At 40.8% G+C, this 57,671-nt stretch carries 45 protein-coding genes and 6 tRNA genes (2 of these 51 cut by a window edge); 32 read left to right on the top strand and 19 right to left on the bottom strand.

Annotated elements, in window-relative coordinates:
* From ACWIUJ_RS01665 to ACWIUJ_RS01685, 5 genes are all read right to left on the bottom strand, one after another.
* Positions 1–37, bottom strand: partial view of a type II toxin-antitoxin system RelB/DinJ family antitoxin gene (locus tag ACWIUJ_RS01665; protein ID WP_454168567.1) — the beginning only. 251 nt of this gene lie to the left of the window's left edge; only the first 37 of its 288 coding nucleotides appear in the window; it begins with the start codon at positions 35–37; its stop codon lies off the left edge, out of view.
* A gap of 180 nt (positions 38–217) precedes the next feature.
* A complete protein-coding gene (locus ACWIUJ_RS01670) occupies positions 218–700 on the bottom strand; it encodes a hypothetical protein (protein WP_454168569.1) in 483 nt (160 codons plus the stop codon).
* Positions 701–824: 124 nt separating this feature from the next.
* Positions 825–1,832: a sulfate ABC transporter substrate-binding protein gene (locus ACWIUJ_RS01675; RefSeq protein WP_454168571.1), complete on the bottom strand. Its 1,008-nt coding sequence runs from the start codon at positions 1,830–1,832 to the stop codon at positions 825–827.
* A 126-nt stretch (positions 1,833–1,958) separates the two neighbouring features.
* On the bottom strand, positions 1,959–3,713 hold the full coding sequence (locus ACWIUJ_RS01680; protein ID WP_454168573.1) for a nitrite/sulfite reductase: 1,755 nt from the start codon (positions 3,711–3,713) through the stop codon (positions 1,959–1,961).
* 150 nt (positions 3,714–3,863) lie between these two features.
* Positions 3,864–5,153, bottom strand: coding sequence for an O-acetylhomoserine aminocarboxypropyltransferase/cysteine synthase family protein (locus ACWIUJ_RS01685; protein ID WP_454168575.1), 1,290 nt, complete (start codon positions 5,151–5,153; stop codon positions 3,864–3,866).
* Between the two features lie 239 nt (positions 5,154–5,392).
* Between ACWIUJ_RS01685 and gatB the strand changes: the two genes are divergently transcribed.
* The 6 genes from gatB (at position 5,393) to sdhE (ending at position 11,817) form a co-directional block, all read left to right on the top strand.
* Positions 5,393–6,865, top strand: a complete 1,473-nt coding sequence (gene gatB / locus ACWIUJ_RS01690) for an Asp-tRNA(Asn)/Glu-tRNA(Gln) amidotransferase subunit GatB (RefSeq protein ID WP_454168577.1) — start codon at positions 5,393–5,395, stop codon at positions 6,863–6,865.
* 37 nt (positions 6,866–6,902) lie between these two features.
* Positions 6,903–7,079 (top strand): ankyrin repeat domain-containing protein, encoded by a 177-nt coding sequence (locus ACWIUJ_RS01695; RefSeq protein ID WP_454168579.1) that lies wholly within the window; start codon positions 6,903–6,905, stop codon positions 7,077–7,079.
* A gap of 132 nt (positions 7,080–7,211) precedes the next feature.
* Positions 7,212–7,670 (top strand): hypothetical protein, encoded by a 459-nt coding sequence (locus tag ACWIUJ_RS01700; RefSeq protein WP_454168581.1) that lies wholly within the window; start codon positions 7,212–7,214, stop codon positions 7,668–7,670.
* Between the two features lie 450 nt (positions 7,671–8,120).
* Complete coding sequence (gene sdhA / locus ACWIUJ_RS01705) at positions 8,121–9,983, top strand: 8-methylmenaquinol:fumarate reductase flavoprotein subunit (protein WP_454168583.1); 1,863 nt, start codon at positions 8,121–8,123, stop codon at positions 9,981–9,983.
* A complete protein-coding gene (sdhB, locus tag ACWIUJ_RS01710) occupies positions 9,980–10,945 on the top strand; it encodes an 8-methylmenaquinol:fumarate reductase iron-sulfur subunit (protein ID WP_454152125.1) in 966 nt (321 codons plus the stop codon). The genes sdhA and sdhB overlap by 4 nt, the downstream gene beginning before the upstream one ends.
* 14 nt (positions 10,946–10,959) lie before the next feature.
* Positions 10,960–11,817 carry an 8-methylmenaquinol:fumarate reductase membrane anchor subunit gene (gene sdhE, locus ACWIUJ_RS01715; protein ID WP_454168585.1) on the top strand — a complete coding sequence of 286 codons (858 nt, stop codon included), beginning with the start codon at positions 10,960–10,962 and terminating at the stop codon, positions 11,815–11,817.
* A gap of 52 nt (positions 11,818–11,869) precedes the next feature.
* Here sdhE and ACWIUJ_RS01720 read toward each other — a convergent pair whose 3' ends face one another.
* The 10 genes from ACWIUJ_RS01720 to recA are packed head-to-tail and all read right to left on the bottom strand — an operon-like array spanning position 11,870 to position 21,084.
* Positions 11,870–13,795, bottom strand: a complete 1,926-nt coding sequence (locus ACWIUJ_RS01720; RefSeq protein WP_454168587.1) for a dynamin family protein — start codon at positions 13,793–13,795, stop codon at positions 11,870–11,872.
* A gap of 9 nt (positions 13,796–13,804) precedes the next feature.
* Positions 13,805–15,988, bottom strand: coding sequence for a dynamin family protein (locus ACWIUJ_RS01725; RefSeq protein ID WP_454168589.1), 2,184 nt, complete (start codon positions 15,986–15,988; stop codon positions 13,805–13,807).
* Positions 15,989–15,997: 9 nt separating this feature from the next.
* Positions 15,998–16,483, bottom strand: coding sequence for a CiaD-like domain-containing protein (locus tag ACWIUJ_RS01730; RefSeq protein WP_454152128.1), 486 nt, complete (start codon positions 16,481–16,483; stop codon positions 15,998–16,000).
* Positions 16,474–16,716, bottom strand: a complete 243-nt coding sequence (locus tag ACWIUJ_RS01735; protein WP_454168591.1) for a hypothetical protein — start codon at positions 16,714–16,716, stop codon at positions 16,474–16,476. Before ACWIUJ_RS01735 ends, ACWIUJ_RS01730 begins: the two co-directional genes overlap by 10 nt.
* A gap of 54 nt (positions 16,717–16,770) precedes the next feature.
* Positions 16,771–17,337 (bottom strand): LolA-like outer membrane lipoprotein chaperone, encoded by a 567-nt coding sequence (gene lolA / locus ACWIUJ_RS01740; protein WP_454152130.1) that lies wholly within the window; start codon positions 17,335–17,337, stop codon positions 16,771–16,773.
* A 10-nt stretch (positions 17,338–17,347) separates the two neighbouring features.
* Positions 17,348–17,953: a shikimate kinase gene (locus ACWIUJ_RS01745; RefSeq protein WP_454168593.1), complete on the bottom strand. Its 606-nt coding sequence runs from the start codon at positions 17,951–17,953 to the stop codon at positions 17,348–17,350.
* The gene (locus ACWIUJ_RS01750; protein WP_454152132.1) at positions 17,892–18,488 is read right to left on the bottom strand and encodes an AMIN domain-containing protein; all 597 of its coding nucleotides are present in this window, start codon (positions 18,486–18,488) and stop codon (positions 17,892–17,894) included. Before ACWIUJ_RS01750 ends, ACWIUJ_RS01745 begins: the two co-directional genes overlap by 62 nt.
* Positions 18,485–18,733 carry an FtsB family cell division protein gene (locus tag ACWIUJ_RS01755; RefSeq protein WP_454152133.1) on the bottom strand — a complete coding sequence of 83 codons (249 nt, stop codon included), beginning with the start codon at positions 18,731–18,733 and terminating at the stop codon, positions 18,485–18,487. Before ACWIUJ_RS01755 ends, ACWIUJ_RS01750 begins: the two co-directional genes overlap by 4 nt.
* A gap of 17 nt (positions 18,734–18,750) precedes the next feature.
* Positions 18,751–20,028, bottom strand: a complete 1,278-nt coding sequence (gene eno, locus ACWIUJ_RS01760) for a phosphopyruvate hydratase (RefSeq protein ID WP_454168595.1) — start codon at positions 20,026–20,028, stop codon at positions 18,751–18,753.
* 18 nt (positions 20,029–20,046) lie between these two features.
* Positions 20,047–21,084, bottom strand: a complete 1,038-nt coding sequence (recA, locus tag ACWIUJ_RS01765) for a recombinase RecA (protein WP_454152135.1) — start codon at positions 21,082–21,084, stop codon at positions 20,047–20,049.
* Positions 21,085–21,242: 158 nt separating this feature from the next.
* Between recA and ACWIUJ_RS01770 the strand changes: the two genes are divergently transcribed.
* A complete protein-coding gene (locus tag ACWIUJ_RS01770; protein WP_454168597.1) occupies positions 21,243–22,169 on the top strand; it encodes a menaquinone biosynthesis family protein in 927 nt (308 codons plus the stop codon).
* A gap of 38 nt (positions 22,170–22,207) precedes the next feature.
* Positions 22,208–23,239: a glycosyl transferase family 90 gene (locus tag ACWIUJ_RS01775; protein WP_454168599.1), complete on the top strand. Its 1,032-nt coding sequence runs from the start codon at positions 22,208–22,210 to the stop codon at positions 23,237–23,239.
* A gap of 23 nt (positions 23,240–23,262) precedes the next feature.
* On the opposite strand, the gene ruvA is transcribed toward ACWIUJ_RS01775, so the two are convergent.
* From ruvA to ACWIUJ_RS01790, 3 genes are all read right to left on the bottom strand, one after another.
* Entirely contained in the window at positions 23,263–23,859 is a 597-nt protein-coding gene (gene ruvA, locus ACWIUJ_RS01780; RefSeq protein WP_454168601.1) for a Holliday junction branch migration protein RuvA, read from the bottom strand.
* A 38-nt stretch (positions 23,860–23,897) separates the two neighbouring features.
* Entirely contained in the window at positions 23,898–27,221 is a 3,324-nt protein-coding gene (locus ACWIUJ_RS01785) for a type ISP restriction/modification enzyme (protein ID WP_454168603.1), read from the bottom strand.
* 147 nt (positions 27,222–27,368) lie between these two features.
* Positions 27,369–27,444, bottom strand: a tRNA-Ala gene (locus ACWIUJ_RS01790).
* Positions 27,445–27,570: 126 nt separating this feature from the next.
* On the opposite strand from ACWIUJ_RS01790, the gene ACWIUJ_RS01795 reads away from it, so the two are divergent.
* The 24 genes from ACWIUJ_RS01795 to cas2 all read left to right on the top strand — a co-directional run bounded on the left by ACWIUJ_RS01795 (position 27,571) and on the right by cas2 (position 56,650).
* The gene (locus ACWIUJ_RS01795; RefSeq protein ID WP_454168605.1) at positions 27,571–29,157 is read left to right on the top strand and encodes a hypothetical protein; all 1,587 of its coding nucleotides are present in this window, start codon (positions 27,571–27,573) and stop codon (positions 29,155–29,157) included.
* A 280-nt stretch (positions 29,158–29,437) separates the two neighbouring features.
* Entirely contained in the window at positions 29,438–30,778 is a 1,341-nt protein-coding gene (locus ACWIUJ_RS01800; RefSeq protein ID WP_454168606.1) for a hypothetical protein, read from the top strand.
* Positions 30,779–30,894: 116 nt separating this feature from the next.
* The gene (feoB, locus tag ACWIUJ_RS01805; RefSeq protein ID WP_454168608.1) at positions 30,895–32,970 is read left to right on the top strand and encodes a ferrous iron transporter B; all 2,076 of its coding nucleotides are present in this window, start codon (positions 30,895–30,897) and stop codon (positions 32,968–32,970) included.
* 161 nt (positions 32,971–33,131) lie between these two features.
* Positions 33,132–34,409, top strand: coding sequence for an outer membrane family protein (locus tag ACWIUJ_RS01810; RefSeq protein WP_454168610.1), 1,278 nt, complete (start codon positions 33,132–33,134; stop codon positions 34,407–34,409).
* 248 nt (positions 34,410–34,657) lie between these two features.
* Positions 34,658–34,733, top strand: a tRNA-Thr gene (locus tag ACWIUJ_RS01815).
* Positions 34,734–34,804: 71 nt separating this feature from the next.
* Positions 34,805–34,889: transfer RNA gene (locus ACWIUJ_RS01820), tRNA-Tyr, on the top strand.
* A 61-nt stretch (positions 34,890–34,950) separates the two neighbouring features.
* A tRNA-Gly gene (locus ACWIUJ_RS01825) sits at positions 34,951–35,027 on the top strand.
* 70 nt (positions 35,028–35,097) lie between these two features.
* Positions 35,098–35,172 (top strand) — tRNA-Thr (locus ACWIUJ_RS01830).
* A 69-nt stretch (positions 35,173–35,241) separates the two neighbouring features.
* Entirely contained in the window at positions 35,242–36,441 is a 1,200-nt protein-coding gene (tuf, locus tag ACWIUJ_RS01835) for an elongation factor Tu (protein ID WP_454168612.1), read from the top strand.
* 9 nt (positions 36,442–36,450) lie between these two features.
* Positions 36,451–36,621 (top strand): 50S ribosomal protein L33, encoded by a 171-nt coding sequence (rpmG, locus tag ACWIUJ_RS01840; protein ID WP_454152145.1) that lies wholly within the window; start codon positions 36,451–36,453, stop codon positions 36,619–36,621.
* 76 nt (positions 36,622–36,697) lie between these two features.
* Positions 36,698–36,773, top strand: a tRNA-Trp gene (locus ACWIUJ_RS01845).
* A gap of 24 nt (positions 36,774–36,797) precedes the next feature.
* Complete coding sequence (gene secE / locus ACWIUJ_RS01850; protein ID WP_454152146.1) at positions 36,798–36,980, top strand: preprotein translocase subunit SecE; 183 nt, start codon at positions 36,798–36,800, stop codon at positions 36,978–36,980.
* Positions 36,981–36,997: 17 nt separating this feature from the next.
* Positions 36,998–37,513: a transcription termination/antitermination protein NusG gene (gene nusG, locus ACWIUJ_RS01855; protein WP_454168614.1), complete on the top strand. Its 516-nt coding sequence runs from the start codon at positions 36,998–37,000 to the stop codon at positions 37,511–37,513.
* Positions 37,514–37,528: 15 nt separating this feature from the next.
* Positions 37,529–37,954 carry a 50S ribosomal protein L11 gene (rplK, locus tag ACWIUJ_RS01860; RefSeq protein ID WP_454152148.1) on the top strand — a complete coding sequence of 142 codons (426 nt, stop codon included), beginning with the start codon at positions 37,529–37,531 and terminating at the stop codon, positions 37,952–37,954.
* 25 nt (positions 37,955–37,979) lie between these two features.
* On the top strand, positions 37,980–38,684 hold the full coding sequence (gene rplA, locus ACWIUJ_RS01865; protein ID WP_454152149.1) for a 50S ribosomal protein L1: 705 nt from the start codon (positions 37,980–37,982) through the stop codon (positions 38,682–38,684).
* Positions 38,685–38,782: 98 nt separating this feature from the next.
* Positions 38,783–39,262, top strand: a complete 480-nt coding sequence (rplJ, locus tag ACWIUJ_RS01870; RefSeq protein WP_454168616.1) for a 50S ribosomal protein L10 — start codon at positions 38,783–38,785, stop codon at positions 39,260–39,262.
* Positions 39,263–39,274: 12 nt separating this feature from the next.
* Positions 39,275–39,655, top strand: coding sequence for a 50S ribosomal protein L7/L12 (gene rplL / locus ACWIUJ_RS01875; protein WP_454168618.1), 381 nt, complete (start codon positions 39,275–39,277; stop codon positions 39,653–39,655).
* Between the two features lie 198 nt (positions 39,656–39,853).
* Positions 39,854–48,535, top strand: a complete 8,682-nt coding sequence (locus ACWIUJ_RS01880) for a DNA-directed RNA polymerase subunit beta/beta' (RefSeq protein WP_454168620.1) — start codon at positions 39,854–39,856, stop codon at positions 48,533–48,535.
* 85 nt (positions 48,536–48,620) lie between these two features.
* Positions 48,621–49,010 carry a 30S ribosomal protein S12 gene (gene rpsL, locus ACWIUJ_RS01885; RefSeq protein WP_454152153.1) on the top strand — a complete coding sequence of 130 codons (390 nt, stop codon included), beginning with the start codon at positions 48,621–48,623 and terminating at the stop codon, positions 49,008–49,010.
* A 19-nt stretch (positions 49,011–49,029) separates the two neighbouring features.
* Complete coding sequence (gene rpsG, locus ACWIUJ_RS01890; protein ID WP_454152154.1) at positions 49,030–49,497, top strand: 30S ribosomal protein S7; 468 nt, start codon at positions 49,030–49,032, stop codon at positions 49,495–49,497.
* A gap of 26 nt (positions 49,498–49,523) precedes the next feature.
* The gene (gene fusA / locus ACWIUJ_RS01895) at positions 49,524–51,602 is read left to right on the top strand and encodes an elongation factor G (protein ID WP_454152155.1); all 2,079 of its coding nucleotides are present in this window, start codon (positions 49,524–49,526) and stop codon (positions 51,600–51,602) included.
* Between the two features lie 144 nt (positions 51,603–51,746).
* Positions 51,747–55,277 (top strand): type II CRISPR RNA-guided endonuclease Cas9, encoded by a 3,531-nt coding sequence (gene cas9, locus ACWIUJ_RS01900; protein WP_454168622.1) that lies wholly within the window; start codon positions 51,747–51,749, stop codon positions 55,275–55,277.
* Positions 55,267–56,154: a type II CRISPR-associated endonuclease Cas1 gene (gene cas1 / locus ACWIUJ_RS01905; protein ID WP_454168624.1), complete on the top strand. Its 888-nt coding sequence runs from the start codon at positions 55,267–55,269 to the stop codon at positions 56,152–56,154. Before cas9 ends, cas1 begins: the two co-directional genes overlap by 11 nt.
* Complete coding sequence (gene cas2 / locus ACWIUJ_RS01910; protein ID WP_454168625.1) at positions 56,138–56,650, top strand: CRISPR-associated endonuclease Cas2; 513 nt, start codon at positions 56,138–56,140, stop codon at positions 56,648–56,650. The genes cas1 and cas2 overlap by 17 nt, the downstream gene beginning before the upstream one ends.
* Positions 56,651–57,115: 465 nt before the next feature.
* On the opposite strand, the gene ACWIUJ_RS01915 is transcribed toward cas2, so the two are convergent.
* A protein-coding gene (locus ACWIUJ_RS01915) for a hypothetical protein (RefSeq protein ID WP_454168627.1) crosses the window boundary here: on the bottom strand, positions 57,116–57,671 show its 3' portion. The gene runs 410 nt beyond the window's last position; the window shows 556 of its 966 coding nt (coding positions 411–966); its start codon lies off the right edge, out of view; it ends in the stop codon at positions 57,116–57,118.

A 57,671-nucleotide genomic window follows, 5' to 3' on the forward strand; every position in this document is an offset into this window, starting at 1 on the left:
CCTTATCCATTCTAAAGGTTACATTTATGGTTTGCATTGCTTTGTCCTTATTTTGAAATTAAAATATGGCATTTTACCATAAAATATATGATATTCGCAGGATTTAGATTCGTGCGATTTTGCAAAAATCTTTTCACGCAATGGCAAAACAACGACAACAAGCCACACTTTAACCACTTTTTAAATTTTAAGCAACGCATTTTATACCACCTTGCTTTTAGCACCGCTGTATTATGTTTGTAATCTTAAATGTGCCATTGCTCAAATCAAACAATATATAGCTATCATCGCCACAAGATTGCGAATATGTAATTGTGAGTTGTTTTTTGTCCTTGCTCCACTCATATCGCGCATACCATTCCTCGTCATCGCACTTATATTGAGAATCTTTGTCATAGCATTTGCCCTTGTATTGATAATTTTGCTTTGGCAATGTCCCTAAAAATTCAAGTTTATAGCTACATTTTTCTAAATTTACATATATCAATGTTCCATCTCTCGCCCACTCTGCTTCGCTACAAGTCCAATCTAAAACCTTTTTTGCCTTTTTTAGTTTATCGTGCGCTTCTTGCATACTTTTGGCTTTTATAGTGGTTACATACACGGCGTCATCACATTCACAATACACGCTATCCCATTTCAAATCACTGCCAAATGCCACACCATACGCTAAAATCACAAATGCTAGTAGTTTTTTCATTGTTACCACCTTTGCGCCAAATCTTTGCGAATCTAACAATATTTACGCGATTCTACCTTTGAATCGCGTAAATTTAGATTTGCCTTGTGCTAGATTCTTCAAAAAATCTAGCAAAAGATTCGCATTACTTGCCTTTTTTGATACTCTCAAAAATCTTATCAAACTCTCCGCCATCGCTAAAATGCGTCTTTTGCGCTTTGCCCCAGCCACCAAAAGTATCGATTTTCACGAGTTCTAGCGCAGGAAAATTCGCACTATATTTTTTCGCCACCGCTTCATTTATGGGGCGATAGAAATTTTTGGCGATGATTTCTTGCGCACTTTCATCATACAAATGCGTGATATACGCCTTTGCCACTTCGCGTGTGCCTTTTTTATCCACGACTTTATCTACGATTGCCACAGGTGGTTCAGCGAGAATACTAATGCTAGGCACAACAATCTCAAATTTGCCCTTGCCAAGTTGCTTTTGTGCTAAAAGGGCTTCGTTTTCCCACGCAATTAGCACATCGCCCACATTGCGCTTCACAAAGGTATTTGTCGCACCCCTCGCACCTGAATCTAGCACAGGCACATTTTTGTAAAGTTTTATCAAAAATTCTTTTGCCTTTGTCTCATCATTTTTATTGACTTTAAGCGCGTAGGCTAGGGCTGCTAGGTGATTCCACCGCGCACCGCCAGAAGTTTTGGGATTTGGTGTAACGACTTTTATGTCATCTCTTATCAAATCACCCCAATCCTTAATCCCCTTTGTATTGCCCTTACGCACGAGAAAAACTATTGTTGAGTAATATGGCGTAGAATTGTTTGGAAACACCTTTTGCCAATCTTTTTTTAGCAATCCACGCTCCGCAATCGCGTCAATATCATACGCCAACGCAAGTGAGACAATATCTGTCTCTATGCCATCAATGACAGAGCGCGCTTGTGCGCCTGAGCCTCCGTGTGATTGACGAATGCTAACCTTATCGCCCTTTTGCTTTGCATACCACTCGCTAAATTCTGCATTATACTCCCTATAAAGCTCTCTTGTGGGGTCATAAGAGACATTTAAAATCTCATAATTCGCCCCAAACGCCACGCTTATAAATCCTAAAATCGCCGTTGCGATTTTGAATGCTGTTTTTTTCATAATGTTGTCCTTTTAATGTTATTTTGTGGGCTTTGCGCCCTATTTTTATACCGCCAACTCTTTACCTAAAATTTTTATTTACAACAACACATCAGTTTCATTTTTTACCCCCTTTGCCAGATTTGGCTAATTAGGTTTAATTTCTTTAAAATGCTCTTCGCCAATCCCGCGCTCTTTGCTTGTCTCGCCAAAGAGTTTATCGCTCGTGTAGTCATAATAGGGCGCAGGATTTTCATCAAAGCTAGGAATCTCTTGCAATGATTCTGCAATCGCCACGATTTCCGCTTCGCCCACGCTATCTACATAATCCTCAAATAGCGGATATTGCGCCTTTTGCGGGATATATTTGGCTAGGACTTGATAGATAAATTCAGGCAAGTGGAATGCCGAAATATCAGCGACTTTTTTCGCAAAGCGCGACTTTTTCTCCGCACTCGCGCTCACAATCCCGCCGATTACGACATTATACGCAGGATAGCTATAATCGCCATTGCGTTTAGACTTGCCAAAAAAGCCTAAATTCGCGCTAAAATGATTCGCACACGAATTTGGACAGCCAGAGAGCTGAATCCTAAATCCTTGTAAGCTGTCTAAATCTAACCCCTTGTCCTCCAAGTATTCCTCGATTTTTGCCACTGCACCACGCGGACGCGCGATACCTAGCTGACAAGTCGCCGCACCCGTGCAAGCCACCATATCGCCGATAATTGCAGGTTTGGCACTTTGGGTTGAAAACTGCGTAATCAAATCGTGCAAACTAAGCAAGTTTTTCGCGCTTAAATTCCGCAAATACATATTTTGATTTGGCGCGAAAAATAAGCTGTGATTGCCGATTTTTTCAAGCCTTTGCGCAAGTTCCCTAGCGTGAGTGGATTTCAAATCACCCAAACTCAAAGGCACTTTGGCGCAAAAATAGCCATTTTGCACTTGCTTTATCACAAAGCGATTCCACCATTTTTGTTGCGCTTCGCTCATTTGTGGAATCTCTAAATCCGCGCCACTTAAGGTTGGCAATTCTGGGGAGGATTCCAATTCTAATGTGCAGTCAAAATCCTTTTTTACCTGCTCCATTTCTGCAAAAATCATTTTTGCGAGTTCCTCCTCGCCAAATCGTTCCGCGACAAAACGAAATCGTGCTTGAGATTTTTTCTCTCTATCGCCGTGTTTGTCATAGATTTGTTTTGCAGCTTGTGCGAGGGCAAACACTTCAGAATCTGGCAAGAAATCAAGTAACTTAAAACCAAGTCGTGGTTTTGCGCCCATTCCACCTGCTACCCACACTTCAAAGCCTTTTTTACCCCCTTCAATCTTAGCGATAAATCCCACATCAGTAATCGTTGCCATCGCTCTATCCGCGCTTGAAGCAGAAAAGGCGAATTTGAATTTTTTAGGCAAGTAAAAAGAATCTTTTAATCCTAACATTTTGGTTGTCAGCGCATTTGCGTAAGGAATCACATCAAAAACACAATCCCCCGCGACATTTGAGAGAATGTCCGCATTGATATTGCGCACCGTTGCGCCACCACCACCGCGAGAAGTAAGCCCGATAGAGTGCAGATTCTCCAAAATCTCGCATAAATCATCTAACTTTGTGTAATGGAGCTGAACACCGCCACGCGTGGTAATGTGAAGCTGTTTGTTTGCGTATTTATCCGCGTAATCCGCTAAAATACCAAGCTGCTTTGGCTCTATCTCCCCGCCATAAGTTTTCACGCGCACCATATAAGTCTCGCGCTCTCGTTGCTCATACACGCCAAAAGGCACACGAATGCCCTTAAAATCGTCCTTTGTGATTATGCCACTTTTTAAATCATTAAGTGATTTTTTAAAAAACTCAAAATCGCCTTTGGTAACCGAATCTGGGATTGTATATCCGCTCATTTTTTCTCCTTATGTGTTGAAATATTTGTGTGAAGTTGTTATAACAAAGAAAAATTAACTAAGTGCGCTCTTGTATGCTAAGATACAAGAGCGCAGCTTGCAAATCTTAAAGGGTGCAATAAGGTATCGCAAACCCATTTCAAGATAGATTTAACTCTCTATTGCGTTTTTTAAGTCCGCGATTAAGTCATCGACATTTTCTAGCCCTATGCTTAGGCGCACACCTGTGGGTGTAATCCCCGCAGATTCAAGCTCTTTGGCTGAAAGTTGTGAGTGCGTAGTGGAAGCGGGGTGAATGACAAGCGACTTAGAATCCCCGATATTTGCCGTAATGGAGTAGAGTTTAAGCGTATCGCAGATTTTTTTTGCCGCATCATAGCTTTGTGCTTCAAAGTTCAAAAGCCCACTAGCGCGTGAATCTATAAAGTATTTTTTCAATCTCGCGTTGTATGGGCTTGATTTTAGTCCGGGATAATCCACTTTGCCAACTTTTGAGTGAGATTCTAAAAATTCTGCGACTTTGAGCGCACTATCGCTGTGGCGTTTGATACGAAGCTCTAGTGTCTCTAATCCTTGCAAGTGAATCCACGCAACTTGCGGGGCAAGTGTCGCGCCGATATTGCGTAGCCACTCGGTGATTAGGCGAATGCCAAAGTTTGGCAGTGGTAGTGAGCTATACACAAGTCCGTGATAGCTCTCATCGGGCGTGTTAAACGCTGGGTAGCGTGGATTATCTTTGATAAGCGCGTTTAGTCCATCGCGTTCCACCGCTACGCCACCAAGCCCTGCGCCGTGTCCATTGACATATTTCGTAAGACTTGAAACACTAATATCGATTCCGTGCTCAAAAGGGCGAAACAAAAATGGTGTCGCCACTGTGTTATCGCATACGGTGATGATTTTGTGCTTTTTGGCGATTGCGGTAATCGCTTCAATATCTGGGATTGCGATTTGTGGATTTGAGAGCGATTCAAAGAAAATCACCTTTGTTTTATCATCGATAAGTGGCTCGATAGTGGAGACATCATCGACATCAAAGCATCGCACCTCAATGCCAAATCGCTTCAAAGTATGCACCAAAAGCGTTTGTGTCCCGCCATAAATTTTGTTTGAATACAAAATGTTATCCCCATTTTGCGCAAGATTCACAAATGTATAAAACAAAGCCGCGCTCCCGCTTGAAGTCGCCACGCCAAACGCACCGCCTTCAACCGCTGCAAGTCGCTGTGCTAGGACATCAACCGTTGGGTTTGTAAGCCGTGAGTAGATATTGCCTAACTCTTGCAAACCAAATCGTGCCGCTGCTTGAGCGATAGACTCAAAGCTATATGCCGTGCTTTGATAGATAGGCACGCTCAAAGTGCGCTGTGAATCGTAGTTATACGCCGCGTGAAGTGCGAGAGTCTCGCTACTGAAATTGTTGCTTTCTAAATTTGCCATTTTTTGTCCTTTAAATTGAAATTTGTGTTGTTACACAAAAGGAATATTACACAAAATTTTTAAAACACAATATGTATTTTGAAAATTTTGCAAAAATTTTTTGCTAATGTTACAAATTTTCACAAACACAATATGTATTTTGATTTTTGTGCATTTCATACGGTGTTTTACTCATTCTCTCTCTAAGTTTGCTATACTTTTGGCTTAGACTTAATGTTATGATGAAATAAGGAGATACAATGAGCGCAAATTCTGCTTTTGAAACAATCATCGGGCTAGAAGTCCATGTCCAGCTAAATACCAAAACTAAAATCTTTTGTAGTTGTGCGACAAGTTTTGGTGAAGAACCAAATAAAAATGTCTGCCCCACTTGTTTGGCATTGCCCGGGGCACTGCCCGTGCTTAACCGAGAAGCGGTAAAAAAGGCGATTCAATTTGGCACGGCGATAAACGCGGTTATTAACCAAAATTCGATTTTTGCGCGAAAAAATTATTTTTACCCCGACTTGCCAAAGGCGTATCAAATCAGCCAATATGAGATTCCAATCGTGGGTAAGGGCGCAATCGAAATTGAGCTAGATTCTGAATCTGATGGCGCAACGCACAAGATTATCGGCGTTACTCGCGCGCATCTCGAAGAAGACGCAGGCAAAAATATCCACGAATCTAACTATTCCAAAGTCGATTTAAACCGCGCCTGCACGCCATTGCTAGAAATCGTAAGCGAGCCAGATATGCGCAGTAGCGATGAAGCGGTGGCGTATTTAAAGAAACTCCATTCAATCGTGCGCTTTTTAGGCATTAGCGATGCGAATATGCAGGAGGGGAGTTTCCGCTGTGATGCGAATGTCTCAATCCGTCCGCGTGGAGATTCTAATCTTTACACACGCGTGGAGATTAAGAATCTCAACTCATTTAAATTTATCCAAAAAGCGATTGAATACGAGGTGCAAAGGCAAAGAGAGGCGTGGGAAGATGGCAAATATGAAAGCGAAGTGGTGCAAGAAACGCGACTATTTGACACGCAAAAGGGGCAGACGCGCTCTATGCGGGGCAAGGAGGAAGCGGCGGATTATCGCTATTTCCCTGACCCTGATTTGCTCCCCGTGTTTATCGATGACAATCTAATGGAAAAGGGGCGAGAAATCGCTGAAATGCCCGATGAAAAGCGCGCGCGATATATCAATGATTTTGGATTGAAGCCACAAGATGCGCAAATGCTGACAAATGAGCTAGAACTCGCGCAATACTTTGAATCTATGGTGGCACAAGGTGCGAGTGGCAAGGGGGCGTTTGTGTGGCTTGGTAATGAGCTTTTGGGGCGATTAAAAGGGGAGAATACTCTGCAAACTTGTGGCGTGGATAGCGCGACTTTGGCAAATCTCGTAAAAAGCGTAGAATCTAGCGCGATAAGTGGCAAAAGTGGCAAGCAGATTTTGGATTTGCTCGTAGAAAAGCGCGGGATTGATGAGAGTGGCAAAAAGCTAGAAATACATAGCCTTATAGAATCGCTAGGACTAGCGCAAGTCAATGATGATGGCGCGATTTTGGAGGCGATTGAAGTCGTGCTAAGCGCAAATGCCGATAAAGTCGCGGAGTATAAAAGTGGCAAGGATAAACTCTTTGGCTTTTTTGTGGGGCAGGTGATGAAAAACGCAAAAGGCGCAAATCCCGCAAGGGTAAATGAACTCTTAAAAGAGAAGTTGGGCTAAGACTACAAGTTTGTTTTTTAAAATTTAAAGGACAAAAATGAAAATACTTAAAAATCCGCTTTTTGCCTTTGTGCTTGGGGCGTTGGCTGTTTGCGCGGTGTATGCGGATATAAATGTGAGGGATAAAAACGGCTTTACCGCGCTAACGGAGGCTACAAGGGGAGAATATGTAGAAGTTGCAAAATACCTAAAAAGCAGAGGCGCGAACGAGTGAAATTTTGGCGTTGGATTTATGTTCGCGTAATCGTGTAAGATTTGTTAGATTTGTGTGAATCTTTTGTGGGATTTGAGGCAAAAAGCAGTTTTTAAGCTAGAATCTAGGACAAATCAATACAAAGGAGCAAAAATGCGAGTGTTTAGAAATTTAGGTTTGGGTGTGATTTTGGGTGCTTTTGTTGGTCTTGCGCCACTTATGGCAGATGAAGCAAGCGATATAGAGCGCGTAAAGAGTGAGATTTCTACGGCGCATAAAAATAGTGTTGTAAAAATCTTTAGCCAAAATATCGAAATCACAGACAAGCCTAAGGGTTATAAAAATTGGGGCGAGTTCATCATCGCTGAGGGTGGCTTGGATAAGGGTAAATACAAAGTGCTAAAAATAAAAGGAAGCGATATGTGGGGCATTTCACCCATAGTCGATGGCAAAAATGACTGCGGTGTAGTGCTTTGGATTTGTCAGCATAGCAAAAAGATGATATTTAATGCAGAAAAGTTCAAATCCGATGGACTATGTGGAAAAATCCGCGAATCTTACAAAGACAAAGATGGTAACTACAAAAAAGTAGCCGTGCCTTTTACTTTTTAGATTCTTGCATTACTTCACTTGCAATTAGTCAAATCCACTTGAAATTGGCTGGTTGCAAGGTTTTTTGTGAGTTTTGGAATCGAAGCTACAAAACTCCACTTCAATCATACTTTATACTTATACTTCACTATACAAGATTCTCTTAACCTTAAGAATTTATAAAATTTTATATGCAATTTTATTCAATTTAAGCATTTTTTAAGCGGGGGGGGTATAATTCTTATTTAAAAGAATAAAATAAGATTGCTCTAAATCCTAAAGACACAAGCACGGGTTAAGGAGTTAGCTTGGATTATTCTTTGTGGTTAAAGACTTACATCAACATTAAAGGAGGACTGCAACACAAAAAAACACACAACATTCAAATTGATTGGGCAAGCAAGTAAGGCGGAAGTTTTACAAAACTTCAAACACAACAACAAGTAAAATTGATAGTAGGAGGAAAAGATAGTGAGTAAAATCAATAAAATCAATAGAAGAGGCTTTATAAAGGGCACTTGTATCAGTGTGGGTGCGTTGTATATGGCTGGTTGTGGCGATACTAGCACGCAAGAAAGTGGCAGTGGCAACAAAATCAACCTTAACACTTCGGGCTTACCAAGCTGTGATATACTCATCATAGGCTCTGGAGGAGCAGGATTGCGTGCGGCTGTGGCAGCGAGAAAGGCAAATCCAAGTGCTATGGTGGTCGTAGCTACTAAAATGATGCCCTCACGCAACGCTACTTGTATGGCAGAGGGTGGAATCAATGGCGTTACAGACTTTAGCGATGGCGATTCGTATAAACTTCACACTTATGACACAATTAAGGGTGGGGCGTATTTAGTCGATCAAGACGCAGCAGAGAAGTTTTGTGAATTAGCAGGTAAGACAATTTTTGAAATGGATTATCTTGGCACACTCTTTAGTAGGAATGAAAAAACAAGTGGCGTAGCGCAAAGAATGATGGGTGGCGCATCGAAGAGACGATGCAATTATGCGGCAGATAAGACAGGGCATATTTTAATGCACTCTTGCCTTGATGATGCGATTAGCAACGATGTGAAGTTTTTAATGGACCACGAGCTTTTAGACATTGGCGTGAGTGATGGCAAATGTGAGGGCGTGGTGCTAAGAGATATTCAAAGTGGCGCGATTTTCCCGCTTCTTTGCAAATCTTTAGTCATCGCCACAGGTGGTTACACGAGAATCTTTTATAACAGGACTTCTACACCATTCATTGCCACAGGCGATGGCGTAGCTGCTGCATTGCGTGCGGGGATTGGGTTTAAAGACCCTGAAATGATTCAATTCCACCCCACAGGCGTATCAAATGGCGGGACACTTATCACCGAAGCGGCGCGTGGTGAGGGTGGATACTTGCTTAACAATAAAGGCGAACGCTTTATGCAAAAATACCACGAAAAAGCCGAACTCGCTCCGCGAGATGTTGTAGCGCGTTCTATGGAGATTGAGATTCGTGAAGGGCGTGGATTTGGTTCTGGGCTTGGTTCATATTTATTGTGCGATGTGCGACATTTAGGCAAGGAAACTATTATGAAAAAATTGCCAAAGATTCGCCATACAGCAATGCTTTTTGAAAATGTGGATTTAGTCGATGAGCCTGTGCCCGTGCGTCCGACAGCTCACTACTCTATGGGAGGAATTGATGTCGAAAAAATCGATGATATGAGCACAAATGTGGCTGGTGTGTATGTCGGTGGTGAAGCTGGGTGTATAAGCATTCACGGCGCAAATAGACTAGGTGGCAACTCTTTGACAGATGCGGTTGTTACAGGCAAACTTGCGGGCACAGGTGCGGCAAATTACGCAAAAAACGCAACTTTTAGCGAAGGCGAAACTCTCAAAAACTTAGCAAAAAAATGGCAAGACACCTTTAAAGAGGTAACTAGCAATGCAGAGGGCAATGGAAGCGAAATATACGCCTTGCGCGAGGAGCTAGGGCGTGAGAATTGGGATAATATGGGAATCTTTAGGACCCAAAGTAAGCTTGATAAACTCGCTAATACTCTAGAATCTATAGAAGAGCGATACAAAAAGCTTAAAGTTCCTAATCCTAATGAAGTAATGAATACAGCCTTTACGGATTATGTGGAATTAGGCAATCTTATTTTGCTCTCAAAATGTGCGTGTTTAGCAGCGAGAAATCGCCTTGAATCTCGTGGCGCACATACAAGAGAAGATTATCCTAAACGCGATGATGAGCAATTCTTAAAGCATAGCATTGTGAAAATGGAAAATGAGGAGCTAACACTAAGCTATAAAGATGTCGTGGTAACGCAATATCCACTTGATGGGAGGAAACCAGAATGAAAGTAGTTGTAGATAGATTTGATGGAAAAAAGTCTTATGAGCAGACTTATGAGTTAGAAGATGGGCTTATTAGAGGCAAAACTTTGCTTTCACTTTTGCTGTTAATCAAGCAAACAAAGGACATTACGCTAAACTTCACTGCATCTTGTAAATCTGCGATTTGTGGTGCGTGTGCGGTGCGGGTGAATGGACATTCATATTTGGCGTGTGATACGATAATGGACGACTTACTCAAAGAATACGATAATCCAGATTCTATTAGAATCTCTCCTTTAGGCAATTTTCGTGTGATTAGTGATTTGATTGTGGATTGGGAGCCATCTATTGAGAATCTTCGCAAAATTCGTCCTGCTATGGTGGCAAAATCTGAATTTAGTGAAGAAAAGGGCTGTAAGCAAACCCAAGAAGAATATGACAAAATTTCTAAACAATGGGATTGTATATTATGCGGAAGTTGTGCAAGCGAGTGCAATAAGCTAGAGGCTGATAGAAGCGATTATATGGAGCCTTTTGTCTTTACTCACGCATATCGTGCGGCTGCAGATTCTCGTGGGAAAGACCCTATGGTGCATATCAAGCCTAGTGTGAAAAATGGACTTTGGAATTGTGTGCATTGCCAAGAGTGTGCAAATCGCTGTCCAAAAGGTATTAGCTCGGCAGATGATATTGCAAACTTGCGCGTAATGGCGGTGAAAAATGGACTTGATTCTGGTGTGGGACCAGACCACGCAATGGCATTTTATAAAGATTTGGTAGGTGGTTCTGGACGCCTTAATGAGATATATCTCTCTTTGCGCTCTGATGGAGTCTTTGGCTCAATGGGAAAAATGGATATAGCCTATAACTTAATGAAGTCTGGCAAAATGAATCCATTGCATATTTTTGGTGAAGATGAGATTGAGGGGCACGCGGATTTAGTTAAGATGATACAAGCGGCGCAAAAAGCGCAAGAGAGCAAATAAGGGAGGAAATTACTATGAAAGAATTTGCCTTTTTTCCCGGCTGTGTGCTATCACAAGCCGCAAAGGAATCAAAAATTTCACTAGAGGCGATTGCGCCACTTTTGGATTGGAAACTTAATGAAATAAAGGGTTGGAGTTGTTGTGGAGCTTCTCAAGCTCAAGACATTGACCCAATGGCAAGCCTTGTAGCAAACGCGAGAAATATCGCTTTGGCAGAAAAAATGAATATGCCAATGCTGACTACTTGTAGCACTTGTATGCTGACTTTAAGCCGTGCTAAAAATACACTCGATAAAGGCGCAAAAGAACATATCAACACATTTTTAGCTGAGGGAAATATGCAATATCAAGGAAGCACAAATGTTACAAGTTTGCTTTGGGAGCTGTATGATGATGTTGAAAGTCTTAAGGCAAAAGTGGTAAAGCCACTTACCAACCTTAAGGTTGCGTTGTTTTATGGTTGTCATAGCATTCGTCCAGAGAAGGAATTTGGCGCGAAAGAAAGCTCAACTAATCCTAAAAGCTTTGAAGTGGTGGCTGATGCACTTGGTGCTACTGCTGTGCCATTCAAAAAGCGACTTGATTGCTGTGGATTCCACGCGACTTATCCAGCAGAAAAATCCGTGCAAAAAATGTCAAGTCAAATAGTCAATGATGCAGATAGTAATCAAGCTGATTGTGTGGTAACGCCTTGTCCGCTTTGCCAAATGCAGTTAGACATTTACCAAGAGCGATTCCAAAGCGAGACTAAATCAAGTCCAAGAGTGCCTATTATCCACCTATCTCAACTTGTGGGATTAGCACTTGGGCTAAGTGCTGAGGATTTGGGGCTAGACTTAAACATTATCGATGCGACCAAAATAGCTGTATAGAGGCTATCATACTTTGTAAGCAAACCTTTAGATACATACTAGAGGTTTGCTGTTATGTATTCTTAGATTCTCCTTGTTTTAATTTCTTAAGCGTTGCTAGAATGGCGGTGTTTTGCTCGATGACATTTTGGATTTGCTCACTTAGTGAGTGGGTGAGTGTTTGGATTTTTTCATTGATGGAGCGTGTAAGGACTTTGGCTAAGTTATTGTGCAAAAACAATCGCTCTAAAAAAAGCTCAAAATACAGCGCATTATTGAGTAAATCGCGGATATTTTCCATTGTGGGTTCATAGAGCGCAAATTTATCAGGGTTAGTTTTGTGCGCCTCAATAGCGCGTTTAATCTTACAATCAAGCTCTAAACACACGAGTTTGAGTGCATTTGGCGTGCTTTTTTGCAAAAGTTGGCTAAGTGAGTGCGTTTGGAGGAAAAATTGCGCGCAGATTTCTTGCAAGGCATTTTCATAAGAATGCAGGATAAATGTGCGTGTAAGAAAAAACTTTTGCATATTTTTAGGTAGGGTAAGGAGGAGATTTTCAAATGTCTGCGGGAGAGAATCTGTGGCTAAATCATTTCGAGATTGGTTTGGGAGTGCATAGATTTGCAGGCTTTTAGATTCAAAATCTTCTAGCAATTCTTTTGGTGGTTTTAGGCTTTCTAAAAATTTTTTACCAAAATTTTTTATCTCACTTGCAAGTTTGTTGATTGCTAAAATATGCTCGCTATCTTCACGCGCAATAGCACTAAGCAGAGAATCAAGTGGCAAAATGCTTGTTTGTTTATCATAGTTTTGCATTTTGCTAAAGCCAAGAGAGGATTTTTGCTTGCGCGATAGGGTGATGTTTTCGCGTTTTAGTGAGCTAAAGATGTATTGAGTGAGGTCATTAAAACGAGAATCTAGTGCATTAAAGAGACTTTGACATTCATCATTAAGCGTGTTGTCTTTAGTTAAATGAAATGCGTAGTGTTTGAGCGTGTCTTGCAGGGCATAAAGTCTTTTGTTGCAACTATGCGTGCGTTTGTAGTGCTTGATGATAAGTGCGCGCAGTGTGTGATGTGCCTTGTTTGTCTTGCTTGTATCTTTTTGTGCGAGCAAGTGTTCGTTGATAAAGCAAAGCACGGCGTTAATATTTGAAGATTCTAAACGCGTAGAATCTGCCTCTAATTTTGCCTGCAGTGCATCTTTTGCTGAAATGGCTACAATATCTTCAAAGATTCCACTAAAGGCGGTTTTTGCATACTGCAAGCTTGTGTTTATTTCATTGTCATTTTTTAGCCTATCTTTTTGATTAAGCACACATAGACTTTTTGATTTGAATTTTTTAATGTGGTTGTTGAGCACTTCTTTTTCGCTATTTTTACCCACATTATCAATTAAAGAGAGCCAAATAATGCCATCAACAGCTTGTAGGATATTGTTGCTAATATCTGTGTCTTGTGCATTTTGTGAGTTGAATCCCGGTGTGTCTAAAAAGGTAATATGGCGCAAAATTTCATTTGGCGCATAGAGTTTAAATGAGTCAATTTGCGCGATTTTTTTGCTTTGTGTCGCTAAAAAATCAATATTTGTAAGCTCTTGCGTGCCGTCTTTGTAGTTGATTTGTAAAAATGCACTCTCTCCATAGCAAATTTCACAAACTTTTGCTGTAACAGGGATAATGCCACTTGGCAAAATATTTTGCCCTAAAAGTGCATTTAGAAATGAGCTTTTGCCACTAGAGAATTGCCCAATTACAGCAATTTTTAGCGGAGCATCGAGACTGCGTTTAAGGGTTAAAAAAGCCTCTTTGTCTTTAGAATCAAGCACAAAATGTGTCGATAAAAAATCTTGCACAGCCGTGATTTTAGCCTGTAGGGGATTTGTGGGTTGTGGATTTTGTGATGTTGCCTGCTTTTGTGAGATTGTGGGGTTTGCTTGATTGGTGGCTTTAATGGCTTGGATTTGTGTGATAAAATCGTGCAAAACTTGTGTTTTCATACATTTCCTTTAGGATTCTAATGCGTTTTGCAATTCTTGTAATTGCTGTGCAATGTTTTGCAAAGTTTGAAGTTGGGCATTTATCGTGGACTTAAGTGTTTCTTTATCGCTTCTGTTTGCTTGGGTTAAGGCATTTTGTATGATTTGCTCTTTGTGGGCGATTTGGGCTTTAAATTCATCGCTGATATTTGTAGTAATGTCAGTAAAAAAATCTAAAAGTGCTTGTTTGGTTTGGTTTGACTTATGCAAGATAAGCTCACTAAAAGCGACAAAAGTATGCGAAAAAATAGAATCTAGCTTGGCTGAGAGATTAGTAGAATTGACGACTTGCATTACTTCTTTAGCGAGGTTTTGTGCAAAGTGTGCGACTTGCTCATCTTTGGCGTGAAAACTAAAGGCAGGAGGAGAGGCAAAAACTTTATCACTTTCTTGGAGGTTTTGTGTGTGTATTTCTTGGAGGAGTTGTGTGATTTTGGTATTTAATTTAAATTTATAATCTCTACTTACATCGGTAAAAATGTCTTTGAGCGCGATTAAAAAACTTTCTATAAAATTTTCTTCGCTTAGTTTTCTCTTTTGATTGTTGGCGTAGATGATATTTTGAAGTGTCCTATCTTTTAGCATTTCTTGCGAGGTTTGGAGAGATTGATTAAGTGCGGTTTGAAACACTACAAGGCTAGAATCTAGTGCATTATTTTTTTCTTGGATTTGTGTAATAGCGTGTTTTGCTTTTGTTTCTAGGGCTTGATTTTGCGCTCTTTCTTGGGTGATAAATTCTTGTAATTCCTCATTATTTGCGTTTAGTAGTTTGAGTTTTAAATGAAAATCTTGCGTGAAATCCTGTGTGATTTTTGTGAGATTTTTACTTGCTAAAAAAAGTATATCTCTATGTTTTAGGCTATTTTCTCCAAGCAACATAGAATCTAAATATTGCTCTAAGGCTTCAAAGCCGTTTTGTGCGTTTGAGGGTTGTGAGAGTTTGAGATAGCTTGAGATTGGGAGAAATGTAATGCGTGAAAGCACGCTTTTGGTATCAATTTTGGCGGAGATTTTTTTAATTTGATTCTCTAAGCTTTGTTTGGTGTAACTAAGGCTTTGTTGTAATTCATTTGGGCTAATTAAATCAATTTTAGTCAGCACGACAAGTAGGCGAGAAATGTTGCGCTCTAAAAGCGTCTCTAAAATAAAATCTATATCTACTTGTGTCGCCGCACAACTTGCATTCATTAAGTGGATTACCAAATCACAATCATTTAAATATGATTTTGTGATTTCCTCCCTTTTTGTAATGGGGTCATCAAGTCCGGGCGTATCAACTATATCCACGCCATTTTGTAAAAATTTTAGTGGTGTGAAAAGCTCGACTTTTTGGATTAAATTACACATTTTGCTATCGTGGTTTGCTGAAGTGTAGGTGGCTAATTCATTGAGTGTAATCTCTTGTGTGCGGGTGTTTGGCAAAATATACTCGCCCAAACTTTCTCCAAATTTCTTTTGGCTTTGTGTGATAAATTCGCGCAAGCCTTTGTCAAACTCGCTATCTTGGATTAAATCCTCCCATTGCTTGGTGTTCCAAAAATATACTTTTGCGCCTTGCTTGTCGGCAAACTTTAGCACGGTGAGATTCGCAGTTTCTGGGATAGTTGAGGTGGCGAGAATCTCCTCTCCTAAAAGCGCGTTTAAAAACGAGCTTTTACCAGCACTAAGCACGCCCGTAACGCCGATTGAAAATTTTTGATTCTCAAGGTTATTGTGCACTCTATCAAGCAAATTTATGGAGCGTTCTTGGAGTGTCGCTTCTTCTTTACTTGTTTTTGCAATTTCTTTAATCTCATTATGCAGAGTTTTGATTTTTGTTTTAATATCACTTAGAGTGGTATATTTGGATTGTGTTTTATTGAGAGAATCTAACCTATCACAAAGGCTTTTATAATGCTCTTTTGTGATGATATGAGCGTGGCAGAGTGTCGATAAATATGTTTGCAAATGTGTGTCTAATAATGGCGCAATGGCATTTTGACATAACTCTATAAGCTCAAGGCTAGGGGGGGCATTAAAAAATTCATTAAAAAATTCATTAAAAATCGCGCTTTGTGAAAATAGGGCGAAATTTTCCTCATTGCACGCAAGGGTGATAGCGAGGAATTCTGGGGCATTTTTATAGTATTGTAAAAACGCTTGATTCTCGCTCATAGTAGTTCTTTAGGGATTTTGTAAAATATCTAATCGCTTTTGAATAACACTTAATTCATAACGCAAAAAATTTAAAACCATTTCGTATTTATCGCTTTGTTTATCGGTGCTAAGTCCCTCAAAAAGCACCAACAATCGCTCTTCAAGTAATTGCAAAAATACCTTTTCACTACTTAGTCTATCGCCCTTTTTTGCTTCACTCATTGCGGCAAACACAGAGGGATTGTAGTTGGTAGCACTCATAGTGTTAAGATTTTTGAGCGCACGCTCTGAAAGATTGAAGTTTTGATTAGCGAAGTTTTTGAGTTCTCTATCAGCAGTTTGTTTATCACCCAAAAAAGTATGTGATTGCGCAGATTGTGTGTTTTTTGCACTATGGAGCGTTTCAAATGTGATGTCTTGTTTTTGTAACACACGGATAGAGGTCTCTTGCTCGCCTTCTGGCAGACTTTCTATGTCGTTGATTGTTTCTAAAATGATGTCTTTTAGTTCCATTTCCCTAACCACTCTTTAAAAATTCTCGCCTGCTCTTTGTCGTTAATACGCGCAAACACTTCTAACCACTTGGAATCAGGAGTTTTATTTTTTGGTGGATTGCTTAATCGCTCAACCCCGAGTTGCGCCTCAACATTGCCTTGATTACTTAAGTCTTTATAAATTTGGAGTGCTTGTTCTTTGCGCCCACTAAATTCATAAATACTCGCCATAACAAGCGTTTTTAAACTCATTGCCAATCCTTTCTGTGATGAGATATTGTAGCGAAATTTTTAGATTCTCTTTCCTTATTTTTGCAAAATGACATCGATGTCCTTTGGTGGAGTAAAGATAAATAGAGAATCTTGCAGTGTCGGGTTTGCTATGACATTATTAAAAATGATTTTTGTGGGGCTACCGAGCTGGTCTGTGTATTGGATACTTATTGGCAAGCCATTTTTATCAATCGCTAAGGTATATTCTATCCCATCAACACGCGCGATATATCTCCCCGTTTGCTTATTGTGAGAATCAAGCTCTGGAGTGGCATTAGAGAGTATTTCAAAAAAATCACTTGAGCCCTGCACCGAGCCAATGTATGCCTGCGCAAGTGATGGCTCATATACAGCAAATTTTCCATTGTTGATAAACACCTGCTTATCCATTGGGGGAGAATAATCCCATTTTGCTTTATTTGGCATTTTTGCATAGAGCACACCATAATAGCTTGCTTCTAAGCCTCCTTCCGCGCTGATAATTTGTTCAAAATTTGCCTTTAGGCTTTTGAGGTTGGTATTAAGTCCTGCGCCAAGCATATTTGCACTCACTGCAAGTTGGCAAAGCAAAATATATATACACACACGAAAATTTTTCATTTGTTACTCCTTATTGGGCTTGCAAATGCAAAATGCAATCCATAATTTTTTGGGCAATTTGTTTGGGGCTTAGAGCACAATCCTTAGGGCTTATGATAATGTCTGCTTGATTTTTATACACGCTAGACCTAGCCATAAACAGCTCCTTTGCTTTAATTGTATCATTAAAAAGAGGACGAGATTCTCGTTGTTTTGTGTCTAATCGTTTGGCAATACTTTCAAAATCATTGTCTAAAAAGACGACTACACCAAGATTGCGCATATCATTAAAGACAGGCATTCCACCACCTGTGGCTATGACACATTGTCTAGCGTTTGTTTGAAGCCACTGCAATAGGCGAGATTCCATATTGCGAAACGCACTTTCGCCTAAGTCTGTAAAAATTTCATTTATGGACTTATTGACAATGGATTGTATCAACTCATCACTATCGCAAAAAAAATAATCACACAACGCGCTAATCTCTTTGCCAACGCTACTTTTCCCGCTACCCATAAAGCCAATAAGCACGATATTTTGTGCGTTTGGTAGAGAATCTTGTCGCATTGACATATCAGCGGAGCTCAAGCAAATAGCCATCGCGTTGGGATTGCATTTGGTATTTGTATTGTCCATCGAGCTCTAAAGAGATTCTATAAAAATTTTCGTGGCTTGAGAGATTGATATTTTTAAAATATTTTTTATTAAGGTTGAGCTTTTGATTATAGGCTTTTTCCATTCCCTCAAAGTCGAGCACAATGCGGTGTGGCTTTGGCAAGACGAAGTTGCGGACATTTTTGTATTCTGTGGCGATAAAAATTTGCTTCCCATTGACAATGACTTCAAAATCGCCAATTTTAAAGCGATTTTCGCTAGCATATTGCGCGCCAATAGCCTTTTGTGAAAACTCTAATGGATAGTGCCAATCAATGCTTTGGTTGATAGGGACTTCTTTTGTGTTGGTTGTGCCATCAATATTTTGATAAGTGATAGTGATGCTTTTTAGTGCCCTAGCGGTTGAGGGAAGCTGAATGGTAATATCACGCATAATCTCTTTTGGGGGTTCTTTTTGGAAATGCAAGCCTTCTTTTGGCGTGATAGCAGGAGAAAATGGGTCATCACGCGAAAAAAGCACGCACGAGATAACGCAGAGTAACAATAACTTTTTCACGACCCAAGACCTTTTAACTCAAATATTTCTTGTTGAATTTTAGCATTTTGCTTTTGTAGAGAATCTATTTCATCGACAAGTGCTTTTTGTTGTTTTTGTAGGGTGAAGAGCACCTCAAAAGATTGAGAGCCAAAGAGCAAATATCCACCCCACACACACAAAAAAATAAACACGCACGCACGCAAAATAGGCTTTTTATTTTGCTTATACCAATCTTTTAAGAGTATATCCTCATTTGTTTGCATTTTTTCCTTACCCTAAATCATTTTCCAAAGAGACTTGCTCCCAAATATTCGCTATTTGAGATTTGAGATTCTATCTCTAGCAAGCGATTGTATTTTGCGATTCGCTCACTTCTTGCCGTAGCTCCTGTTTTTATTTGCCCGCAGTTTAGCGCGATAGAAAAATCAGCAATAAAAGTGTCCTCACTCTCTCCACTGCGATGACTCATAATGCAGTTATACTTGTTTCGTTGCGCAAGGCGCACGGTTTGCATTGTCTGCGTAACGGTCCCAATTTGATTTGGTTTAATTAAAATGGCATTGGCGATATTTTCCTTAATGCCTTGCGCGAGAATCTTTTTATTGGTTACAAACAAATCATCGCCCACAAGTTGAATCTTATCGCCAAGCCTTTGCGTCAAATATTTCCAGCCATCTTCATCATCTTCGCTTAATCCATCTTCAATCGATACGATAGGATATTTTTGCACCAACTCTTCATAATAGCCTACAAGTTCTTGTGAGCTTAGCTCCTTACCCTCTCCAGCTAAGTTATACATTTTATTTTCATTGAAGAGCTCACTGCTTGCGACATCTAGCGCGATAGCAATATCTTCAAGTGGCTTATAACCAGCTTTTTCAATCGCTTGCAAAATAATTTCAATAGGCTCAGCATTGTTGCTAAGATTTGGTGCGAACCCTCCCTCATCGCCAATGCTTGTGATATGTTTAGATTCTTGGAGAATCTTTTTAAGGCTAGCATATACTTCTGCGCTCGCTCGTAACCCCTCACTAAAGCTATCAAAACCCAAAGGCATAATCATATATTCTTGGAAATCCACCGTGTTATCAGCGTGCTTTCCACCATTTATGATATTAAGCATTGGTGTTGGCAGGGTCAGTGCATTTGCTCCACCAAGATAGCGGTATAATGAGATATTGAGGCTCTTTGCTGCGGCACGAGCGATAGCCATAGATACGCCTAAAGTAGCGTTTGCGCCGAGTTTTGAAAAATTATCTGTGCCGTCTAAATCTTTGAGTGTCGCATCAATTAACCCTTGGTCATAAGGACTCGCACCGATAAGGGCTTCGCTAATGTGAATGTCAATGTTTTCACACGCTTTAAGCACGCCTTTGCCTAAAAATCGATTTTTATCGCCATCGCGTAATTCTACGGCTTCTTTCTTCCCTGTGCTTGCACCACTTGGCACGATTGCGCTTTGCTTTGTGCCATCGCTTAATATCACTGTTGCTTTAATCGTTGGATTCCCTCGAGAATCTAAGACCTCTTGTGAGTAAATCTTACTAATTAGTATCATCTTAATGCTCCTTCAATCTTATGAATCTTGTGGCTCATCTGGGAGTGGTAAAATTTCATCTTTTGAGCCAATTTGCTCTCTAATCTTAGCGATAATTTCATCGGCGACTTTTGGATTTTCTTTGAGAAACACTTTGGCATTTTCTCTTCCTTGACCAAGTTTTATATCGCCATAAGAGAGCCACGCACCGCTTTTATCAACAATATCGAGCTTGATTCCATAATCGATAATCTCTCCTTCTTTGCTGATACCCTCGCCAAACATAATGTCAAACTCCGCTTCTCTAAATGGTGGAGAAACTTTGTTTTTCACAACTTTTGCTTTGGCGCGGTTGCCGATGTTTTGTTCATTTTGCTTTAAGGTGGCGATACGGCGAATGTCGATTCTCACGCTTGCGTAGAATTTCAACGCATTTCCACCTGTGGTGGTTTCTGGGCTACCATAGCCCATAGTGCCGATTTTCATACGAATCTGATTGATAAAGATAAGCGTGGCATTCATCTTGTGTAGCACACCTGTGATTTTACGCAGTGCGTGGCTCATAAGTCGCGCTTGCAATCCCACATGTTGGTCGCCCATATCGCCATCGATTTCTGCTCGAGGCGTGAGGGCTGCTACGGAGTCAATGACGATTAAATCTACCGCTCCACTGCGTGTGAGTGTTTCTAAGATTTCAAGTGCTTGTTCGCCGTTGTCTGGTTGAGATACGAGGAGATTCTCAATATCTACACCAAGCCTTTTGGCGTAATACACATCTAACGCGTGCTCCGCATCAATAAAAGCTGCCACGCCACCATTTTTTTGACATTCTGCGACTACTTGGAGTGCGAGAGTTGTTTTCCCGCTGGATTCTGGTCCATAGATTTCTACGATACGCCCTTTGGGAATCCCGCCAATGCCTAATGCCATATCAAGCCCCAATGAACCTGTGGATATAGCATCAATTTTTTCTACTTGTTTGTCGCCTAATCGCACGAGCGCGCCTTTGCCAAATGATTTATCAATTTGCTTTAAGGCAAGCTCTATGGCTTTTTGTCGTTTTTCATCTATCGCCATTGTTATTCCTTTGTGTAATTTTGCAATATGTAATTTCGTAAGTTTTTTAGAATGTTTAAGGATTGTATCTTATAGTTTTTAATACTTTGCTTAAAAGTTTTAGTATTTTTTAGCTAGAATCCAAATTTAACCACATTATTTAAATTGTAAGGATTCTTATGACCGCTTCATCTCATCTATGCCTGCATAAAAAGCGCAATCTCAGTGTAGCCCATAGCCCTGATGCGGATGATATTTTTATGTATTATGCTATTGCGTTTGGGTGGGTGGGCGCACGAGAATCAAGTAGTCTAAAAGATGATATGAGTGATATATGCTTTCACTCCACCGCACAAGACATTCAAACACTCAATGAAGCGACATTGCGCGGTGAGTTTGACATTAGCGCGATTTCATTTGCGTTGTATCCGCTTGTGTGTGATGATTACGCGCTTTTACGGACGGGAGTTAGCTTTGGCGAGGGCTATGGACCAAAGCTCATTAAGAAAAAAGGCACGCATTTGCGAAAGAACTTCAAAGTCGCGCTAAGCGGAGCGCACACTACTAATGCAATGCTTTTTAAAATCGCTTATCCAGAATCAAGAGTAGTGTATAAAAATTTTTTAGATATTGAGAGCGCGGTGTTAAGTGGGGAAGTCGATGCGGGCGTGCTTATCCACGAGAGTATTTTAGAATTTAGCGAGAATCTTTGTGTAGAAGCTGAGATTTGGGATATTTGGAGTGATTTAAACAAGCACAATCTTCCATTACCATTAGGTGGTATGGCGATTAGACGCTCTTTGCCACTTAGTGTCGCGCTTCTTAGCGAGGAGATTCTCACAAAGGCAGTCAAAGTCGCAGTGAGTAATAAAAAGATTCTATGCAAAATGCTCTTAGAGCGCAATCTCATTCGTGTGGATAGTGCGAAGTTGCAAACTTACCTTAATTTATACGCTAACGCACATTCTATCACGCTTAGTGAGGAGCAGATTCGCGCGATTGATGTGCTTTTTGAGTTGGGGTTTGAGAGTGGATTTTTCCCTAAACTTTTAAGTGCGAGTGAATATATGCTCCCAAAAGAATATTTAGATGCGCGCTTTGGCTAAGTTATCCCAAGTTGGAATCTAAAGATAAAGGCGGGTTGATGAACTCAAAGTTTTTGTATAACCTTAAGGGTATCGCGCTTTTTAGCACTCCCAGATTTTTTAGCCAGCCTTTTTTAGAATCTACACTCACAAGTCTTTTGTGCAAAATTGATGAGAAGCGATTAAAATGTATCAAAACGCGCCTAAATTATTACTACAAAGAGAATCTTTCCTTTGTTATTAGCCCCATTTGCTTAGAAAATAATAGTAAAGAAATAGAGCGATTATCCATTGCCACGCCGAAATTTGTGAGGTTAGGGGAGTTGTATAGATTTCGCGCGCCAAGCTCCTATCGCTACGATACCAATGAATATGCGCGTTACTTTCCGCGTGATTTTGCCATATATGCGGGCTTTGGCGATGTGAATTATTACTTTAACGCTCCTACTATCACTAAATCGCGCCCAATCTCTGCAAGCAATGCAAACTCAATACTTTTTAAACTTGATAAAAACCGCCATTTTTACTTCCCTCGCGATAGCGTGAAGTTTGAGGATAAAAGAGATATATTGTTTTGGCGTGGTGGCGTGTATCAAAGTAACCGCGCGGAGTTTTTTACGCGTTTTTTTACTCACCCACTTTGTGATATTGGGCATACAGGCTCTAAGCATTGCTCCCAGCAGTGGGCGAAGCCAAAAATTAGCGTGAGCGCGCACTTTCCCTATAAATTTTTACTATCCCTAGAGGGCAATGATGTAGCAAGCAATCTCAAGTGGATTATGCACTCAAACTCGCTGTGCTTCTCTACGAAGCCAAAGTATGAGACTTGGTTTATGGAGGGCTTACTCAAGGCAGATTATCATTTCGTGTGTATTAGAGATGACTTTAGCGATGTGGAGGAAAAGATTGAGTTTTTCACACGCCACCCAAATGATGCCAAAGAGATAATCCACAACGCACAGAAATTTTGCGCACAATTTTTAGATTCTACAATGGAGGATTTGCTATGTTTTTTGGTGCTACGCAAATACTTCTATCTAAGCGGGCAAATGCACGCAAGCAAGCAAGAATTAGAACTTTTTGGAATCTAAATCGAATTTCCTCACTTAGATTCTTAGACTTTTCCTCTGCCAAGTAGTTTTAAGCATTCTTTGACAATCTCGCTTACTTCTAAGCTCTGTATTTGTGGGATTTGCTTGAGGGCTTTAGCAATGTCAGTGCCTCTAAAGCCAAGTGATTCTAACGCGCTTTGCGCTTCATCTAGTTCGCTTGAGAGTGAAGTCTTGCCCTGTGCGTGTTCGATAATCTCGCTAAAAAATCCAGCGAGCTCGACCATTATTTTGCCCGCACCTTTTGCACCGATACCGGGCACGCGCTGAAGCGCGCTAATGTCTTTATTTTGGATAATGTTTGCGAAGCTATTTGGTGTGTAAGTGCTAAGGATTGCTAGCGCGACTTTTGGACCTACGCCGTTAATTTTGATGAGTCGCTCAAAAGTGATTTTCTCAATCTCTTCGTAGAATCCAAAGAGCAAATGCGCATCTTCACGCACAATTTGTGTGCAAAAGAGCTTTATTTTTTGGTCTTTTTTCTCCTTTAGATTCCCACTTGTATTGACCGAAATTCCCACACCATAAATCACTCCATTGACATTAATCTCTACAAATGTTGGGAACAATCGCTCGATACTCCCCTCTAGTCCTGCTATCATTGCTACTCCTTTAAAGAATTTAGTAGCGATATTTTACACTAAATTTGTGCGAGTTGGGCTTGGATTGCAATGGTGGCTTTTAGGATTTTGGCGACATTGAGGATATGGGTAAAGTCGCTTTGTTCTAGCGTGAGTCCCGTGCGGCAATTTAGCCATTTATCAAGCACTTTATACCCACCGATTGTGTAGTCCCACACTTCCGCACTCACTCCCGCTATCTCCAAATCCGCGTTTAGCACAATTTTTTCATTTTCATATTTTGGTTTATCGAGCGTGAAATTTGGGTTTGATTTATTTGCATTTGCGCTGAAAACTAAATCTATGCTTTTGTCCTGCGGGATTGTTTTCATCAAATGCAAGTCGATGAGATTTTGCCCTAAATTTGCAAGAGATTCAAACTTTGATTGCGTTACTTCAAAGTCGACTCTAGGGAAGCCGATTTTTAGGTATTCGACATATTTTGCGCGATATGCGGGATTGTAAAGGTTGCCATAAATAAATGCCAAAATCTGCTCTGGGCTTTTAGATTTCAAAACTTTGTGTGTTGCTTTAAAATCATTAAATTCCTTTGTGAAATTTGGGGTTTTATCAACTTTGCCCACTTCGTTTTCAGAATCTATAAAACGATAAAGTGGTGTAATGGAAGTTCGTGCGGACAAAAAGTTGCCATCAATCATTTTATTTGTTATGAAAACTTGACCATTTATTCCTTTTTGAAAAGACACTCCAAAGTTTTCACATAACAAAAAATTTTGTGTCATATCATAGCGTGGGTATGAAAGAAAACGCTTTGATTTATAACTTAAGAAAGTATAGCGAAAATCAAATGGCGTAAAGGCAATTTTTTGGATTTTAGATTCCAAGCAGTTCTTATTTTCCTCAACATCTTTTTTTGCACTATCGATTTTCCAATCTCTTGCATCTATAAGATTGTATTTTGTAGCGAGTTGTTGTGTATCAAGGAATATAAAATCCTGTAAAATATCCCTCATTTGTTCTTTGGTAAATTGAATGGTAACATCACCCTTATTTGCTTCTATACCACTATTATGGTTGTTAAAGATAGCCTTTGTTTCTAAAGACTTATTTTCTCCCTCTTGTCTTTTTGTTTTTGAATATGTTTCTTTCGCTAACGCCCAAAAGTTTTCATATTCGCTATCGCTTAAATCCTTTGGGACAAACCAAAAATATGGCGAATCTAATTTGAGATTTTGCCATTTTATAGTTTTTAGTCCATTGTTTGCAATGTCGTTTAAGAGTGCGAATTTATCTGCACGGCGCAAGATTTCGTTGTCTTTGGTAGAGAAGTAGTGGATTTGGGCTAATTTGTCATTGTTTTTTGGATTGCCACACTCGCTTCGCTCGTTCGCAATGACGGTGGATTTGTCATATTGAGCTTTCACAGAAAGCGAAATATCTTTATTTCGTATGTTTGAGATACTTCGGGCTTCGCCCTCAGTATGACAAATTTGATTTTTTTCTTTGGATACTTCGCTTCGCTCAGTATGACAAGATGAGGCGTCAGTATGACAAGAAGTGGCGTTGGTATTGGAATTAGCATATTTCACAAACAAACTTATGCAAACGCCTACGCTGCGAATGTCAAAGACATTTTTGTCGTTTTTACCATCTATTTCGTTATGTCCGTGCAAGTTTAAAATATAGATTTCATCAAAGGTTTTTGCTAACGATTCGCGCATTTTGCGATGAGTGCGCCCGTAGAGATATGAATTATTGGTGATAAAGCCCATAATGCCACTCTTTTGATTTTGCTCTAAAAGTTTCCACTGCGCAAAGCGAATGAACTTAATATAGTCATCACTCAAGTTTCTTCTATTTTTAACTCCTTCTTTATAGTCTTGCATCAGTGATAAAATTTTGTCGCTTTTATTTTTGGATTTTCCACTATACGGTGGATTTCCCAAAATCACGAGCAAATCCTCTTTGTGCTTGAGTTGCAAGGATTTATCACGCTCGTTTTTTAGCTCGCTATATTGCGTAAATGCCTTTTGGTTATCCTCGTGGGAATCTAAATCTAGCGTGTTGGTAAGATAGACTTGAAACTTTTGATGTGCGCTAAACTCGCTAAAGCCTTGAGTGCGTAAAATCGAGCTAAGTTTAAGATGTGCTACGATATAAGGCACGAAGCTTATCTCAAAGCCATAAATATCCTTAAAACATTTATTGATAATAGTTTGCTTTGTGAAAACCGCGCTTTGATTTTCTAAAATGCTTTCAAATACTTTTGCCAAAAAGCTCCCTGTCCCTGTGGCAAAATCTAGGACTTTCACGCTTTCATCGCTAAAAGATTTGCCAAAATGCGTTTGCAGTAGCTCATCTATGCTACGGACAATCATATTTACGATAGGCTCTGGCGTGTAATACACTCCACCGCCTTCCTTTTTATTCGTGCCACGCAATTTGTCATATTTTTTTAAAAAATCCTCATACAAATAAATGCTCACCTCGCTAATCTCTTTTTGGAAGCTAGTTGCAAGGCTTGGCTTATCAATAAGTGCAATGGTTTTAATGATATTGCTTAGCGCGTATTGTATGGATTGGGGGAGTGTGGCAGGTAAAGAGCGCGCGATAAACTCCATAAGTGTAGTAAAATGCTCGGGTAAAAGCATAGCAAATGACGCCACAGGAATCTTGTCAATCTCAAAGGATTCATTGTCGATATGCGCCACAAACATACCATAGACAATGCTTTGAGATAAAATATCGCAAAACTCTGCTATGCTTACATCGGTGCTCTCTAAGTAGCGAAACGATTGGTGGGAATCTCCTAAATACTTTTTGAAACTCTCATCACTTTGTGCTTCATTTATAACACTACTAAGATAAAAGCTCTGCGTAGCGAGGATTGTGGCAAGAGCTTCTTTACGAGTGATTTGGACTTTTGTATCAAAGAATTTGGATAAAAGGTGGCTAAAACGCGTGGTAGATTCTATAAGTTTAGCCTGTGGGAGAGAATCTAGGCTATCAAACAGCACAAAATCATCAATAACTTTACCATAGCTTAGCAAAATAAAGCGATTGTAATCGGTTAAGATGATATTGTGGCAGACACTTAAGTATTTTTCGATTTGTTTGCCTTTGATTAGCGGGGATAAATCCACCCCGAAATTTTTACACTCAATAAAGCCTATGAGTGATTCATAGCCTTGCATTTGGCGAAAAACTTTAAAATCAGGGCGGATATTGCCTTGCCCTTGCTTTGACTTTGGCTCGTGGATAATGTTTATATCTTGTGTGGGTTTGAATGCGTTTAGGAGGTTTTCAAGCGCGGTGCGGAAAGTATGCTCGTTGTAGTCTCTATCGCCTTGTCTTAGAGCACTTTCACTCTGCCCCCCCCCCATTACAAACTATGCTTTGGAGGGCTTTTTGGTAGGATTTTATCGTATCTTGGTTGTTTGTGGGTTGCATTAGATTCCTTTATAGTGTGATTTTTGCTTGGCATTGTAGTATAATTTTTCGCATATTGCCTCATTTCATCATAGTAATAATGGTGGAGTGTAGGGGGGTCGAACCCCTGACCTCAACGCTGCCAGCGTTGCGCTCTCCCAACTGAGCTAACACCCCGAAATTGTGATGATTTTTAACGATTGTGATTATACCCAAAACTGCAGATGAAGCAACTAAGCATTGCTATTTTTTTACACAATTATGTATAATATCCTAAAAACAAGTAATATAAAGGCGTAAAATTTGCAAAAAAGATTTGTATTTAAAATATTGCTATGCGGTATTTTATTGGGGGTATTAAATAATCCAATCTATGCCCAAATGCAAGATAACAACCAAACACAAGAAGAATCTCAAGGACAAACCACACACGAAGAATCTCAACAAGAGCAACACACACAAGAATCTAAAAAAGACTGTCTGCAGTGCTATCAGGGAAATTGCGTGAATGTGTGTGAAAAAAACAATGATAAATATTCTGGCGTGGAGGATTATTTAGAAGAGCAGCCTTTTATTGCACGATGGGGTGGGCTTTTGATGTATCACGGGTTAAATGTGCTTACTCAAGGTATGTTTGATACACTTACACAATCAGATGATGACAACACGCGTTTTTATGGTTTTATGGGCTTTTATGGGAAAAACTCGCGTTTGGGAGACAATAAAGATTCTTATGGAAACTTTTATATGTCCGCTTCAGTTAGAGTCGAGGAAGAAATTGCTTTCATAGGGCATAAGATTGGAGGTGGAATAGGGATAATGCTTGCAAGCGGGTGGGGTGGAGCTGGATTTATCGATGAGAATCCTACACATTTTAACTACAAAAACTACAATGGTGGCAATGAATATGTGATTACTTTCTCACAGTTGTATGCAGATTATCAAACAAAAAGATTCTTGCTTAAGAGTGGTGTTTTTGAGGGTGAGCTTGATTGGATGAGCGACATACATAGGGGCATTTTTACTTCGTTTGATTATACCTATGGCAAGGCGTATGGAAGCTGGATAAATGAGTATTTGCACGCTCAACGCGAGGAACAAAGCTATTTTGAGGAGCTTAAAAATGGCTATTATGGCGGACAAATGTTTGTGTTAGGGAGTAAGCTAGGCACAAAAAAGCATCGCTACGGCGATATATACGCCTATCATCTCACTAATCTCTACACTGCATTTGGTGGCAAACTCGATGCGAATATTGAATTTGCGGAGTTGTATAACTTACGGATTCTCACGCACGGGAACTATCTCAAAGCACACAGGAAAATGGGCATAGAGCAGGACATTCGCGGGCGACAAATCGGTGATACCTATTTACTCACGCTTCAACCTAGTTTTGGGTATTATGGAAATGCACTGCGGGGTCGTGGCGTTAGTTGGGTGCTTGGTGGTGGCTATGCGCTCGTGGGAAAAAACGACTATTTACAAGCGCAATTTGGTGGGAATATGTATGTCTTTGAGGCAGAAGATGAAACACCCTTTATGTTTAATGTCATAGCACCCGGTGGCTATCACAACGGAAGCAATGCGACAAATATGTTTCAAGCGCAAGTGGAGAGCGTGTATGGTTTTGGTGCGTTTCAATATAATGCCTTGGTGTTTAATGTTATGGCGAGGCACTCAAAAGGTAGGCAAGAGCGTGAAATTGGTGGCGAGCAACTTCAAATTAGTGTCGGTTTTGGTCTTAATATGTCTAAATGGAGCAAGCAAAATATGGGAATTGTAGCGGTGTATATGGAGCAAAAAATGCGTGAGAGCTTTGAGGTGATAAATCCAAGCAAGTATGTCCGCGACACAAGCTATATTAAAATGTTTTATGAAGTGCGATTTTAAAGAATCTGAAATACAAATACTCTTATGTGATATTCATTATTGAAGCAAAATTTTATCAAAACGAAAATTTCTTAGCAATCAAATTTCCAACAAAGAAGCGATAGGCGAAAAAATTTCATATTAAAGTGAGAATTTTTATATTTTTGTAAAATTTAAGTAAATTTTAAGCTTACCCCCCCCCCCTAAATATGATATAATACTTAACTATTTTTAGCATTTATTATCATTTTAACTAAATAATGATAATGTTAGAGTAGAATTTCACTCTTAAAGGATTTTTATGAATAAGCTGTATGCTGGTTTGTTACCTATTGTTTTCAGTGCTAGTTTGATTGCAGATGATGCTTTTAACTCTCAAAATATATATGAAGTTGAGAAACAAGAAGATTCTAAACAATCTCCTATAATGTTTTATGGGCATATTGGCGTTTTTGGCAAGTCTAGCGTGCTTGGTAAAGTAAAAGATTCGTATATGACAGCGCATTTTTCGGCAAATTTGGCGTATAACTTTCTCAACAAAGGCGAGCACAAAGCCACAGCCGTGCTTGGCATTTGGGGAGCAAGTTCTTTGCTTGGAGGAGCGTTGCGTCATAATGCGCACGAATACATTGGCAACCGCTTAGGCGATGAAGTGGGGAATGACTGGAATAGCAACAATAGCTATCTACAATATCAATACAAAGGCTTAAATATAATGGCTGGGCGATTTGATGCAGAAGTTGATTGGGTAGGTGAGCATATGCAAGGCGTGCATATCGACTATGACTATGGTTATGGAGAGTTCTATGGCGCGTGGATAAACGAATATGCCCACTCAAGCCGTGAAGAGACAAGCAATTTCGTGGAGTTTAAAGAGCTGTATTATGGAGCAGATGAATTTGTGCTAGGACATAGATTTGGCACAAAGGAGAATCAATTCGGGGATATTTATGTCTATCATTTGACAAACTTTTTTACCGTGAGCGGAGTGAAACTTGATGCAGACATTCCTTTAGGGGAGTTTTATTCATTGCGCTTGCTCGCACACGGGAACTACTTGCATTCGCAACGACAGGGCTGGGCGTTAGGCTCTGTGAATGAGAATCGCAAGCTCGGGCACACATATCTCGCTACCGCACAACCAAGTATAAGCTACAAAGGCTTTAATTTGGGCTGGGTGCTTGGCGCAGGCTATGCACGCACGGGGAATAATGACTACTTGCAAGCGCATATGGGTGGCAATATGTATGTCTTTGAATCCGAAGATGAAACCCCCTTTATGTTTAATGTCATTGCACCGGGTGGCTGGCATAACGGCACACACCAAACAAGTATGTTTCAAGCAAATACAGATTCTTATTATGGATTTTGGGCATTGCGTTACAAGCGTGTAGCGTTTAATCTCACGGCGCGTCATTCGCTAGGTAAAGATGAGCGTGAGCTAGGAGGCGAGCAGTTGCAAGTGGCACTTGGATTTGGCTGGAATGTCGCTGGTGGGCTTAGTCTAGGCGCAGTGGGCGTGTATATGGAGCAAAAGCGGCGCACTAATACGCTAGAATCTCAAGCAAGTATTGAGGGAGCTGGTGGCGCATATCCAACTAATACAAGCTATGCTAAGGCATTTTTGGAGTATAGATTCTAAGAATTTGTGTTGAAATTACGCGCTAAATTTTATTTTTGTAAAAAATTTAGTTATTATTTTGGGTTTGAAGTATTTTGATAATCTTTATAAATTTTTAAATGCAATTAGGAGAAAGAATGCAAACTATCACAATCGCCCTTGTGGGACAGCCAAATGTAGGAAAAAGCTCGCTTATCAATGCTATTTCTGGAGCAAATCTCAAAGTGGGGAACTTCAGCGGAGTAACGGTGGAAAAAGCCCAAACAAGCGTAGAATATAACGGATATTTACTTGAATTTATTGATTTGCCCGGGCTGTATGCGTTTAATGAATATTCACTCGAAGAACGCGTAAGCACGGAGTTTTTGCATAATGAAAAGTATGATGTCATCGTCAATGTGCTAGATTCTACTAATTTGGCGCGTAATCTTTGTTTGAGTTTGCAACTGCTTGATATGGCAAGCCAAAAGGACAAAAAAATGGTGCTTGCTCTTAATATGATAGATGAGGCGCAAAACGAAAATCTCATCATCAATGATACCAAACTCTCAAGCGAGATTGGCTGTGCGTGTATAGGTGTGAGTGCGAAAAACAATCAAGGCACGGCAAAATTGCTTGATAGTATTATAGAGGCATATCATTCCTCAGCACCCAAAGGCATTAAGTATGATGGCACGCAAGTGCCTTGCGAGAGCAAGAGTAAAGAGCGAGATTTGAGCTGTGATGTGGATTTTCAAGTGCGTATCGCTAAGGCACACGAGATTGCTAGGGATTGTAGCACGCGCACAGGGATTGCAAAAAGCTCAAATATTGATATGATTTTAATGCACAAAGTGTGGGGATTGCCTATATTTTTGTTTTTTATGTGGATTATCTTTCAAATCACCTTTACATTTGGTGAGTATCCAAAAGTGTGGATAGAAGATTCTATGGATTCGCTTGCTAATATGGCAAAAGAACATATCACAAGCGTGGAGCTCGGCTCGCTTGTAGCTGATGGAATCATTGCTGGTGTAGGCGCGGTGCTAAGTTTTTTACCGCATATTTTAATCTTATTTTTTGGAATCACAATGCTAGAAGCCACAGGATATATGACGCGTGTGGCGTATTTGCTTGATGGATTTTTGAAAAAGTTTGGATTGCACGGGAAGAGCTTTATCCCGCTGGTGAGTGGGTTTGGTTGCTCTGCACCAGCGTTTATGGCGGCACGCACGCTTAAAAGCCCTACTGATAAACTTCTTACGCTTTTTATCATTAACTTTATGAGTTGCTCGGCTCGCCTGCCAATTTATACACTTTTTGTGGGAATCTTATTTGAGGCGCAATATGCAGGAAGCGCACTTTTTGGAATCTATGTATTTGGCGCACTTGTCGGTCTCATAATGGCAAAGCTCTTAAAACTTAGTTTTTTTCGCGGGCAAGATGAACCTTTTGTAATGGAAATACCAAAATATCGATTCCCAAGTGTGCGGTTTGTCGCGCTAAGTCTCTATCAAAAGGCGTATTATTTCATCAAAAAGGCGGGGACATTTATCTTACTTGCTTCGATGTTGATTTGGTTTGGGACGAGCTATCCTAAAAGTGAAGCCTTAGAAAATGAATATGAGACAAAAATAGAGAATCTCAAACAAGAAGCGCGAGAAAAAGGATTAGAGATTACACAGTCACTTAGTGCTTTGGATAGGGCAGATTCTCACACTATGCCTGATGAGATAAAGAGCACACAAGAGGGTGAGATAGAGGGGTATGAGGGCTGTGGATTCACAGATGAGGTGTGCGAGCAGCTCGATGAGCTAGAAAATGAATTAGAATCCAAGCTCCTTACGCAGAGTTTCTTAGGATATATTGGGAATTTTATCGCCCCAGCGTTTGCTCCTATGGATTTTGATTGGCGGCTATGTGTGAGTATTTTAAATGGACTTGTGGCGAAAGAAGTGGTGATTTCCTCAATGGGTGTGCTCTATGCGTTAGGTGATGACCAAGACGAGGAGAGCGAGAGATTACAAGAGATTATCCGCAATAGCATTTCTGTGCCAAGTGCAGTGGCGTTTGTGCTTTTTGTGATGTTTTATAATCCCTGCCTTGCTGCCACTGTGGTCTTTAATAAAGAATCTGGCAAAGTGCGCTACACCATTTTGCTCTTTATCTTTACTACTATCGTGGCGTATCTTTTTGCATTATGCGGGTATCATATCACAAAGTTACTTGTGTAATGCGTGCATAATCACAACGCGTGTATAATGCGATAGTGCGGTGAATCTAAGCAAATCCCCCCCCCCCTAAATGATAAATATTTTTAAAAATATAGTTGCTTTTTTTTTGATTTTTTTCTACAATGGTGCGTTCTCAAAATCTACATAAAAGGAGTTCAACAATGAGAAAAATAGGTTTAGTCGCGCTTTTGGCGTTAAGTGGAGTTTTTGGCTTTGAGCACAAGATTCACGGGCAGTTTGGGAGTTTCACAAAATGGGGCTTTAATGACCAAAAGTTAAATGCAGGTGCTGGTATCGCTCCAACAGATAGTTTTTCAAGTGTGATGGGTTCGCTTAACTACACAGTGAAGTTCGCTGATTTGGTAAGCATTACTGCTGGTGGTGCGCTCGGTGGTTTGGCGTATGATTCTACCGATAATGGTGCTGGTGGTGCAACTCAAGTGCAATACACATATTTCAATGCGAACTATGAAAAAAGCAGAGCGCAGGGCTATATGATACAAAATGCGAATATTGGCATTGACCATAAAAATGTCTATTTGCGTTTAGGTCGCTATGAGGCTGGTAAAGTAGGCGAGTGGTTTAGCGGGTTTAACGAGGGAGCAGAGGGCTATGTGGCGTTTTCAGATTTTAAAATCTGGGCGTTTGCTTCTGGAAAAAGAGGCTTTGCCTACAATCAATGGTTTTATGAGTTTTACCGTGTTTTTGGCTTTGGAGGGAGTGTGCCAACAAGGGAAATTTATGGAGCAGGATTTGATTATAACACAGATAAGCTCAAGGCTTCATTGTTCGCGTATGGCGCAGATAGTATATTTTTCGCACCGGGCGTGTCTTTAGACTTCGATACAGCTGGTGGTGAGGAAAACTCTGTATCCTCTGTAACCAAAGTGCGCGTGCTTGTGCCAATCGCACTAGGAAGTAACATTTCTGGAACTAATTGGGGAAATGGGCGTAATTGGGGTATCATTGGTAAAAATACAACAACTCTATGGATAGATGAAAAAGTGCGATTAGGGAAGTATTTTGTAGGAGTTGGTGTGTATAAAAACTTCGGTAATGCCAATGAGCTTATCGGTCGATATGGCAATCCTCTTGGTGGAGTTGTGGATATGTGGACAGCGAGTGCGTATGACATTGGTTATGCACTTTCTGATATGCTTGGACGCAACGCCATTACAGGATATTTGCGAGCGGGTGCGAGCTATGGAGACTTTAGCTGGAGTATTTTAGGACGCGTAACAGATTCTCCAAGAAGTGCGGAGCAGAGCTTGGCATTGCTCGTGAATTACAAAGTGCGTGATGACATTAGTGTGGGTGGTAAGCTAGAGGGGCTTATGGATACAACAAAAGCTGGATATAGCTTAAATGGATATAACTTGACAGCTAACCGCACTGATGATAGAAGTCATTTGTTTTTCTACATTTCACACACATTTTAATGTCGTTTGTGATAGTCTAAATTTAGCGTAATTTTAAGGAGCATTGGGAATCTCTTAATGCTCCTTAAAAGACTTTGATAAAGATTCTACAAGAAATAATCCTTGCTTAAAATTACAATATGGTTTTTATGGCGTTTGGTGAAATGAGTTGAGAAAACTTAAAATTTAGAAAAATCTTACACATAAAATCATAAATTTTATTGACAAAAGGTGTGGATTGTTTATATAATACGGACTTTTTAAAATTTGCTGGCTTAGCTCAGTTGGTAGAGCATCTGCCTTGTAAGCAGAGGGTCGGGGGTTCAAGTCCCTTAGCCAGCTCCATTCAAACTCTAGCAGTGTTCTGCTTTCAGTGTTTGACCAGTGTTTGGCTGTCCTATTTGATTTTTGTCTTTGGTGAGTTACTCAAGTGGCCAACGAGGGCAGACTGTAAATCTGCTGACTATGTCTTCCGTGGTTCGAATCCACGACTCACCACCATTGGAATAAAAATTGCCTAAGGCAATTCTTAATGGTAGTTTGGGATAGTAGTTTGAAGTTTGCGGGAATAGCTCAGTTGGCTAGAGCATCAGCCTTCCAAGCTGAGGGTCGCGGGTTCGAGCCCCGTTTCCCGCTCCAATCTGGGAGCTGATTCTTCATTGCACTTTTGTTAATAAAATGTGTATAGAATCTCGCTTCATAAAGTTAAGCCCATATAGCTCAGTGGCAGAGCACTTCCTTGGTAAGGAAGAGGTCGGCGGTTCAATCCCGCTTATGGGCTCCAGTTTTTCACATAAAGCATTGAATTTGCCGTAGATTCCGTGCTTTACAAATCTATGATAAGGAGAAAATTATGGCAAAAGAGAAATTTAACAGAAGTAAGCCACATGTCAATGTCGGAACAATCGGGCATGTCGACCACGGCAAAACAACGCTAAGTGCTGCTATTTCAGCTGTGTTGGCAACAAAAGGTCTTGCGGAGCTTAAAGATTATGACAATATCGATAATGCTCCTGAAGAAAAGGAAAGAGGTATTACCATTGCGACTTCTCACATCGAGTATGAGACAGAGAATCGCCACTACGCACACGTGGATTGTCCCGGACACGCCGACTATGTAAAAAATATGATTACAGGTGCGGCGCAAATGGACGGCGCGATTTTGGTCGTGTCTGCTGCTGATGGTCCTATGCCTCAAACACGCGAGCATATTTTGCTTTCTCGTCAAGTAGGCGTGCCATATATCGTGGTGTTTTTAAACAAACAAGATATGGTTGATGATAAAGAGTTGCTTGACTTGGTGGAAATGGAAGTGCGCGAACTGCTAAGTGCGTATGAGTTCCCCGGTGATGATACACCAATCGTAGCGGGTTCTGCGCTTAAAGCACTTGAAGAAGCTAAAGCTGGCAATGTCGGCGAGTGGGGAGAGAAGATTCTCGCTCTTATGGCTGAAGTGGATAAATATATCCCAACACCACAAAGAGATACAGAAAAGACTTTCCTAATGCCTGTCGAAGATGTGTTTTCAATCGCTGGACGCGGAACGGTCGTTACAGGTAGGATTGAGCGCGGTGTAGTAAAAGTGGGTGATGAAGTAGAAATCGTAGGAATTAGCGATACACAAAAAACCACTGTTACAGGCGTGGAAATGTTTAGAAAAGAGCTTGATAAGGGTGAAGCTGGCGATAATGTCGGAATCTTGTTGCGAGGCACAAAGAAAGAGGAAGTCGAGCGTGGTATGGTGCTCTGTAAGCCCGGCTCAATCACACCACATAAGAAATTTGAGGGCGAAATTTATGTGCTTTCAAAAGATGAGGGTGGGCGACATACTCCATTCTTTAATGGTTACCGCCCGCAATTCTATGTGCGCACTACCGATGTAACAGGCTCAATTACTTTGCCTAGCGGTGTAGAAATGGTTATGCCCGGCGATAATGTAAAGATTACCGTTGAGCTTATCAACCCAATCGCGCTTGAGGAAGGGACACGATTCGCTATCCGCGAGGGTGGTAGGACTGTCGGTGCTGGCGTGGTAACAAAAATTATCGAGTAAGGCAAGAAAATGGCAAAGGGAAATGTCATCAAGGTGGGACTTAAGTGTTCGGAATGTGGTGATATAAACTATTCCACCACCAAGAATGCGAAAACAAATACAGAAAAACTGGAGCTCAAAAAGTTTTGTCCTCGTTTGAATAGACACACTATTCACAAGGAAGTAAAGCTTAAAAGCTAGGATATTGTGGCGCGTATCATCTCTTATGGAGTCGTTTGATGCGCGCTAGATTCCATACATAAATGGCTTAAGGGAAGGGTCAGTAGCTCCAATGGTAGAGCGTCGGTCTCCAAAACCGAATGTTGAGGGTTCGAGTCCTTCCTGGCCCGCCATAGCTAAGTGCAAAAGAGAGAGATATGAAAAAAATAATAACTTATTATAGAAACGCTAGAGAGGAGCTAAGCAAGGTTATCCGTCCTACAAAGGAGCAGGTGCGCAATGCTTCTATATCTGTGGTTGCTGTGGTGATAGTTATTACATTGTTTTTAGCATTAGTTGATGCCATTTTGTCTGCTTCTGTAACGAGCATTTTGTCATAATTTTTTAAGGAGTTGGTGTGGAGTGGTATGCGATACAGACTTATTCTGGTAGCGAGCAATCAGTAAAGCGCGCGATAGAGAATCTCATCAAGGAAAATAGAATCCAAGAGCGATTTGAGGAAATTGTCGTGCCGACTGAGGGTGTATATGATGAGAAAAAAAAGGTTACTCAGCGAAGCCTTTATCCGGGTTATGTGTTTATCAAGGTTGATTTGGACACGCAGTTGTGGCATTTGATTCAGTCTTTGCCACGCGTTGGACGCTTCATTGGTGAGCAAAATAAGCCCACACCTCTAAGCGAAGCGGATATTAACAAGATTTTGGAGAAAATTAAGAATCCTGCTGCGCCCAAGCCAAAAATCTTTTTTGAAAATGGTGAAGTGGTGCGCATTGTTGATGGTCCGTTTGCGAACTTCACTGCAACCGTGGAGGAGTATGACATTGAGCAGCGCAAGCTAAAACTTAATGTTTCTATTTTTAATCGCAATACACTTGTGGAGATTCCATACTCTCAAGTAGAGAAAATCATTTAATTTAGGAAGGACATTATGGCAAAAAAAGTAGTTGGCGAATTAAAATTGCAAATCCCAGCAGGTAAGGCAAACCCATCTCCGCCCGTTGGTCCAGCTTTGGGGCAAAGGGGTATTAACATTATGGAATTTTGCAAAGCGTTTAATGAAAAAACAAAGGATATGGGTAATTTTAATATCCCCGTGATTATTACCGTGTATCAAGACAAGAGTTTTTCATTTATCACTAAAAAGCCACCTGTAACGGACTTAATCAAAAAGGCTATCAATTTATCAAAGGGTTCGGATAATCCACTTAAAAACAAAGTTGGTAAGCTTACACAAAAGCAGTTGCAAGAAATTGCAGAATCTAAAATGCAAGATTTAAACGCCACAGATATTGAAGCTGCTAAAAAAATCGTGGCTGGAAGTGCTCGCTCTATGGGCGTGGAAATTGTGGATTAAATTTGTAGAGTAAATGGAGTTTAAAATGGCAAAAAAAACAACAAAAAGATTACAAAATTTGCACTCTAAGGTAGATTCTGCAAAGATTTATGATGTGCAAAGTGGCGTTGGTGTAGTGAAGTCTCTTGCTTCGGCGAAATTCGATGAGACGGTGGAGATTGCATTGCGACTAGGAGTTGACCCTCGACACGCTGACCAAATGATTCGCGGAGCGGTTGTGTTACCACACGGCACGGGCAAGACCGTGCGTGTAGCGGTGTTTGCTAAGGGAGTGAAAGCTGATGAAGCAAAAGCGGCAGGGGCAGATATTGTCGGAGCAGATGATTTGGCTGAAGAGATAAAAAACGGCAACACGAACTTTGATATGGTTATCGCCACACCTGATATGATGGCACTTGTTGGTAAGGTTGGTAGAATCTTAGGGCCAAAGGGACTTATGCCAAACCCAAAGACAGGCACCGTTACCGCCGATGTCAGCAAAGCTGTGTCAAATGCCAAAAGCGGACAGGTGAATTTTCGTGTGGATAAAAAGGGAATCATTCACGCACCCATTGGCAAGGCAAGTTTCCAAGAAGAAAAAATTAGAGAAAATATGCTTGAGTTTGTGCGAGCAATTAATCGCTTAAAGCCAAGCTCTGCAAAAGGCAAGTATATTAAAAGTGGTTCGCTATCCCTCACAATGAGTCCTAGTGTGAAGCTAGATTCTCAAGAGTTGATGGATACGAAGTAGAGGGCATTATAGGCAATTTATCTTAGATTGAAGATCATCGGGGCGTTTTAACGCTTAAAAGCAAACCCTATGTGAGATTTGGTCTGAAAGGAGAGTGAATGACGAAGCAAGAAAAGATTCAGACTGTTGAGAGTTTAAGTGCCGAGTTTGAAAAAGCTAACTCAATGATTGTGTGCGATTATAAGGGATTGGGCGTTGCGAAATTGGAATCTTTGCGTGCGCAAGCTCGTGAAAATGACATTAAAGTCCAAGTGATTAAAAATACTTTGGCAACAATTGCAATGAACAATGCGAAATATCCGCAGAGCGAACTAAAGGGCACGAATATTTTCATTTGGAGTAGCGACCAAATAGCATTGGCAAAGGTTGTCTGTAAATTTGCAGATGCAAATGAAGAGAACTTTAGTGTGAAGTTTGGATATTTTGATGGCGCGATTGTGGAAAAATCACATATCGTTAGCATTTCAAAACTTCCAAGCAAGCAAGAGCTTATTGGTATGTTACTATCCGTGTGGAGTGCGCCTGCGCGATATTTCGTTACGGGGCTTGATAATTTAGCAAAACAAAAACAAAATTAAAAGGAGCATAAAATGGCTATTACAAAAGAAGAAGTATTAGAATACATTGGGAATCTATCGGTTTTGGAGCTTTCAGAGCTTGTGAAAGCATTTGAAGAAAAATTTGGCGTTTCAGCAGCACCCACAGTGGTCGCTGGTGGCGGTGGCGCAGCAGCTGGTGGCGGTGGCGCAGCAGAGGAGAAGTCAGAGTTTAATGTCATTCTCCTTGATGCAGGTGCGAATAAAATCGCTGTGATTAAAGCTGTGCGAGAGATTACAGGACTTGGATTAAAAGAAGCAAAAGATGCTACTGAGCAAACACCTAGCACGCTTAAAGAAGGTGTAGGCAAAGAAGATGCAGAAGCCTTTAAGAAAAAACTTGAAGAAGCAGGTGCAAAAGCAGAGATTAAGTAATTGCGCTATATTTAAGTTATGTCCTTAGGCTTCGTGCCTTTGGGCGTGGCATACAAATGCAAGAATCTTAAATGTATGGTGGATTGATGACTTTTAATAAAGTTATCAAAGTTGCAATATGTTAGGAAAATTCCACAAGTAGCATTAAGGTGGAATTTTTCTAGGGTATTAGCCAGTAAATTAAAGCAAGGATGGGTAATGTCGAAGCAAAACATACTAAAAAATAGACTACGATTAGATTTTACAAAAAGTTCTCAGATTCCAGAAGTGCCAGACCTTTTGTTGCTACAAAGGGATAGCTATAATGATTTTTTAAGCGTAGATTCTAGTAAGGAAAGTGGGATTGAAAAAGTCTTTAAGTCCATTTTTCCTATTCAAGATGCACAGGGGCGCATTACTTTAGAATACGCGGGTTGCGAGTTTGGCAAGCCTCGATATACCACGACTGAAGCGATGGTGCGAGGGATTACTTATGCCATTCCACTTAAGATGAAAATTCGTCTCATCTTTTGGGAAAAAGATGAAAAAACGGGCGATAAACTCGGTGTCAAAGATGTAAAGGAGCAAAGTATTTTTGTGCGTGAGATTCCGCTTATGACTGACCGCACAAGCTTTATTATTAACGGCGTGGAACGCGTAGTGGTAAATCAGCTCCATAGAAGTCCGGGCGTGATTTTTAAAGAAGAGGAGTCAAACACTTCATCAAACAAGCTTATTTATACGGGGCAAATTATCCCAGATAGAGGTGCTTGGCTATATTTTGAGTATGATGCTAAAGATGTGCTGTATGCACGGATTAACAAACGCCGTAAAGTGCCTGTAACTATTGTTTTGCGTGCACTTGGCTACACAAAACAAGATATTTTAAACATTTTTTATCCTAGACTTGCCGTGCGCTTTGAAAAGGCTAAAAGTGGCAAGGGTGGTAAATATCTCATTCCTTTTAGTGTCGATAATATCGGTGCGCGTGCGGAATTTGACATCAAAGATTCTAAGGGTAATTTGATTTTAGCTTCGGGTAAAAGAATTGGTAGCAGAAAACTCAAAGAACTCAAAGAAATCGAAAGCGAAATCGGCTGGATAGAGTATCCTACCGAAAAACTTACCAATAAGTATCTGTGCGAACCTATAAATGACAAAAAAGGCGAGGTGCTTTTTGATACGCTTACTCAGCTTGATGAGGGCAAACTTGAGAAATTAAGCGAGCTAGGAATCAAAGAATTTTATGTCGCTAATGATACAGCTAAGGGATTGGATAATTCTCTTATCAATTCGTTTTTGGCTGATTCAGAGGCTTTGCGACTTTTAAAACAAAGTGAAAAAATTGAAGATGAAAATGAGCTTTCTGCTATTAGAATCTACAAGGTAATGCGTCCGGGCGAGCCTGTAACAAAAGAGGTGGCAAAGTCATTTGTCGGGCAGTTATTCTTCGACCCAGAGCGATATGATTTGACTCGTGTGGGGCGAATGAAAATGAACCATAAACTTGGGTTAAATGTCCCAGATTATGTTACCGTGCTTACTCATAATGACATTATCGCAACGATAAAATATCTAATGAGCGTGCGTAATGGCGAGGGACACATTGATGATAGAGACCATTTGGGTAATCGTAGAATCCGCTCTATCGGCGAGCTTTTAGCAAACGAATTGCATTTAGGTTTGGTTAAAATGCAAAAAGCAATCCGTGATAAACTAAGTTCTCTTAATGGTTCGTATGAGAATCTAATGCCACACGATTTAATCAACTCTAAAATGATTACTTCGACTATTATGGAGTTTTTCACAGGCGGGCAACTTTCTCAGTTTATGGACCAAACAAATCCGCTTAGCGAAATCACGCACAAACGCCGACTATCAGCACTTGGCGAGGGAGGCTTGGTGAAAGAGCGCGTAGGATTTGAAGCGCGCGATGTGCATCCTACGCATTATGGCAGAATCTGCCCTATCGAAACCCCTGAAGGACAAAATATCGGGCTTATCAATACCCTTTCGACTTTCACACGCGTGAATGATTTAGGATTCGTAGAAGCAGCGTATAAAAAAGTAAAAGATGGCAAGGTGAGCAATGAGATTGTCTATCTCACTGCCGCACAAGAGGAGGGTATCATTATTGCCCCCGCCTCGACAAAGGTAGATAGCAAGGGAAATATATTAGAAGATTTGATTGAAGTAAGAAAAGATGGTGAAATTATTTTGGCAGAAAAGTCCAAAGTGGAATTTATCGATTTAAGCTCGCGTATGCTTGTGGGTGTGGCAGCTTCGCTTATTCCATTTTTAGAGCACGATGATGCGAACCGTGCGCTGATGGGTTCAAATATGCAACGCCAAGCTGTCCCGCTATTAAAGCCTGATGCACCAATCGTTGGCACAGGGATTGAGAAGGTTATCGCGCGTGATGCGTGGGAAGCTATCAAGGCAAAACGCGGAGGTGTAGTAGAGAAAGTAGATTCTAAGAGTATTTATATTTTAGGTGAAGATGAGAACAATGTCGCGTATATCGACCACTACTCACTTTGTAAAAATCTGCGAACCAACCAAAATACGGCGTTTTATCAAAAACCTATTGTCAAAAAGGGTGATGTTATAGAATCTGGGCAAGTTATCGCTGATGGTCCTAGTATGGATAATGGCGAATTGGCGTTGGGTAAAAATATCCGCGTAGCGTTTATGCCTTGGAATGGATATAATTTTGAGGACGCTATTGTCGTAAGTGAGCGGTTGATTAAAGAAGATGCCTTTACTTCGGTGCATATTTATGAAAAAGAAATTGATGCTAGAGAGCTAAAACACGGCACAGAGGAAATTACCTCAGATATACCGGGTGTGAAAGAAAGTGAAGTCGCTCACCTTGATGAGAGTGGGATTGTCCGCATTGGAACTTATGTCAGTGGCGGTATGATTCTTGTGGGTAAGGTCTCTCCAAAAGGCGAGGTTAAGCCAACACCAGAGGAACGATTGCTTCGCGCGATTTTTGGCGAAAAGGCTGGGCATGTGGTCAATAAATCGCTTTATTGTCCGCCGTCTTTGGAGGGTATCGTTGTTGATGTGAAAATATTCACAAAGAAAGGCTACGAAAAGGATTTGCGCGCTATTAGTGCGTTTGAGCAGGAAAAGTCTGCCCTTGATATTGAGCACCACGACCGCCTTACAATGCTTAATCAAGAGGAAATGATTAGAATCTCGCGACTTCTTTCTAAAGAAAAACTTGCTAGCAATGCAGTCATAGGCACTAAGACCTACAAAAAAGGGACAATGGTGCCAGAGAGTGAAATCATAAATATCAATCGTTTTGCGCTTACCACGCTTATAAAAAGCTATCCAAAAGCAATGCAGACACAATATGAGCAAATCAAAGACAATTTCTTAAAGCAAAAAAAATCTTTAGGAGAAGAGCACGAGGAAAAGATTTCTGTGTTAGAAAAAGATGATATTTTGCCAAGTGGCGTGGTTAAGTTAGTAAAAATTTATATCGCCACAAAACGCAAACTTAAAGTGGGCGATAAAATGGCTGGACGACACGGAAATAAAGGTATAGTTTCAAATATTGTGCCACTTGTGGATATGCCTTATACTAAAGATGGCGAACCTATTGACATTATCTTAAATCCGCTTGGTGTGCCAAGTCGTATGAATATCGGGCAGATTTTGGAAGTGCATTTGGGACTTGTGGGGCGCAATTTGGGCTTGCAAATTGAGAATCTCCTCACTTCTCAAAGCAAGACTTGGGTAAAAGACTTGCGTGCAAAAATGCTCGAAATTTCTACACTTATAAATAGCGATAATCCAGCAATTACAGAGTTTATAAAGAATTTAAGCGATGAAGAGCTTGTAGGATATGCTAGAGATTGGAGCAGTGGGATAAAGTTTGCTATCCCTGTGTTTGAGGGTATCGAGCAGGAAAGGTTTAATAAACTTTTTGAGCTAGCCAAAATTGATATGGACGGCAAGACTGAACTTTATGACGGCAAGACTGGTGAAAAAATGCTTGAGCGTGTAAATGTGGGCTATATGTATATGTTAAAGCTCCACCACTTGGTCGATGAGAAAGTTCACGCACGAAGCACAGGACCTTACAGCCTTGTAACGCAACAACCTGTTGGTGGTAAGGCACTCTTTGGTGGGCAAAGGTTTGGAGAAATGGAAGTGTGGGCGTTGGAGGCGTATGGTGCAGCACATACGCTAAAAGAAATGCTCACTATCAAATCTGATGATACTGAAGGGCGTAGAGAAGCATATAAGGCAATCACAAGAGGCGAGCTTGTGGGAGAATCTAAGATTCCAGAAACTTTTTATGTTCTTACAAAAGAGTTGCAATCTCTTGTGCTTGATGTCAAGGTATATAGCAATGAGCTTGATGAAAACGGCGCACCACAGCAATTAGAGATTAAAGAAGATAATCGTCCAAAAGATTTTAATGCCTTTCAGCTCGTGCTAGCAAGCCCAGAAGATGTGCGTTCTTGGAGTAGGGGAGAAGTTAAAAAGCCAGAAACAATCAATTATCGCACACTCAAGCCAGAACGCGATGGATTGTTTTGTGCGAAAATATTTGGACCTGTGCGTAATTATGAGTGCCTTTGTGGAAAATACAAAAAAATGCGTTACAAAGGACAAATTTGTGAGAAATGTGGTGTGGAAGTAACAGAAGCAAAAGTGCGCCGTTATCGAATGGGGCATATCGAGTTGGTTGCACCTGTGGCGCATATTTGGTATGTAAGCTCACTGCCTAGTCGTATCGGCACGCTTTTGGGTGTGAAAATGAAAGATTTAGAGCGCGTGTTGTATTATGAGGCTTATATTGTTAAAGAACCCGGTGAGGCGAGCTATGATAATGAGGGCACAAAACCAATTTTAAAGTATGATGTGCTTAATGAGGAGCAATTCCAAAACATTAACCAACGATTTGCCGATAAGGGTTTTGTCGCACAAATGGGTGGTGAAGCCGTGCGAGATTTGCTAGAGCAACTTGATTTAGTGGAGTTGTTGCAAAAATTGCGCGAAGAAGCCAAATCCACCAATTCAGAAGCAAAGAAAAAGACCATAGTGAAGCGTTTGAAAGTGGTTGAAAACTTTATCAATTCTGGCAGACGCCCAGAATGGATGATTTTGACCGTGCTTCCTGTGTTGCCACCAGATTTGCGCCCATTGGTTGCGCTAGATGGTGGGAAGTTTGCAGTAAGTGATGTCAATGACCTTTATCGCCGTGTGATTAACCGCAATCAGCGATTAAAGCGTCTCATTGAGCTTGATTCCCCAGAGATTATTATTCGCAACGAAAAGCGAATGCTCCAAGAAGCCGTTGATGCGCTTTTTGATAATGGACGCAATGCCAATGCTGTAAAGGGCGCAAACAAACGCCCACTCAAATCCCTAAGCGAAATTATCAAAGGGAAACAAGGGCGATTCCGTCAGAATCTACTCGGTAAGCGCGTGGATTTTAGCGGACGAAGTGTGATTGTCGTGGGACCAAATTTGCGAATGGACCAATGTGGATTGCCTAAAAATATGGCATTAGAGCTTTTTAAACCACATTTATTTGCTAAACTTGAGGAAAAGGGCTATGCAACTAATCTCAAGCAGGCTACAAAAATGATAGCGCAAAAAAATAATGAGGTTTGGGAATGTTTGCAAGAAATTGTGGAGGATTATCCTGTGTTGCTTAACCGCGCACCGACATTGCATAAGCAATCAATCCAAGCGTTCCACCCAACGCTTATCAATGGCAAGGCGATTCAGCTTCACCCATTAGTGTGCTCTGCATTTAACGCTGACTTTGATGGCGACCAAATGGCTGTGCATATCCCACTTAGCCAAGAGGCGATTGCTGAGTGCAAAGTGCTAATGCTAAGCTCAATGAATATCTTGCTCCCAGCAAGCGGTAAGGCTGTGGCTGTGCCTAGCCAAGATATGGTGCTAGGACTTTATTATCTTTCATTGGAGAAAAAAGGCGCAAGAGGCGAGCACAAACTTTTTGGCAATGTTGAAGAAGTGATGATTGCCATTGATATGTTTGAGCTTGATATTAACGCGAAAATTCGCACACTAAAAGAGCGTAGAATTATCGAAACTACTGCTGGTAGAATGATTATTAGCTCAATATTGCCAGACTTTGTGCCACTGAATCTATGGAATAAGATTCTTAAGAAAAAAGATATTGGTGTGTTGATTGATTATGTGTATAAACACGGCGGATTAGAGGTTACAGCGACATTCTTAGATGATTTGAAGAATCTAGGCTTTAGATATGCCACGAAGGCTGGCATTTCTATTTCTGCGGCGGATATTATTATCCCAAGCGATAAGGAATCTAAGATACTCAAAGCCAAAAAAGAAGCCAAACAAGTGCAGTCTGACTTTGACCAAGGCTTGCTTGCAGCCCAAGAGCGATATAATAAAAGTATTGATATTTGGACGGAGACAAGCGAGGCAATGGGTAAAGAGATGATGAAAATTATCCAAGCTGACAAAGATGGATTTAACTCCATTTATATGATGGCAGATTCTGGAGCGCGTGGTAATGCTGCGCAGATTCGCCAACTTTCTGCAATGCGTGGTCTTATGACAAAGGCAGATGGCACGATTATTGAGACACCTATTACTTCAAACTTTAAAGAAGGCTTAAATGTGTTGGAGTATTTTAACTCTACGCACGGAGCAAGAAAGGGTCTCACTGATACCGCGTTAAAGACTGCTAATGCTGGATATTTGACGCGTAAGCTCATTGATGTGAGTCAAAATGTCAAAGTAACGATTGAGGATTGTGGCACGCACGAGGGTGTAGAGATTTCAGACATTACGGTAGGGAATGAACTTATAGAATCACTCAAAGAGCGCGTGCAAGGTAGAGTGCTCGCGCGGGATATAATCGACCCAATTACCAATGAGATTCTCTTTAGTGAGGGTGCGCTTATTGATGAGGATATGGCTACGCGCATTGAGGAGGCTGGCGTTACAAGAGTAACCATTCGCACCCCTGTAACTTGTAAGGCGCAAAAAGGCGTATGCTCTAAATGCTATGGATTAAATCTTGGAGAATCTAAAATGGCAAATCCCGGCGATGCAGTGGGCGTGTTAGCAGCGCAATCTATCGGCGAGCCCGGCACTCAGCTTACATTGAGAACTTTCCACATTGGTGGGACAGCGAGCAGAGATACAGAGGAGCGACAAATCGAAGTAAGCAAGGAGGGCTTTATCCGTTATTACAACATTAAGACTTTCAAAAACAAAGAAGGCAAGAATGTCGTAGCAAATAGACGCAATGCTGCTATATTGCTCGTAGAGCCAAAGATAAAAGCTCCATTTGATGGCGTGGTGCATATCGAAAATGTCCACGATGAAGTTGTAATTAGCATTGTGGGTGAAAAGAAAAAAGTGCATTATAACTTACGCAAAGATGACATTGCTAAGAAAAATGAGCTAGCAGGGGTAACGGGTAAGGTTGATGGCAAGTTACTTGTCCCTCACGAGAGTGGATATAAAGTGGCTGCTGGTGGCAGTGTGGTCGATGTGATTAAAGATAATTGGAATGTCCCACACAGAATCCCTTATGGAAGTGAGTTAAAAGTCGCTGATAATGACCCGATTGCAAGCACTATCGAGGCAAAGGAAAAGGGCGTAGTGAAATTTTACTTGCTTAATGCTGATACACTAGAGCGCATACATAATGTCAAAAAGGGAATGGTGGTCGATGAAAAGGGAATGTTTGCTGTGATTGCCGATGAGAACGATAGAGAAGCTACAAGGCACTATATTGCGCGCAATTCAAAGATTCTCGTTGATGACAATACAAAGGTAGATTCTAAGACATTGCTTTGTGAGCCTGCATCAAATGAAAAAGTCATCATCGCTGAGTGGGACCCATACAATATCCCGCTTATTGCTGAAGTAGCTGGAAAGGTTGAATATAGAGATATTATTTCAGGGCTTACTGTCAGTGAGCAAGAAGATGAGAACACAGGCTCAAAAAGCCTCGTAGTAAGCGAGTATATCCCCGCACATTTAAAGCCATCAATCGTGGTAATTGAGAAAAATGGTAAAGAGCATATCTATCCATTAGAATCTAAGACTACGATTACGGTGGCTGATGAAGCACAAGTGAGCGTGGCAGAGATTTTAGCAAAAACGCCTAAGGCACTTGCAAAATCAAAGGATATTACAGGTGGTCTGCCTCGCGTTTCAGAGCTTTTTGAAGCGAGACAACCAAAGGTCTCTGCAGTCCTCTCTGAGATTGATGGCTTTGTGAGTTTTGGCAAAGCGGTTCGCGCTAAGGAGAGAATCATCATAACCGCCGAAGATGGTAGAGTAGCGGAATATCTTATTGATAAAAATAAGAAGATTTTGGTGCATACAGGTGAGTTTGTCCACGCGGGTGAGGCTATTACCGATGGCATTACTTCAAGCCACGACATTTTGCGCATCGCAGGCGAGAAAGAGTTGCATAAATACATTATTAGCGAAGTGCAGCAAGTCTATCGCAGACAAGGTGTGAATATCGCTGATAAACATATTGAAATTATCGTTTCACAAATGCTAAGACAAGTCAAAGTGATTGATAGTGGCGATACGAAGTTTATCGAGGGTGATTTAGTGAGTAAGCGACACTTTAAAGAGGAAAATGAGAGAATCTTAAAGCTCGGTGGCGAGCCAGCTATCGCTGAGCCTGTGTTGCTCGGTATCACTAGAGCGGCTATTGGAAGTGATTCTGTGATTTCAGCAGCATCGTTCCAAGAAACCACAAAGGTTCTTACAGAAGCAAGTATCGCAGCAAAAACCGATGTGCTTGATGATTTGAAAGAAAATGTCGTGCTAGGGCGAATGATACCTGTGGGCACAGGAATGTATCGAAACAAAAAGTTTCGTTACTCTAAGCAAGAGGAGTAGAATCTATGAGTAGATTCTATAAAATTTAAGAATAAACAAGTGAAAATAAGCTATAATACGCGTTTCACTAAAAGAAAGGAGCAAAATGCCAACCATTAACCAACTTATTAGGAAAGAACGAAAAAAAGTCATCAAAAAGACTAAATCACCTGCATTGGTGAATTGCCCTCAAAGGCGCGGTGTTTGCACGCGTGTTTATACTACCACGCCTAAAAAGCCAAACTCTGCGTTAAGAAAAGTGGCAAAGGTAAAGCTGACTTCAAAATTTGAAGTCATCAGCTATATCCCCGGTGAGGGACATAATCTCCAAGAGCACTCTATCGTGCTTGTGCGCGGCGGTAGGGTGAAAGATTTGCCCGGTGTGAAGTATCACATTATTCGTGGTGCGCTTGATACAGCTGGTGTGGCTAAGCGAACCGTTTCGCGCTCAAAATATGGCGCGAAAAAGGCAAAAGCTGGTGGCGAGCAAAAGTAAATATAAATAAGGAGTGTAAATGAGAAGACGAAGAGCCCCCGTTAGAGAGATTTTAGGCGACCCAATCTACAACAACAAGGTTGTAACCAAGTTTATCAACAAAATGATGTATGAAGGCAAAAAAAGTGTGAGTGAAAAAATCATTTACGCAGCGTTTTCAAAGATTGAAGAAAAAAGTGGCGAAAAGGGCATAGAGGTGTTTGAAAAAGCATTAGAAAAAGTCAAACCTCTTGTAGAGGTGCGCTCTAGGCGTGTGGGTGGTGCGACTTACCAAGTGCCCGTAGAAGTGCGTCCTGCGCGTCAGCAATCACTCTCTATCCGTTGGATTCTTGAGGCTACACGCAAGCGTAATGAGCGCACAATGGTGGAGCGATTAGCAAACGAGCTTATGGACGCTGTGAGTGATAAGGGCGCAGCGTTTAAGAAAAAAGAAGATGTGCATAAAATGGCGGAAGCAAACAAAGCGTTTGCGCATTATCGCTGGTAAGTGTAAGAAAATGTAAGGACAATAAAATGGCGAGAAAAACCCCACTTAATAGAATTAGAAATATCGGTATTGCAGCACATATTGATGCTGGTAAGACAACTACGAGCGAGAGAATCTTGTTTTACACAGGTGTAAGCCACAAAATCGGCGAGGTGCACGATGGTGCTGCGACAATGGACTGGATGGAGCAAGAAAAAGAACGCGGGATTACGATTACTTCTGCGGCGACTACTTGCTTTTGGAAAGATTACCAAATCAATCTTATTGATACTCCGGGACACGTGGATTTTACTATTGAGGTAGAGCGTTCAATGCGTGTGCTTGATGGTGCGATAGCGGTGTTTTGCTCGGTGGGTGGTGTGCAACCTCAAAGCGAAACCGTGTGGCGACAGGCAAACAAATATGGCGTGCCACGAATGGTTTTTGTCAATAAAATGGATAGGACAGGTGCGAATTTTTATAGTGTAGAATCTCAAATCAAAGAGCGACTAAAGGCAAATCCTGTGCCTATCAATATCCCAATCGGTGCAGAGGAAAATTTTAAAGGCGTTGTGGATTTAATCGCTATGAAAGCAATCGTGTGGAATGATGAGTCAATGGGTGCGAAATATGACATTGAGGAGATTCCCGCTGATTTACAGGATAAAGCAAAAGAGTATAGGGAAAAACTTTTAGAATCTGTGGCTGAACAAGATGAAACGCTAATGGAAAAATATCTTGGTGGCGAGGAATTGAGCCTTGAGGAGATTAAAAAGGGCATAAAGATTGGTTGCCACAATATGAGTCTTATCCCAATGCTTTGTGGCTCGAGCTTTAAAAATAAGGGCGTGCAAACCTTGCTTGATGCGGTGGTGGATTATCTCCCTGCGCCCACTGAAGTCGCTGAGATTAAGGGTATCACGCCAAAAGACGAAAAGGAAATCAGCGTAGAATCTAGCGATAATGGCGCATTTGCTGGACTTGCGTTTAAGATTATGACTGACCCATTTGTAGGACAGCTCACTTTCGTGCGTGCCTATCGTGGAATGCTAGAATCTGGAAGCTATGTGCTCAACTCCACTAAAGGCAAAAAGGAGCGCGTAGGGCGATTGCTAAAAATGCACTCAAATAAACGCGAGGATATTAAGGAAATTTATGCGGGTGAAATTTGTGCGTTTGTGGGATTAAAGGAAACGCTCACAGGCGATACACTCTGTGATGAAAAAGCCCCTGTAATCTTAGAACGAATGGAGTTCCCAGAGCCCGTGATTCACATTGCGGTGGAGCCAAAGACCAAAGCCGACCAAGAAAAGATGTCTATCGCGCTTGGTAAGCTCGCTGAGGAAGACCCGAGCTTCCGCGTGAGCACGCAAGAGGAGACAGGGCAGACACTCATCGGCGGTATGGGCGAGCTTCACTTAGAAATTATTGTGGATAGATTGAAGCGAGAGTTTAAAGTCGAAGCAGAAGTCGGACAGCCACAAGTGGCATTTAGAGAGACCATTAGAAGTGCGGTAGAGCAGGAATGCAAATATGCCAAGCAGTCAGGTGGGCGCGGGCAGTATGGGCATGTCTTTATCAAGCTCGAGCCAAAGGAAGCGGGCAGTGGCTATGAATTTGTGAATAACATTAGCGGTGGTGTGATACCCAAAGAATATATCCCAGCGGTAGATAAAGGGATACAAGAAGCGATGCAAAATGGCGTGCTAGCTGGGTATCCTGTCGTGGATTTTAAAGTAACGCTTTATGATGGGAGCTACCACGATGTGGATTCTAGTGAAATGGCGTTTAAAATTGCGGGCTCAATGGCGTTTAAAGACGGTTGTCGCAAGGCAAATGCTGTGCTTCTCGAGCCAATGATGAAAGTCGAAGTCGAAGTGCCAGAGGAGTATATGGGCGATGTGATTGGCGATTTAAATCGCAGGCGTGGGCAAATCAACTCAATGGACGATAGAATGGGCTTAAAGATTGTCAATGCCTTTGTGCCATTGGCAGAGATGTTTGGCTACTCTACGGATTTGCGCTCGGCTACACAGGGGCGCGGGACTTATACTATGGAGTTTGACCATTACGGCGAAGTGCCAAGCAATATCGCCAAAGAAATTATGGAAAAACGCAACGGGTAGAATCATCTAGATTCTAACCCTACTTATTCACACAAACTTCTTATCTTATTAAACCTCAAAAGCTAGAGTGCGTTTATGTTATCTACTATAAATGCACCGCAAAGTGCTATAATGTCATAATCTACATTCCAAAAGGAGTTGGTAATGACGAAACAAGAATCAAGTAACTTAAAAGTGCTAGGCTTTGATATAGGCATAGCAAGTATCGGCTGGGCTTATGTCTGTGGTGGGGAGCTAAAAGACTGCGGGGTGAGAATCTTTACAAAAGCAGAAAATCCAAAAGATGGTAGCTCGCTTGCATTGCCACGCAGAGAAGCGCGGGGAGCGCGTAGGCGACTAGCACGACGCAAAGTGCGTCTATATGCGATAAAAGATTTGGTTTGCAAAGAGTTTGACTTGAATTTAGGCGATTTTCTCTCACCCGCAGGGGAGTTGCCAAAGGCATATATCACAAGCAAAGACACCAAAAGCCCCTACGAGTTACGCGCAGAGGCGTTAAATCAAGTGCTTACAAAGGCAGAATTTGCCCGCGTGATTTTACACATTGCTAAACACAGAGGCTATGGCAACAAACACGCCAAAGAATCCACCGATAGCGAAAATGGCAAAGTCAAAAAGGCGATGAGTGAAAATGAAAATGCAATAGTAGAGTTAGCAAAAAAAGAGGCTAAAAAATATGGTAAAGAAGAGGAATATGAAAAATATAAATATACAATAGGCGAATATCTTTACAACGAATTTTATGAAAAAGGGCGTAGGCTAAAAGATGATAAGGGCGAATATATCAAAAATGACAAAGGCGAATTTGTGCGCGATAAAAGCCATTTTGATAATGTCCGCAACAAAGCAGAATCTTACGCGCGGTGCGTCTCTCAAAAAGAATTGCAAGATGAATTAACGCTAATTTTTAAAAGACAGCGCGAACTTGGCTTTAAATTTAAAGACGCAACATACAAAATCTATGATGAAAATCGCGCATTAAAAGAGCTAGATTTTGAAAGCGCGGTTTTGCAAACGGCATTTTTGCAACGGCCATTAAAATCTTTTGCGGATAAAGTCGGCAAATGCACATTTTTCGCTGATGAACCCCGTGCTCCAAAGGATTCATTAAGTGCAATAGAATTTCGTGCATTAGGACATATTATAGGCATACTTATAAATATTGATAATCGTATAAGTGAGGGCAAAGAGCAAACCACCACAGGCGAAATTTATACAACCAAAGAAAATATACATAAAATTTTGCAAATCGTGCTTGATAAAGGCGAAATAAAGTATAAAAAGTTGCGTGAAATGATATGTTTGCCCGAATCTACTCGCTTTTATGCAAATGCTAAATTAGACTATACAAAAAGTATAAAAGAAGCTGAAAATAAAGATTTTTTGAAATTTGACAACTTGACAAAATTTAAAAAGGCTTTAGGCGGAAGTTTTGAGGGCTTTACTCGTGCCGAGTTAGATTCTATTGCGGTTTGCATTACGCTAATAAAAGATAAAATCGCACTATTTGACACGCTAAAATCAGGGAATCCACCCAAAGATATAAAATTAAACGAATCCCAAAAGGTAGCCTTAAATAGCGCAAGTAAAAAACTCAACGAATCCCAATGCAGTGCGTTAAGCGAACTAAATTTTGATAAATTTATCGATTTAAGTTTTAAAGCGTTGGAGGCGATTTTGCCCTTTATGCGTGGCGAATCCCTAACTTTTAAAGATGAGTGCAAGCGATATGATGAAGCGTGGCGCGAAGCAGGGCTAGTAGAAGTGGCTAAAAAAACCCAAAAAGGCGACAAATTGCCCCCTTTGATAGAATATGAGCCAAACCTAGCAAATCCCGTAGTGGCAAGGGCTTTAAGCGAATATCGAAAAGTGTGTAATGCTTTGCTAGAAAAATACCGCAAAGAGTATAAAGACGAAAATTTTAAAGTGCATAAAATCCACATTGAGTTGTCCCGAGAAGTGGGCAAAAGCTACCTCACCCGCAAACAATACGAAAAAGAGCAAGATGAAAATCTCAAAAAAATCAATGAAGCAAAAGAGAGATTAAAACAATATGAGATTCCCATAAATGCGCAAAATGTCATAAAAGCAAGGCTTTTTATCGAGCAGGGCGAGTATTGTGCGTATAGCAAGGTAAAAATTACGCGGGAGCATTTGCGCGACCCAAAGGCACTAGAAATCGACCATATTTATCCGTATTCGCGCAGTTTTGATGATAGCTATATGAATAAAGTTTTGGTTTTTACAAAAGAAAATCAACACAAACGCAATCAAACGCCTTTTGAAGCATTTGGCAAAGATAAGGAAAAATGGGAGATGATAAAATCTTTTGCCAAAAATTTCTTGCCACACCAAAAATATAAACGCGTTGTGAATGAAAACTTTGCGGACAAGGAAAATGAATTTAAAGATAGAAACCTAAATGACACAAAATATATGGCAAGACTTGCACTAAACTATACCAAAGATAATTTGAAGTTTGAAAAATTAAGTGAGAATGAATGCACTATAAGTGGCGAAAAAGGCAGTAAGATTCACTGCGAAGCGGTAAGTGGGACACTAACGACAAATTTAAGGCGCATTTGGGAATTTGAAAACAAAAGCAGAGACAATCACTTGCACCACGCCCTAGATGCGATAATCATCGCTCATATAAACGCTTCAATGGTGAAGCAATTTAGCGAGTATTATAAACGCAAAAACGAGCTAAAACTCACACATTTTAAAAAGCGCGATAAACTCAAATGGCAACTACATAATAACGAGATAAGCCAAGATGAGTATGACAAGCAAGATGAGGAAACTACAAAGGCGTATAACAAAGAAAAAGAACTCAACAATGAGTGGATTAAAGAAAAATTTTGTCTGCCTTATGAGGACTTTCATAAAGTGGTAGAGGAAAAAATAAGTCAAATCTTTGTCTCCAAACCACCGCGTAAACGCGCAAGGGGTGCGCTGCATAAAGAGACATTTTCTAGCATAGATAGTAGCAAACTAGCCAAAACCTATGGAGGCAAAGTGGGAGTGGAGCGAGCTATCAAGCTAGGCAAAATCCGCCAAATCGGTAGCAAAGTCGCTGATAATGGCGCAATGGTGCGGGTAGATATTTTTCGCCATAAACTTAGTGGTAAATTTTATGGTGTGCCTATCTATACGATGGATTTCGCACTAGGAATCCTACCAAACAAAGCTGTGGTGGGCGACAAGGACAAATCGGGCGTGATAAAAGAGTGGCTAGAAATGGATTCAAGCTATAAATTTTGCTTTAGCCTTTTTAAAGATGATTTGATTTTGGTGCAAAAGAAAGAGATGAGCAAGGCGGAGTTGTGTTATTTTGTAAGTTTTACAACAAGTGGAGTGGGAATAAATTTTGAAAAGCACGATAGTTTCTATGTAAATTTAAGTGAAAATCAACGCAAATTATTTACAGCAAAAGAGCGTGTTAAAGGTAGCAAAAAAGCGTGGAAAGATAAAACACCTGAGGAAAGAGAACAATTAGAAAAAGCTAGAAAAATCATAGGTGGATTTACTACAATAGAAGATTTAAAAGTCTTTGAAAAATGGCAAGTATCCCCACTTGGTGCAGTCAAACCAGCAGAATATAAAGAGCGCGAAGACATAAAGCTAAAATCTAGCCCAAAAGATTCAAAGAAAAAGGCGCAAAATGAGCTTTGATGAGGCGTTTAAGAGCGTGATTATCGCAAATGACGCAAAGTTACATTTAAAGCAAAATCATTTGCATATCACTCAAAGCGACAATGAGGCGAATCTCTATCTAAAAGATTTAGCTTTCATAATCCTTGAATCCCCACAAATCACGCTTACTTCGGCACTTTTAAGCGCGATAGCAGATTCTAAAATCGTGCTTTTATCTTGCGATGAATCGCACTTGCCAAATGGTATTTTTATGCCCTTTCTCGCACATTTCCAAGCCTCCCAAATCGCAAAAGAGCAAATCGCGGTAAAAGAGCAGACAAAGGCGATTTTGTGGCAAAAGATTATCCAAAACAAAATCCGCAATCAATCCTTTGTCTTATCGCACACAGGACATAAAAAGGCAGGTGATGAGTTGCTAGATATGGCAAAGCAAGTGCGCCTAAATGATAGCGCATTCGCAGAATCTCGCGCTGCCGCACTGTATTTTAAGACACTTTTTGGCATTGATTTTAGTCGTAATGATTTGTGCTTCACAAATTCCGCGCTGAATTATGGCTATGCGATTGTCCGCGCAGCAATCGTCCGTGCAGTTTGCATAAGTGGGCTTCTCTCATGGTTTGGGATAAGACACGCAAACGCATTCAATCAATTTAATCTCTGCGATGACATTATCGAGCCATTTCGCGCATTTGTGGATATGAGAGTGCTATCGCTAAAAAGTGATAGTGAGTTTTTAGGCAAGGCGCATAAACACGCGCTTATTGAGAATCTCCAAAGCGAAGTGCAACTCAGTGATAAAAAAATGCCTCTCATTCGGGCGATAAATCACTTCGTGCAGAGTTTTAGAAATGCGTTGCTTGATGGCGGGGAGCTCGCAAATGTTGGCTTTGCGTGATGATAAGTTTATGCGCGTGTTGCTAATGTTTGACATTCCCACAAAGAGCAAAAAAGAGCAGAAATACGCCACAAAATTTCGCAATGAGCTGATAAAACAGGGCTTTTTTATGATGCAATTTAGCGTGTATATGCGAATCTGTAAAGGCATAAGTGCGGCAAAAAGCGCGGTGGAGCGGGTGCGTGGGATACTGCCACCGCTTGGCAATGTCCGCACGCTCATCATCACCGAAAAGCAGTTTGATAATATGCAGATTTTGCTTGGTTCTGCGGGGTTTAATGAGCGCGTGAATGATGATAAAAATCTCGTGCTGTTTGCCTTTGATGAGAAAATAGGGGATTATCGGTATGGGAGTGAAGATTCAAAAGATTTGGCTAAATCTATGGGTGAATCGTGTGAATCTAATGCTGAATCTAGTGCGGATTCAAAGTGCAAATCTAACGCAAATAATAAAAAGCATAAAAAGCCCATAGAGCAGAGTTTGTTTGAGTTTTGACATAAATGTCTTGCGTAGATTCGCAGATAATGCGTGATTTGTGCGGATTTTAAAGTGTGGTAGAATGCGGGTGGGCGAATGGGATTGACTAGCCCAACGCCCGACTCGCGCTGTGCTTAACCCTGCGGGACGCCCACTTCCCTTATTTTAGCCACTTGTTAAACCCTTATCCTACTAAACTTCTTGTTTTAGGATATTTCACCCTTTGTCAAGTCCTTTTAATCTCTTATTTGTGCTATTTTAACGAAGTCTATTATAGCACAAAAGGATTTAACAAGTGGCTAAAACCTGTTATTATCAAGTTGCTAATGAATTTCAATTATAGCACAAAAGGATTTAACAAGTGGCTAAAACCCTCTTACAAATTAAGTGGATTGTGTATGGGGGAGAATGGCGCACACAATGAAATTTTTAATTTCATTGTGTGCGCCTAAAATTTTGCATTTCAAGCAGGAAGTATCTAGCCTACTTTTTCACAGGGATAGGCACGATTTCTGGATATTTTTTATCCCAATTAAAGCTAAAAGTGAATTTGGCAGTCTTATTGACAAGATTCTTTTTAAAAGCCTCGCTAATCTCTACGACATTAGCGTGTATTTCTATATCGTTGTAATGCTCTTGGACGAATTGCTTGAATTCAGGGTATTTGACAATTTCAACAGGGCGATATGCACTTTCGCAATTTTCATCATCAGTCTTTCTTAGTTTGTATTTTATGGTATCAACGACCCCGCCATCAATTTTAATCTCGCTCGCATCAGATTCACTTGTAAATATAGAGAGAGAATACCAAGCAGATTTGTCCGCTGGAGACTTACATTTATATTTCATAGGAGTTTCGATACCTGTTGTGAGGACTTCAAAGTCTTGTTTTGCAGGCTTGCCCTTAAAAAACTTCTTGTAATATGTCTTTGTTATCGTTGGATACTCTATCAACGAAGTTCTTTTGACTTCATTGTATTCTTCAAATATATTATCAACGAAAATAATGGCATAGGGCACAATCTTATCATCTGGTATC

This window comes from Helicobacter sp. 23-1046, assembly GCF_053654635.1.

What these genes read in the sequence shown, in the direction of transcription:
- ACWIUJ_RS01670 (WP_454168569.1), bottom strand. Translation starts at nt 700, where the DNA reads ATGAAAAAACTACTAGCATTTGTGATTTTAGCGTATGGTGTGGCATTT.
- ACWIUJ_RS01675 (WP_454168571.1), bottom strand. Translation starts at nt 1,832, where the DNA reads ATGAAAAAAACAGCATTCAAAATCGCAACGGCGATTTTAGGATTTATA.
- ACWIUJ_RS01680 (WP_454168573.1), bottom strand. Translation starts at nt 3,713, where the DNA reads ATGAGCGGATATACAATCCCAGATTCGGTTACCAAAGGCGATTTTGAG.
- ACWIUJ_RS01685 (WP_454168575.1), bottom strand. Translation starts at nt 5,153, where the DNA reads ATGGCAAATTTAGAAAGCAACAATTTCAGTAGCGAGACTCTCGCACTT.
- gatB (WP_454168577.1), top strand. Translation starts at nt 5,393, where the DNA reads ATGAGCGCAAATTCTGCTTTTGAAACAATCATCGGGCTAGAAGTCCAT.
- ACWIUJ_RS01695 (WP_454168579.1), top strand. Translation starts at nt 6,903, where the DNA reads ATGAAAATACTTAAAAATCCGCTTTTTGCCTTTGTGCTTGGGGCGTTG.
- ACWIUJ_RS01700 (WP_454168581.1), top strand. Translation starts at nt 7,212, where the DNA reads ATGCGAGTGTTTAGAAATTTAGGTTTGGGTGTGATTTTGGGTGCTTTT.
- sdhB (WP_454152125.1), top strand. Translation starts at nt 9,980, where the DNA reads ATGAAAGTAGTTGTAGATAGATTTGATGGAAAAAAGTCTTATGAGCAG.
- sdhE (WP_454168585.1), top strand. Translation starts at nt 10,960, where the DNA reads ATGAAAGAATTTGCCTTTTTTCCCGGCTGTGTGCTATCACAAGCCGCA.
- ACWIUJ_RS01720 (WP_454168587.1), bottom strand. Translation starts at nt 13,795, where the DNA reads ATGAAAACACAAGTTTTGCACGATTTTATCACACAAATCCAAGCCATT.
- ACWIUJ_RS01725 (WP_454168589.1), bottom strand. Translation starts at nt 15,988, where the DNA reads ATGAGCGAGAATCAAGCGTTTTTACAATACTATAAAAATGCCCCAGAA.
- ACWIUJ_RS01730 (WP_454152128.1), bottom strand. Translation starts at nt 16,483, where the DNA reads ATGGAACTAAAAGACATCATTTTAGAAACAATCAACGACATAGAAAGT.
- ACWIUJ_RS01735 (WP_454168591.1), bottom strand. Translation starts at nt 16,716, where the DNA reads ATGAGTTTAAAAACGCTTGTTATGGCGAGTATTTATGAATTTAGTGGG.
- lolA (WP_454152130.1), bottom strand. Translation starts at nt 17,337, where the DNA reads ATGAAAAATTTTCGTGTGTGTATATATATTTTGCTTTGCCAACTTGCA.
- ACWIUJ_RS01745 (WP_454168593.1), bottom strand. Translation starts at nt 17,953, where the DNA reads ATGGACAATACAAATACCAAATGCAATCCCAACGCGATGGCTATTTGC.
- ACWIUJ_RS01755 (WP_454152133.1), bottom strand. Translation starts at nt 18,733, where the DNA reads ATGCAAACAAATGAGGATATACTCTTAAAAGATTGGTATAAGCAAAAT.
- eno (WP_454168595.1), bottom strand. Translation starts at nt 20,028, where the DNA reads ATGATACTAATTAGTAAGATTTACTCACAAGAGGTCTTAGATTCTCGA.
- recA (WP_454152135.1), bottom strand. Translation starts at nt 21,084, where the DNA reads ATGGCGATAGATGAAAAACGACAAAAAGCCATAGAGCTTGCCTTAAAG.
- ACWIUJ_RS01770 (WP_454168597.1), top strand. Translation starts at nt 21,243, where the DNA reads ATGACCGCTTCATCTCATCTATGCCTGCATAAAAAGCGCAATCTCAGT.
- ACWIUJ_RS01775 (WP_454168599.1), top strand. Translation starts at nt 22,208, where the DNA reads ATGAACTCAAAGTTTTTGTATAACCTTAAGGGTATCGCGCTTTTTAGC.
- ruvA (WP_454168601.1), bottom strand. Translation starts at nt 23,859, where the DNA reads ATGATAGCAGGACTAGAGGGGAGTATCGAGCGATTGTTCCCAACATTT.
- ACWIUJ_RS01785 (WP_454168603.1), bottom strand. Translation starts at nt 27,221, where the DNA reads ATGGGGGGGGGGCAGAGTGAAAGTGCTCTAAGACAAGGCGATAGAGAC.
- ACWIUJ_RS01800 (WP_454168606.1), top strand. Translation starts at nt 29,438, where the DNA reads ATGAATAAGCTGTATGCTGGTTTGTTACCTATTGTTTTCAGTGCTAGT.
- feoB (WP_454168608.1), top strand. Translation starts at nt 30,895, where the DNA reads ATGCAAACTATCACAATCGCCCTTGTGGGACAGCCAAATGTAGGAAAA.
- ACWIUJ_RS01810 (WP_454168610.1), top strand. Translation starts at nt 33,132, where the DNA reads ATGAGAAAAATAGGTTTAGTCGCGCTTTTGGCGTTAAGTGGAGTTTTT.
- tuf (WP_454168612.1), top strand. Translation starts at nt 35,242, where the DNA reads ATGGCAAAAGAGAAATTTAACAGAAGTAAGCCACATGTCAATGTCGGA.
- rpmG (WP_454152145.1), top strand. Translation starts at nt 36,451, where the DNA reads ATGGCAAAGGGAAATGTCATCAAGGTGGGACTTAAGTGTTCGGAATGT.
- secE (WP_454152146.1), top strand. Translation starts at nt 36,798, where the DNA reads ATGAAAAAAATAATAACTTATTATAGAAACGCTAGAGAGGAGCTAAGC.
- rplK (WP_454152148.1), top strand. Translation starts at nt 37,529, where the DNA reads ATGGCAAAAAAAGTAGTTGGCGAATTAAAATTGCAAATCCCAGCAGGT.
- rplA (WP_454152149.1), top strand. Translation starts at nt 37,980, where the DNA reads ATGGCAAAAAAAACAACAAAAAGATTACAAAATTTGCACTCTAAGGTA.
- rplJ (WP_454168616.1), top strand. Translation starts at nt 38,783, where the DNA reads ATGACGAAGCAAGAAAAGATTCAGACTGTTGAGAGTTTAAGTGCCGAG.
- rplL (WP_454168618.1), top strand. Translation starts at nt 39,275, where the DNA reads ATGGCTATTACAAAAGAAGAAGTATTAGAATACATTGGGAATCTATCG.
- ACWIUJ_RS01880 (WP_454168620.1), top strand. Translation starts at nt 39,854, where the DNA reads ATGTCGAAGCAAAACATACTAAAAAATAGACTACGATTAGATTTTACA.
- rpsL (WP_454152153.1), top strand. Translation starts at nt 48,621, where the DNA reads ATGCCAACCATTAACCAACTTATTAGGAAAGAACGAAAAAAAGTCATC.
- rpsG (WP_454152154.1), top strand. Translation starts at nt 49,030, where the DNA reads ATGAGAAGACGAAGAGCCCCCGTTAGAGAGATTTTAGGCGACCCAATC.
- fusA (WP_454152155.1), top strand. Translation starts at nt 49,524, where the DNA reads ATGGCGAGAAAAACCCCACTTAATAGAATTAGAAATATCGGTATTGCA.
- cas9 (WP_454168622.1), top strand. Translation starts at nt 51,747, where the DNA reads ATGACGAAACAAGAATCAAGTAACTTAAAAGTGCTAGGCTTTGATATA.
- cas1 (WP_454168624.1), top strand. Translation starts at nt 55,267, where the DNA reads ATGAGCTTTGATGAGGCGTTTAAGAGCGTGATTATCGCAAATGACGCA.
- cas2 (WP_454168625.1), top strand. Translation starts at nt 56,138, where the DNA reads ATGTTGGCTTTGCGTGATGATAAGTTTATGCGCGTGTTGCTAATGTTT.